This is a genomic window from Streptomyces xanthochromogenes, from assembly GCF_014650455.1.
Classification (GTDB): Bacteria; Actinomycetota; Actinomycetes; order Streptomycetales; family Streptomycetaceae; genus Streptomyces; species Streptomyces xanthochromogenes.
This window is the reverse complement of the sequence record NZ_BMUZ01000003.1, coordinates 400,248-456,820: the sequence shown is the minus strand read 5'-3', so window position 1 is coordinate 456,820 and position 56,573 is coordinate 400,248. Positions and strand designations below refer to the sequence as shown.

The 56,573-nt window shown below is 70.4% G+C and carries 53 protein-coding genes (2 of these 53 cut by a window edge); 34 read left to right on the top strand and 19 right to left on the bottom strand.

Annotation, left to right across the window (positions count from 1 at the left end; translation table 11 throughout):
* Window positions 1-29 carry the end of an HD domain-containing protein gene (locus tag IE267_RS09375; RefSeq protein ID WP_167160882.1) on the top strand. It extends 487 nt beyond the left edge of the window, so only the last 29 of its 516 coding nucleotides appear in the window; its start codon lies beyond the left edge, outside the window; the stop codon is at window positions 27-29.
* Window positions 30-136: 107 nt separating this feature from the next.
* Here the strand turns inward: IE267_RS09375 and IE267_RS09370 are convergent, their stop codons facing one another.
* From IE267_RS09370 to IE267_RS09360, 3 genes are all read right to left on the bottom strand, one after another.
* Window positions 137-742: a hypothetical protein gene (locus tag IE267_RS09370; protein ID WP_189762804.1), complete on the bottom strand. Its 606-nt coding sequence runs from the start codon at window positions 740-742 to the stop codon at window positions 137-139.
* Window positions 743-947: 205 nt separating this feature from the next.
* Complete coding sequence (locus IE267_RS09365; protein ID WP_189762803.1) at window positions 948-1,532, bottom strand: hypothetical protein; 585 nt, start codon at window positions 1,530-1,532, stop codon at window positions 948-950.
* A 142-nt stretch (window positions 1,533-1,674) separates the two neighbouring features.
* Window positions 1,675-2,268: a VOC family protein gene (locus IE267_RS09360; RefSeq protein ID WP_189762802.1), complete on the bottom strand. Its 594-nt coding sequence runs from the start codon at window positions 2,266-2,268 to the stop codon at window positions 1,675-1,677.
* A 436-nt stretch (window positions 2,269-2,704) separates the two neighbouring features.
* Between IE267_RS09360 and IE267_RS09355 the strand changes: the two genes are divergently transcribed.
* The 3 genes from IE267_RS09355 to IE267_RS09345 all read left to right on the top strand — a co-directional run bounded on the left by IE267_RS09355 (window position 2,705) and on the right by IE267_RS09345 (window position 4,338).
* A complete protein-coding gene (locus IE267_RS09355; protein WP_229860894.1) occupies window positions 2,705-3,412 on the top strand; it encodes a helix-turn-helix domain-containing protein in 708 nt (235 codons plus the stop codon).
* Entirely contained in the window at window positions 3,402-3,791 is a 390-nt protein-coding gene (locus IE267_RS09350; protein WP_161245442.1) for a VOC family protein, read from the top strand. The genes IE267_RS09355 and IE267_RS09350 overlap by 11 nt, the downstream gene beginning before the upstream one ends.
* Before the next feature lie 100 nt (window positions 3,792-3,891).
* Window positions 3,892-4,338 carry a TIGR03618 family F420-dependent PPOX class oxidoreductase gene (locus tag IE267_RS09345; protein ID WP_161245443.1) on the top strand — a complete coding sequence of 149 codons (447 nt, stop codon included), beginning with the start codon at window positions 3,892-3,894 and terminating at the stop codon, window positions 4,336-4,338.
* Window positions 4,339-4,452: 114 nt separating this feature from the next.
* Here the strand turns inward: IE267_RS09345 and IE267_RS09340 are convergent, their stop codons facing one another.
* A complete protein-coding gene (locus tag IE267_RS09340) occupies window positions 4,453-5,736 on the bottom strand; it encodes an MFS transporter (protein ID WP_189762801.1) in 1,284 nt (427 codons plus the stop codon).
* 103 nt (window positions 5,737-5,839) lie between these two features.
* On the opposite strand from IE267_RS09340, the gene IE267_RS09335 reads away from it, so the two are divergent.
* The 5 genes from IE267_RS09335 (at window position 5,840) to IE267_RS09315 (ending at window position 8,985) form a co-directional block, all read left to right on the top strand.
* Window positions 5,840-6,358: an ArsR/SmtB family transcription factor gene (locus IE267_RS09335; RefSeq protein ID WP_167160896.1), complete on the top strand. Its 519-nt coding sequence runs from the start codon at window positions 5,840-5,842 to the stop codon at window positions 6,356-6,358.
* Window positions 6,359-6,623: 265 nt separating this feature from the next.
* Complete coding sequence (locus IE267_RS09330) at window positions 6,624-7,076, top strand: hypothetical protein (protein ID WP_189762800.1); 453 nt, start codon at window positions 6,624-6,626, stop codon at window positions 7,074-7,076.
* A gap of 360 nt (window positions 7,077-7,436) precedes the next feature.
* The gene (locus IE267_RS09325; protein ID WP_189762799.1) at window positions 7,437-7,886 is read left to right on the top strand and encodes a DUF4395 domain-containing protein; all 450 of its coding nucleotides are present in this window, start codon (window positions 7,437-7,439) and stop codon (window positions 7,884-7,886) included.
* Between the two features lie 11 nt (window positions 7,887-7,897).
* Window positions 7,898-8,326 carry a TlpA family protein disulfide reductase gene (locus IE267_RS09320; protein ID WP_189762798.1) on the top strand — a complete coding sequence of 143 codons (429 nt, stop codon included), beginning with the start codon at window positions 7,898-7,900 and terminating at the stop codon, window positions 8,324-8,326.
* Between the two features lie 293 nt (window positions 8,327-8,619).
* Window positions 8,620-8,985, top strand: a complete 366-nt coding sequence (locus IE267_RS09315) for a VOC family protein (protein ID WP_189762797.1) — start codon at window positions 8,620-8,622, stop codon at window positions 8,983-8,985.
* Window positions 8,986-9,085: 100 nt separating this feature from the next.
* Here the strand turns inward: IE267_RS09315 and IE267_RS09310 are convergent, their stop codons facing one another.
* The 3 genes from IE267_RS09310 to IE267_RS09300 are packed head-to-tail and all read right to left on the bottom strand — an operon-like array spanning window position 9,086 to window position 13,762.
* A complete protein-coding gene (locus IE267_RS09310; RefSeq protein WP_167160905.1) occupies window positions 9,086-10,648 on the bottom strand; it encodes a GMC family oxidoreductase in 1,563 nt (520 codons plus the stop codon).
* Window positions 10,649-10,677: 29 nt separating this feature from the next.
* Complete coding sequence (locus tag IE267_RS09305) at window positions 10,678-12,246, bottom strand: APC family permease (protein ID WP_189762796.1); 1,569 nt, start codon at window positions 12,244-12,246, stop codon at window positions 10,678-10,680.
* Window positions 12,247-12,292: 46 nt separating this feature from the next.
* The gene (locus tag IE267_RS09300) at window positions 12,293-13,762 is read right to left on the bottom strand and encodes an aldehyde dehydrogenase family protein (protein ID WP_189763013.1); all 1,470 of its coding nucleotides are present in this window, start codon (window positions 13,760-13,762) and stop codon (window positions 12,293-12,295) included.
* A 254-nt stretch (window positions 13,763-14,016) separates the two neighbouring features.
* On the opposite strand from IE267_RS09300, the gene IE267_RS09295 reads away from it, so the two are divergent.
* The 5 genes from IE267_RS09295 to IE267_RS09275 all read left to right on the top strand — a co-directional run bounded on the left by IE267_RS09295 (window position 14,017) and on the right by IE267_RS09275 (window position 19,904).
* A complete protein-coding gene (locus IE267_RS09295; protein WP_167160909.1) occupies window positions 14,017-14,385 on the top strand; it encodes a hypothetical protein in 369 nt (122 codons plus the stop codon).
* A gap of 166 nt (window positions 14,386-14,551) precedes the next feature.
* Window positions 14,552-17,317 (top strand): LuxR family transcriptional regulator, encoded by a 2,766-nt coding sequence (locus IE267_RS40110; protein WP_268251534.1) that lies wholly within the window; start codon window positions 14,552-14,554, stop codon window positions 17,315-17,317.
* A 262-nt stretch (window positions 17,318-17,579) separates the two neighbouring features.
* The gene (locus IE267_RS09285; protein WP_189762794.1) at window positions 17,580-18,098 is read left to right on the top strand and encodes a hypothetical protein; all 519 of its coding nucleotides are present in this window, start codon (window positions 17,580-17,582) and stop codon (window positions 18,096-18,098) included.
* Between the two features lie 242 nt (window positions 18,099-18,340).
* Complete coding sequence (locus tag IE267_RS09280) at window positions 18,341-19,162, top strand: SDR family NAD(P)-dependent oxidoreductase (protein WP_167160915.1); 822 nt, start codon at window positions 18,341-18,343, stop codon at window positions 19,160-19,162.
* Between the two features lie 82 nt (window positions 19,163-19,244).
* On the top strand, window positions 19,245-19,904 hold the full coding sequence (locus IE267_RS09275) for a class I SAM-dependent methyltransferase (RefSeq protein WP_189762793.1): 660 nt from the start codon (window positions 19,245-19,247) through the stop codon (window positions 19,902-19,904).
* A 44-nt stretch (window positions 19,905-19,948) separates the two neighbouring features.
* Here the strand turns inward: IE267_RS09275 and IE267_RS09270 are convergent, their stop codons facing one another.
* Window positions 19,949-20,851, bottom strand: coding sequence for an alpha/beta hydrolase (locus IE267_RS09270; RefSeq protein ID WP_189762792.1), 903 nt, complete (start codon window positions 20,849-20,851; stop codon window positions 19,949-19,951).
* Between the two features lie 44 nt (window positions 20,852-20,895).
* Here IE267_RS09270 and IE267_RS09265 point away from each other — a divergent pair, with 44 nt between their 5' ends.
* Complete coding sequence (locus IE267_RS09265) at window positions 20,896-21,372, top strand: MarR family winged helix-turn-helix transcriptional regulator (RefSeq protein WP_189762791.1); 477 nt, start codon at window positions 20,896-20,898, stop codon at window positions 21,370-21,372.
* Between the two features lie 32 nt (window positions 21,373-21,404).
* Here IE267_RS09265 and IE267_RS09260 read toward each other — a convergent pair whose 3' ends face one another.
* Both IE267_RS09260 and IE267_RS09255 read right to left on the bottom strand, forming a co-directional pair.
* The gene (locus tag IE267_RS09260) at window positions 21,405-21,626 is read right to left on the bottom strand and encodes a helix-turn-helix domain-containing protein (RefSeq protein ID WP_161250757.1); all 222 of its coding nucleotides are present in this window, start codon (window positions 21,624-21,626) and stop codon (window positions 21,405-21,407) included.
* A complete protein-coding gene (locus IE267_RS09255; RefSeq protein ID WP_189762790.1) occupies window positions 21,626-22,117 on the bottom strand; it encodes a DUF2975 domain-containing protein in 492 nt (163 codons plus the stop codon). Before IE267_RS09255 ends, IE267_RS09260 begins: the two co-directional genes overlap by 1 nt.
* Before the next feature lie 586 nt (window positions 22,118-22,703).
* Between IE267_RS09255 and IE267_RS09250 the strand changes: the two genes are divergently transcribed.
* The 8 genes from IE267_RS09250 (at window position 22,704) to IE267_RS09215 (ending at window position 34,392) form a co-directional block, all read left to right on the top strand.
* On the top strand, window positions 22,704-25,433 hold the full coding sequence (locus IE267_RS09250; protein ID WP_229860893.1) for an aldehyde dehydrogenase family protein: 2,730 nt from the start codon (window positions 22,704-22,706) through the stop codon (window positions 25,431-25,433).
* A complete protein-coding gene (locus tag IE267_RS09245; protein WP_189762789.1) occupies window positions 25,430-27,127 on the top strand; it encodes a thiamine pyrophosphate-binding protein in 1,698 nt (565 codons plus the stop codon). The genes IE267_RS09250 and IE267_RS09245 overlap by 4 nt, the downstream gene beginning before the upstream one ends.
* Complete coding sequence (gene fabF / locus IE267_RS09240) at window positions 27,124-28,386, top strand: beta-ketoacyl-ACP synthase II (protein ID WP_229860892.1); 1,263 nt, start codon at window positions 27,124-27,126, stop codon at window positions 28,384-28,386. The genes IE267_RS09245 and fabF overlap by 4 nt, the downstream gene beginning before the upstream one ends.
* A gap of 10 nt (window positions 28,387-28,396) precedes the next feature.
* Complete coding sequence (locus IE267_RS09235; protein ID WP_189762788.1) at window positions 28,397-30,370, top strand: condensation domain-containing protein; 1,974 nt, start codon at window positions 28,397-28,399, stop codon at window positions 30,368-30,370.
* Window positions 30,367-31,614 (top strand): aminotransferase class I/II-fold pyridoxal phosphate-dependent enzyme, encoded by a 1,248-nt coding sequence (locus IE267_RS09230; RefSeq protein ID WP_189762787.1) that lies wholly within the window; start codon window positions 30,367-30,369, stop codon window positions 31,612-31,614. Before IE267_RS09235 ends, IE267_RS09230 begins: the two co-directional genes overlap by 4 nt.
* Window positions 31,615-31,781: 167 nt before the next feature.
* Window positions 31,782-32,024, top strand: coding sequence for an acyl carrier protein (locus IE267_RS09225; protein WP_167160933.1), 243 nt, complete (start codon window positions 31,782-31,784; stop codon window positions 32,022-32,024).
* 95 nt (window positions 32,025-32,119) lie between these two features.
* The gene (locus tag IE267_RS09220; protein WP_189762786.1) at window positions 32,120-32,881 is read left to right on the top strand and encodes an SDR family NAD(P)-dependent oxidoreductase; all 762 of its coding nucleotides are present in this window, start codon (window positions 32,120-32,122) and stop codon (window positions 32,879-32,881) included.
* Window positions 32,882-33,135: 254 nt separating this feature from the next.
* Window positions 33,136-34,392, top strand: coding sequence for an MFS transporter (locus IE267_RS09215; RefSeq protein ID WP_189762785.1), 1,257 nt, complete (start codon window positions 33,136-33,138; stop codon window positions 34,390-34,392).
* 251 nt (window positions 34,393-34,643) lie between these two features.
* Here the strand turns inward: IE267_RS09215 and IE267_RS09210 are convergent, their stop codons facing one another.
* Window positions 34,644-35,384, bottom strand: coding sequence for a dienelactone hydrolase family protein (locus tag IE267_RS09210; RefSeq protein WP_189762784.1), 741 nt, complete (start codon window positions 35,382-35,384; stop codon window positions 34,644-34,646).
* A gap of 429 nt (window positions 35,385-35,813) precedes the next feature.
* Here IE267_RS09210 and IE267_RS09205 point away from each other — a divergent pair, with 429 nt between their 5' ends.
* From IE267_RS09205 to IE267_RS09195, 3 genes are all read left to right on the top strand, one after another.
* Window positions 35,814-37,400 carry an FMN-binding glutamate synthase family protein gene (locus IE267_RS09205; RefSeq protein WP_189762783.1) on the top strand — a complete coding sequence of 529 codons (1,587 nt, stop codon included), beginning with the start codon at window positions 35,814-35,816 and terminating at the stop codon, window positions 37,398-37,400.
* A gap of 138 nt (window positions 37,401-37,538) precedes the next feature.
* Entirely contained in the window at window positions 37,539-39,266 is a 1,728-nt protein-coding gene (locus IE267_RS09200) for a thiamine pyrophosphate-dependent enzyme (RefSeq protein WP_167160942.1), read from the top strand.
* 216 nt (window positions 39,267-39,482) lie between these two features.
* Window positions 39,483-40,595 (top strand): aminotransferase class V-fold PLP-dependent enzyme, encoded by a 1,113-nt coding sequence (locus IE267_RS09195; RefSeq protein WP_189762782.1) that lies wholly within the window; start codon window positions 39,483-39,485, stop codon window positions 40,593-40,595.
* Between the two features lie 155 nt (window positions 40,596-40,750).
* Here the strand turns inward: IE267_RS09195 and IE267_RS09190 are convergent, their stop codons facing one another.
* Window positions 40,751-41,413 (bottom strand): deoxynucleoside kinase, encoded by a 663-nt coding sequence (locus IE267_RS09190; RefSeq protein ID WP_167160946.1) that lies wholly within the window; start codon window positions 41,411-41,413, stop codon window positions 40,751-40,753.
* A gap of 1,483 nt (window positions 41,414-42,896) precedes the next feature.
* Here IE267_RS09190 and lanL point away from each other — a divergent pair.
* From lanL to IE267_RS09170, 4 genes are all read left to right on the top strand, one after another.
* Window positions 42,897-45,569 (top strand): class IV lanthionine synthetase LanL, encoded by a 2,673-nt coding sequence (gene lanL, locus IE267_RS09185; protein ID WP_189762781.1) that lies wholly within the window; start codon window positions 42,897-42,899, stop codon window positions 45,567-45,569.
* A gap of 68 nt (window positions 45,570-45,637) precedes the next feature.
* Window positions 45,638-45,793 (top strand): VenA family class IV lanthipeptide, encoded by a 156-nt coding sequence (locus IE267_RS09180; protein ID WP_167160951.1) that lies wholly within the window; start codon window positions 45,638-45,640, stop codon window positions 45,791-45,793.
* Window positions 45,794-45,896: 103 nt separating this feature from the next.
* Window positions 45,897-47,009 carry an ATP-binding cassette domain-containing protein gene (locus IE267_RS09175; RefSeq protein WP_189762780.1) on the top strand — a complete coding sequence of 371 codons (1,113 nt, stop codon included), beginning with the start codon at window positions 45,897-45,899 and terminating at the stop codon, window positions 47,007-47,009.
* Window positions 47,006-47,896: an ABC transporter permease gene (locus IE267_RS09170; RefSeq protein WP_189762779.1), complete on the top strand. Its 891-nt coding sequence runs from the start codon at window positions 47,006-47,008 to the stop codon at window positions 47,894-47,896. The genes IE267_RS09175 and IE267_RS09170 overlap by 4 nt, the downstream gene beginning before the upstream one ends.
* A 51-nt stretch (window positions 47,897-47,947) precedes the next feature.
* On the opposite strand, the gene IE267_RS09165 is transcribed toward IE267_RS09170, so the two are convergent.
* Complete coding sequence (locus IE267_RS09165; RefSeq protein ID WP_189762778.1) at window positions 47,948-48,322, bottom strand: winged helix-turn-helix transcriptional regulator; 375 nt, start codon at window positions 48,320-48,322, stop codon at window positions 47,948-47,950.
* A gap of 99 nt (window positions 48,323-48,421) precedes the next feature.
* On the opposite strand from IE267_RS09165, the gene IE267_RS09160 reads away from it, so the two are divergent.
* Window positions 48,422-49,078 carry an FMN-dependent NADH-azoreductase gene (locus tag IE267_RS09160; protein ID WP_189762777.1) on the top strand — a complete coding sequence of 219 codons (657 nt, stop codon included), beginning with the start codon at window positions 48,422-48,424 and terminating at the stop codon, window positions 49,076-49,078.
* Between the two features lie 30 nt (window positions 49,079-49,108).
* On the opposite strand, the gene IE267_RS09155 is transcribed toward IE267_RS09160, so the two are convergent.
* Window positions 49,109-50,029, bottom strand: coding sequence for a LysR family transcriptional regulator (locus tag IE267_RS09155; protein WP_189763010.1), 921 nt, complete (start codon window positions 50,027-50,029; stop codon window positions 49,109-49,111).
* A 109-nt stretch (window positions 50,030-50,138) separates the two neighbouring features.
* On the opposite strand from IE267_RS09155, the gene IE267_RS09150 reads away from it, so the two are divergent.
* Entirely contained in the window at window positions 50,139-51,161 is a 1,023-nt protein-coding gene (locus IE267_RS09150) for an MDR family NADP-dependent oxidoreductase (protein ID WP_189762776.1), read from the top strand.
* An 82-nt stretch (window positions 51,162-51,243) separates the two neighbouring features.
* Here IE267_RS09150 and IE267_RS09145 read toward each other — a convergent pair whose 3' ends face one another.
* Window positions 51,244-51,459, bottom strand: a complete 216-nt coding sequence (locus IE267_RS09145; RefSeq protein WP_167160961.1) for a hypothetical protein — start codon at window positions 51,457-51,459, stop codon at window positions 51,244-51,246.
* 224 nt (window positions 51,460-51,683) lie between these two features.
* On the opposite strand from IE267_RS09145, the gene IE267_RS09140 reads away from it, so the two are divergent.
* A complete protein-coding gene (locus IE267_RS09140) occupies window positions 51,684-52,268 on the top strand; it encodes an HAD domain-containing protein (RefSeq protein ID WP_189762775.1) in 585 nt (194 codons plus the stop codon).
* A 135-nt stretch (window positions 52,269-52,403) separates the two neighbouring features.
* Here the strand turns inward: IE267_RS09140 and IE267_RS40265 are convergent, their stop codons facing one another.
* From IE267_RS40265 to IE267_RS09125, 3 genes are read right to left on the bottom strand one after another with little or no spacing between them, the layout of a single operon-like run.
* On the bottom strand, window positions 52,404-52,901 hold the full coding sequence (locus IE267_RS40265; protein WP_308428735.1) for a nucleoside 2-deoxyribosyltransferase: 498 nt from the start codon (window positions 52,899-52,901) through the stop codon (window positions 52,404-52,406).
* Complete coding sequence (locus IE267_RS09130) at window positions 52,898-53,641, bottom strand: class I SAM-dependent methyltransferase (RefSeq protein ID WP_189762774.1); 744 nt, start codon at window positions 53,639-53,641, stop codon at window positions 52,898-52,900. The genes IE267_RS40265 and IE267_RS09130 overlap by 4 nt, the downstream gene beginning before the upstream one ends.
* Window positions 53,642-53,655: 14 nt before the next feature.
* Window positions 53,656-54,612 (bottom strand): thymidylate synthase, encoded by a 957-nt coding sequence (locus IE267_RS09125; protein WP_189762773.1) that lies wholly within the window; start codon window positions 54,610-54,612, stop codon window positions 53,656-53,658.
* A 388-nt stretch (window positions 54,613-55,000) separates the two neighbouring features.
* Between IE267_RS09125 and IE267_RS09120 the strand changes: the two genes are divergently transcribed.
* Entirely contained in the window at window positions 55,001-56,032 is a 1,032-nt protein-coding gene (locus IE267_RS09120) for an alcohol dehydrogenase catalytic domain-containing protein (protein ID WP_189762772.1), read from the top strand.
* A 98-nt stretch (window positions 56,033-56,130) separates the two neighbouring features.
* Here the strand turns inward: IE267_RS09120 and IE267_RS09115 are convergent, their stop codons facing one another.
* Window positions 56,131-56,573, bottom strand: the final stretch of a protein-coding gene (locus IE267_RS09115) for a phosphodiester glycosidase family protein (RefSeq protein ID WP_189762771.1). 796 nt of this gene lie beyond the right edge of the window; the window shows 443 of its 1,239 coding nt (coding positions 797-1,239); the start codon falls outside the window, past its right edge; its stop codon occupies window positions 56,131-56,133.

Genomic DNA, 56,573 nt, shown 5'->3' with positions numbered 1-56,573 from the left:
AGCTTGAGGAGCGGCGCGCGAGGCCGTGACACGGCGAAGCCCGCCCGCCGCGGCGCCGTCGAGCTGTGTCCGTACGGGCCCGGTTGGCGTGGCCCGGGGCTGTCAGCGGACGGAGCTCGGCTCGTTCGCCACCTGGTCAGGGTCGAAGGCCGACGCGTCGGAGCGTCAGGGCGGAGAGATCGGCGACGACGTCCGGGTCGCCACGACGCCAGGCCTCGGCCAGGCCGCCCGGCGGAGTGGGGATCGAGGCCAGCGGCCGCTGCGGGCCGGTGAGTGCTCGCAGGGCCAGGAGGTCGGCACCGCCAGGGGCATCGAGGAGGCGCCGGGTGGTGGCGGTGCGCCGCATCCACAGCAGCCGCGGAATCAGCCACAGCACCAGGATCACGGCGGTGGGCAGCACGATCAGGGCGATGGCGGTCAGCGTGGCGATGTGCCCCACGGTGTCCTGCAGCGACCGTCCGGCGTCGGAAAGACTGGTGCCGGCATCGGCGGCGGACTGGAGCGGCTTCTTCAACGAGCCGCCCACGAAGGGCACCTTCGAGGCGGCGTCGCCGGCGTCTCCGAGATTGGCCGCGAGGCTGTCACCCGCGCTCTGCGCCTTGCGCCCGGGCTCGGCCAGCGTCAGGATCGCGTCGCGGACGGCCAGGGCGAACTTGACCGTGATCGCGATCAGGAGAGCGGCGATCAAATCCGCGATCAGCTGACGGCTCCGACGAGCCGGGGTCTGGGCGTAGAGACGCATGGACGTGCTCCTGTTCCGACGATGGCAACGATGACGGCCGGCGGGTGGTGCGGCGGTCGAGCTTGCAGGAGTGACGGCGGGGCGCAGCAGGCGACTTGACCGTACGCGGGGACTCGACGGTACGCGGCGAGGGCGGGCGATATCGCGATCCGCCCGCCCATGCTCTGTCGCGTCGCCCGGTACCGGCCGACAGTGAACCCGCCCTTCAGGCTGCTTGCTCGCGGTCCCGCTGCGGGCTCGTGGCGGCACGGGACTCCGGGCGCTGCGTCAGTTGACGCTCCATCCGCTGGTAGCGGCCGATGTTGGTTCGGCGCATCCACCACATTCCACCGACGAATCCGGCACCGCACAGCATCGATACGACGCCTGCCACGACGCCACCGTGGACCAGGAACAACACGCCAAGACCGACGAACACCGCCAGCATGGCAGGGAAGACCCACTTCACTTTGCTGTGCATCAGCTTCAGGCGCCGCCGCACCAGCCGGAGCATGGACTGACGCAGAGCGGGGTCGTCGGGGACGGTTCCGCGGCGGATGCGCCGTTCCAGGACCGGTACGTCATCGGTCTCCAGCCCTGTCGCGCGGGCGTCCGACCGCTGGCGGCGACGCATCATCGCGGTGAAGATGATCGCGTAGAACGCGGAAGCTGCCACGATGGCCACCCAGTCGGCGAGCCCGCGGAAGAGCAGGCGTATCGCGACGCCGACGACCAGCGCCCACAACCCCACGACCCACCACTTGTCGGTCCACCGCCGCTGTGACTTCAAGTCCGCTTCCCGGCCAGTCATTTGGTCCCCTCCCGGCCCATCAGGGGCATGCCTTCCGCACGCCCACGACGGCCGGGTACCCTCCGGTCTTCATGTGACACGGGTCACGTCCTGGGTTGGTCGCCGTCCCTGCTCGCTCAGGGGTGCCGCGCCTGATGCGTTGTCAGCGCCGGATGTGGAACTCATTGCCGCCGGGGTCGCGGTACTCACCGGGCTTCCCGCCGGGGCGCGTGACCTCCAGGCGCAGGCGGTTCCGTTCCGCTTTCGGGGCCGCCGGCGGGCCCATCACGAGGGAGACCGCACTGGTGGATTTCCGGCGCAGCCGGGTGCCCCCGGGAAGGGCCTCGACGGCGCGCCAGTCCGCCTGTGCCTGCCAGAAGGCCGACTGCGCGTAGCCGTCCTCCTCCGCGACGTCGAGGCAGATGGCCACGAGCCCCGAGTCGGCGCGAACGCCGGGATGACCGGGGCGCAGCACACACAGCTCATTGCCTTCCGGGTCGGCCAGTACGTCCCAAGGGACGTCTCCCTGGCCGATGTCGGCCCGCCTCGCGCCGAGGTTGATGAGGCGGGCCACCTCGGCCTCCCAGTCCGGTCCGCCGGCCAAGTCGAGGTGAACCCGGTTCTTCAACGTCGGCTTGGGTGTGGAGGTCGGGACGCACCGAAGTCGGAGGCCGTTCGTCCGGCCCTGAGTAGCCTCCTGCCAGAAGCGTTCCATGCGCGCGACATCCAGCGCGTCGATCACGATCCCCGTCAGCATTCCGGCCCCCCAAGTCTTCAACTCCCTTGCTTCTCGGCATTGTTGCCGCCTTGGAAGCAGCGCGGGCCACCGTCCAGGTCGAGTCGCGCCCTGCCCCCCGCCGAGCCTGTCTGGGCGCATCCGGCTCCGTGGGGCGTGCGCGTCGGGGCCCGCCGCGCCGGGCCATCGGTCGGGGCGTCGGCTGCCTCTCACCGGTTGTCCGCCTCCGGCGCCGGTTCGGGACCGGCGGAGTCGCAAGGCAGGGGGATTCCCGAGCCGACCGTTGAAGCCGCGGACCGGCCGATCTCCGGCGGGGGACCGGCACCGGTGAGACACTGGCTCTGTGGAGTTGAGCCAGGTATGCGAGGCCGCTGGGATCGGCGTGGTCGCCGTAAGTGAGCACACCGGCCCCCCTCGGCTGCACCGGGCACTCCCCGTCCTGTCCTGCCGTCTCGTCGTGAGCCTCGGGACCCCCATCGACGTCCGCTACGGAGACCACGCCCGGCGCGTGCAGGCCGTGGTCACCGGCATGATGCGGCCTGGTACCGGTACCCCCTCCCTCACCCTGCGTCCCGACCAGCCGATGGTGTACGTCGAACTTTCACCCGCGGCGACCCAACGGCTGACCGGCGTCCCCCTCAACGAAGTGGACGCGGGCGGCCTCGACGCCAACGAGCTCCTGCCGTGGCTGGGCCTCCTGAGCGAGGAGCTGGCGGACCTGCCGGCCGACCAGCGGGTCGTGCTCATGCGTCACCGGCTCCTCGACCACCTGGCACGGGCCGGCCGGCCCGATGTCTCCCCGTATGCGGTGGAGGCGCTCAGGGTCATCCGCGGCGGCCACGGGCAGGTACCGGTCGAAGACGTGGCCCGACAGGTTCACCTCAGCCCGCGTCGCCTGCGGCAGGTGATGGGGAGCGCGGTGGGGATCAGCCCGAAGTTCGCCTCACGCGTTGCCCGGCTCACGGCCACCCTTCGCCGTGCGGGGGAGGGGGCCGGTTCCTGGGCGGAGATCGCGGCCGAAAGCGCTTACCACGATCAGAGCCACCTGGTGCGCGACTTCCAGGACCTGATGCGGACCACGCCGACTGCCTGGCTCGCGGAGGAAGGCCGAAATCTACAAGGCGAAAGCGGTGCTCGCTCGCGACCATCGAGTCATGACCAATGAACTCCAGCCCAAGCTGCTCGTCTCCGACGCCGACGCCGCGATCGACTTCTACACCAAGGCCCTGGGCGCTTCGCTGACCGAGCGGGTGGCCGATGACCAGGGGCTCGTGATGCACGCCGAGATTTCCCTGGGGGCGGCCACCTTCGCACTGGCGCAGAGCGTCGAGGAGTGGGGATGGTGCGACCCGCTGTCCGTGGGCGGATCCCCCGTGCTCCTCCAGATCGACCTGCCCGACCCGGCGGCCACGGCGGACCGGATGGCCCAGCTCGGCAGCGAGATCGTCATCCCGATCGAGGACCGCCCCTACGGCAAGCGGCAGGGCCGGGTGAAGGACCCGTTCGGCCATCTGTGGGTCCTGAGCGGTGACACCCGTTCCTGACGCACACCCGGCCCACCGTCGTACTGCGCCTTGGGGTGGGCTCTCCAGCCGGTGGCCCCGGCCCGGCTTTCCCGTCGATCATGGTGGGTAGCCTCCCTGGATGACTGTGACATTCGACGACGCTGTCCGTGCCCGGCTGCAGGCCCCCAACATCTGGTACGTCGGAACCGTGTTCGCCGACGGAGCACCGCAGGTCAGTCCGATGTGGGTGGATCTGGAAGGTGAGGGAGAGCTGACGTTCAACACCTCGGTGGGCCGGGTGAAGGAGGAGAACCTGCGCCGCGATCCCCGTGTCTACCTCTCGCACGCGGACGTCACCGACCCGTTCGACCGCGTGCAGATCAGTGGTGTGGTGGCCCGCTTCATCACCGGTCAGGAGGCGCACGACCGGATGGACGGCCTGGCCCGCAAGTACCTGGGCAGCGAACGCTTCGAGTGGACCATGCCGGGGGAGGAGCGGGTCGCGGTGGTCGTGCGTCCCGTCAAGGTGCGGCACATCGTAGGGGTGGAGCGGTTCCGGCCCGGCGGTCCGAGCCCTGCTCTGTGATCGGCGCAGCCGACAGTGCCACCGGCCGACCTGCCCCCAACCAAAGTGATCCGGCGTGGGGACGCCCCGAAATGCCTTACGGCAAAGGGGTCCTGACGGGCATTCAGTTCGCGGTCAGCTCTCGGAATGCCTCACATCGGGCGGCGTCGGCCGCGGGGCGTCACGAGCCGAGGGGGGTGGTGCGACGCGGGGGGACGCGACAAGTGGGCGTGGGGTGCGGCCGGCGCCGAAGAGGGCGACGGCCGCCGCCAGGCCGAGCCCACCGGCGGTGACGGTCTGCACCCGGTAGTCGAGGCCGGCCACTGTTCCCGCTCCGACGAGCAGGGCGATTCCCGTGGGCGCGTACAGCAGGGTGTTGGCGGTGGCGCCGACTCGGCCGAGCAGTTCGTCCGGAGTCTCGCGTTGGACCGCGGTGAGTGCCGCGACCAGTGGGCAGGGCAGGCCGACTCCGATCGCCAGGCTGCCCGCGAGCACGGCCGGTAGCCAGGGAATGGCCCGTGCCAGCACGCCGAGGGCGAAGAGGGCCAGCCCGGCGGCCGCGAAGGTGCGCTCGGGCATCCGGCGCATCAGCGCGCCCGCTGCCAGTCCGCCGGCCATCGACCCGGCCCCTTGCAGCGCGGTGAGCGCGCCGGCGAAAGCCGGGGGCCGGTGGAGTCCGACGTCGAGCATGGCGTACGTGGCCGTGCTGCTCAGGCTGGACAGCACCATGGCGGTCCCTCCGGCGAGGACCAGCGGCCGAAGCGCCGGGTGCCGCCACAAGTACCGTGCTCCCTCGGCGGTCTCGGCGGTCCACGCCCGTCGGTGGCGGGCTCCGGAACACGGTTCACGGACCCGGAGCAGGCCGAAGGCCACTGCCGCCAGCGCGAAGGTCACCGCGTCCAGCAGTGCCACCGCCGATCCTCCCCATACGGTGAACAAACCGGCACCGGCGAGCGGAGCGACCAGCTTCATGCTTTCGATCGCGGTGCGGACCAACCCGTTGAAGTCCCCGCGCAATTCGCTCGGGACGGCGCCGCTGACCAACGCCGTTTCCGCCGCGTCCGTGAGCACTCCGCCCGTCCCGACCAGGGTGAGCACGGCGAACAGCACCCAGATGTCCCCACGGGATTCCACGGCGAGCGGAGCGGTCGTCACGGCCGCGAGCGCGAGGCTGGTGAACACCAGGAGCGGGCGGCGGCGCAGCCGGTCGGCCAGGGTGCCGATCGCGGGTCCCGCGAAGGACGGCAGCCAGAGGCAGAACCCGACGAGCGCGGCCAGGCTGTTGGAGCCGGTGAGCGTCTTCACCCAGATCCCCGCGGCGAGCAGCATCGCCGAATCGCCGAACCCGGAGACGATCACCCCGCCCAGATACAAGCCCGCGTTGCGGTCCCGAAGAACCCTGAGTGTGCCCCAGCCCATGCGCCGCCCCCGCCATGCCGTTACCGGACCGACCGCACCCTACCCCCAATCATTTCATTGGGGGTAGGGTTTCGCGGCCGCCGCATGCGCTTTACTGGCTCGCATGACCGAGACCGACCCCGTGCTGCGAGCCCTCGCCCACCCCGTACGGCTGAAGATGCTCAACCTCATGTGGCCCGGGCCGTTGTCGGCTGCCGAACTGGCCCGCGAACTCGGTATTTCGCATGCCCTGGCCAGCCAGCACCTGCGGCGCCTTGACGCGGTCGGCCTGGTCGAACTCGCGGAGGAGCGCATTCGTCGCGGCGGCAGGGAGCGTCGCTACAAGACGGTGCACGGCTCGCCGCTGTCCGACCAGCGCGAGGGGGCCCCGCTGCTGGCGGAGACTCTGGCGCACTCACTCCGTGAACGCGCCGGGCGGCGTGCGGAGGGCGGCGAGGGTGTGACCGTCGATGCCGAGCTGTGGGTGGATCCCCGTACGTGGGAGGACATTCGCGTACGGCTCGCGGAGATCGCCGCGGAGCTGCACGACGCCGCTCGTTCCCCGCACACGCCGGACACGGTGCCCGTCGGTATCAGCATGATGGCCTTCCCCGTGCAGGACGCGACGCCTCCGGAGCGCTGACGCCCCGCGTCGCCTGATCGCTCGACGGGCCGGAGACTGCGACTTGCGTGACGGTCAACTCGCAGCCACAGAACGTCTGTTGCTTGCCGAGGTGGCGGCCCGCACGGTCTGCGCCCGGTGGGTTTTGTCGTAGATGTGTAACGGAGCGGGTCGCGTGCAACGGGTCGGTCGGCAGGCCCATCTGGACGGACGGCAGGGCGCGTTGGGCGCCTTCGCAGAGGGGCGGGGTCTCGCCGAGAGGTGGAGACCCGTGGAAGGGAAGTCCATGACCAGGACGAACAAGACCGACAAGACCGGAACGAAGACGCGGGCCGGTCGGCCGGCCGCGATCGGTGCGCTCGGGATGGCCACCGCGGCACTGGGCCTGTCCTCGGTGACTCTGGCAGCCGCGCCGGCATCGGCCAAGGGCGCTGTGGAGATCGCGGCGCCGCACACGGCCCAGGTCGGCAAGGCCATCACGGTCAAGGCGCACGGTGGTGACGACAGCGCCGGCTACCTGCATCAGTTGTGCCTTGAGGAGAACGGCTTCGGCGAGGGGTGGCACCAGGAGACGTGCAGCGCCGCGGTCAAGGGCGATGCGCGCGTCACGGCACAGGGCACGTCCGCGCGCAGCGGCACTCTCCGGTTCCGGGCGGTGCTGTACGGCCTGACCGGCGTGCACGACCAGCACCCTGTGCGTCTGCACTCCTCCGAGGTGGTGACGGTGCGCGTGCGCTGATCACCGACAGCGCCGACAGCACCGACGTCACCGACCGGCGCGCGGCCGTGGACAGCGAGCAAAAGGCTGTCCGCGGCCGCACGGTTCGTAGCCGTGCCGTGGTGGAGCCCGTGCGGTGCGATGGTGCGCTCGGGTGTGCTCACCGGACATCGCCGTGGTGGTTGTCCGGTCCGGGCCGGGTGTCCAGCAGGTGGCCGGTGATTGACCGTGGCGGGGGCGGCTGTTGCAATGGCGGCATGTTCTCCGCGACGTTCCTGGTTGGCAGGGCTCACATCGACTTCGGTCGGGTGTGGTCCGCGGCGTGTTGCTGACCGCACGCTCGTAGCGCCAGGATTCGTTCGTATCGTCCCGGAGTCCGCCATGTCCGACCGCACCGCCGGTGTCCCCGTCCGACTCGACCCGCGTGGGCCGCGTTTCGCCGCACTGCTCACGACCCTCGTCCTGTTGCTGGTCCTGGCCACCGGCAGTGGTGTGCTGCTCGCCTGTCAGGCCCTCGTCTTCGCCCTCGGCGCGGTTCTGGGTCTGCGTTCGTCCCCGTACGGCTGGCTCTTCCGCTGGTTGGTGCGACCCCGTCTCGGCCCGCCGCGGGACCTGGAGGACGAGCGTCCGCCGCGCTTCGCGCAGGCCGTCGGCCTGGGCTTCGCCGTCATCGGGGCGGCGGGGTACCTGTCGGGCGCCACCTGGCTCGGCATCGCCGCGAGCGCGGCAGCTCTCGCGGCGGCCTTCTCGAACGCCGCCTTCGGCTACTGCCTGGGCTGCGAGGTCTACCTGCTCGCGATCCGCGGCCGGGCCCGGCTGAGCCAGGGCTGAGGGGAGCAGCCATGAGTGATCCGACCGGCCTGATCGTGGCCGTCGCCGTGCTGGCGGCAGCGACCGCCTTCGGGCCGGCTCGGGCCCGCAGTGGCGGCAGGCTCCGGACCGGGGGCCGGGGCGACGCGTCGCGACTGCTCCCCGCTGAGCTGGGCGCGGCGCTCGGCGAGCGGGCGACGCTGGTGCAGTTCTCGACGTCCCGCTGTGCAGCGTGCCCGGGCACCCGGCGCCTGCTGGCGGACGTGGCCGCAGTCACGCCCGGCGTACGACTCGTGGAGATCGACGCCGAGACGCGGCTCGACCTGGTCCGGCGCCTCGACGTGATGCGCACCCCTACCGTGTTCGTCCTCGACCGCACCGGCCGTGTCGTCCGCCGTGCCTCCGGGGCGCCCGCACGCGCCGACGTGGTCGCCGCGGTGCAGCTGGCCACGACCGACTGAACTCCGCTCTTGCGTAGGGAAGTTGGTCGGTCCTGCCTTGATCGCGCTCGTGGACCGTGCCGCGCGGCCACCGGGCACGCACGCCGTGGCGCCGTGCGTGCCGGTGAGAGGCCGGCGGGCTGGACTCCTCGTCGCTGTCCTGACTCCCCGAACCGCGGCAGAATGCAGGAGCACGACAGTATTTGCGTGATCTTGAGGACCATGCCGGCCGGGGCTGGTGCTTCTCGGGGGCGGGCGGTGGGGTAGCTTTCTGGTCCCTGGGGTGGGGTTTGGGCTGGGATCGTGGAGGCAGTGTGTTCAAGCGTCTTCTGCCTGTTTTACCGGTAGTTGATCTGGAGGCCGAGGTGGGCTTCTATTCCGCGCTGGGGTTCACTGCCGAAATCACCTATTCCGGTTTCACGTCCTTGCGGTGCGGGCCCGTTCTGTTCGGGGTCCGCAAGCCGCAGAGCTCGGAATATAACGTCCCGCCGTGGGATCTGGCCTGGCAGATCGAGGTGGTGGACGTCCACGCGGTGCACGACCTGGCGTTGCGGCGTGGACTCTCGGTCCTCAAGGGCCCCCAGGCGCACCCGGCCGGATTCTGGACGGTGCAGCTCAGGACGCCGAACGGCTACCTCCTCACCCTGGAAGGACCGCCTCCCGCGCCCGGCCCGCGCTGAGGGCGGGCGGATCGACCCGTACACGCAGGGCGGCGGCCCCGTCCCGATCGGGACAGGGCCGGGGCAGGCAGTCAACTCGGCTGTTCTGCACGCCAGTTGATCAACGCTGGGCGGCGTCCTCCTTCAGCATGTCCGCGCACTTCTCGCCGATCATCATCGTCGTGATGCACGGGTTCACGGTGACGAGGTCCGGCATGGCCGAGCCGTCGGCGACCCGCAGGCCCTCGATGCCCTTGACCCGCAGCCGGGCGTCGAGCGGGGCGCTCCGGTCGTCGTCCGCGCCCATCTTCACGGTGCAGGACGGGTGGTAGACGGTGTTGTGCGTCGTGGCGATGTAGTCGAACAGCTCGTCGTCGGTCTGCACGCCGGGCCCCGGCGCCAGCTCGGCCCCGGCCCAGGGAGCGAGCGCGGGCTGTGCGGCGATCCGGCGGGCCAGTCGCAGCCCGTAGGTCATCACCCGTACATCGTGCTCGTCCGTGAAGTAACGCGGGTCGACACGCGGCTTGTCACGGAAGTCGCGCGTGCGCAGCCGCACGGTGCCGCGTGATCGGGCGCGGGTGACGTTGGGGGTGAGGCAGAACGCGTTCTCGCTGGTCGGGTAGCCCCGCCGGTAGGTGTTCATGTCGAACGGCATCGAGCCGTAGTGGAACATCAGGTCGGGCCGGTCCAGGTCCGGGACGGTGTCGACGAAAATGCCGATCTCCCACCACTGCTGGGACGTGGTCACCATGGGCTGCTTGGCCTCCCACATGATGACGCCCTCCGGATGGTCCTGGAGGTTCTCGCCCACGCCCGGGGAGTCCAGGACCAGGTCCACACCCACCTCGCGCAGATGCTCGGCCGGCCCGATGCCCGAGAGCATCAGAAGCTTGGGCGTGTCGATCGCGCCGCAACTGACGATCGTCTCGCGCCGCGCGGTGACCGTACGGGAGTGGACCAGGTCCGGATCGAGGTAGGCGGCTCCCGTACAGCGCCGGTCGGCGTCGATCAGGAGCCGCTTGGCGCGCACCCCGGTGCGCACCTCCAGGTTCGGGCGCTTGCCGAGCACGGGATGCAGATACGCGACGGACGCCGACTGGCGCATGTTGTTCTCGTCGGAGTTGATCTGGAACCAGCCCGCGCCCCGCAGGACCGTCGTGCCGCTGTTGAAGGAGGCGGTGGGGATGTCGGCCTGGGCGCACGCCTGGAGGACGGCGCTGCCGCACGGGTCGTTGGGCTGGACGGTACGGATCTTGACGGGGCCGGTGCGGCCGTGGTGGTCGCCGGGCGCGTCGTTGGTCTCCAGGCGCCGGTAGAGCGGGAAGGTGTCGTCCGCGCCCCAGCCCGAACAGCCCGCCGCCTCCCAGGCGTTGAGGTCCTCGGCCGGTGCCCAGAAGGCGATGCAGGAGTTGTGCGAGGAACAGCCGCCCAGGACCCGGGCGCGGGCGTGCCGCATGAAGCTGTTGCCGTGCGCCTGCGGTTCGACGGGGTAGTCCCAGTCGTAGCCCGACTCCAGCAGCCCCATCCAGCGCTCCAGGCGCAGCACGTTGTCGTCCCCGACATCGCTCGGACCTGCTTCCAGAAGGCAGACCGTGACCGACGGGTCCTCGCTCAGCCGGGCGGCCACCACACATCCGGCGGTGCCGCCGCCGACCACCACATAGTCGAACTCGTCCACGTCCACTCCTTCTCGGTACGGTCTGGCGTGCGCTCCTACGGTGCGCCGTGGCTGATTGGCCCGGACGGGCCCGCCGCCGAGTGCTCGGCGAGCACGCCGGTCTGCTTGCGCTGGATGAACCAGTAGTAGAGGAAGCCGCCGACGCCGACGACGCCCACGAACAGGACGCCGCCCCAGCGCAGATACCAGTGCTGCGGGCCGGTGGCGTTGTAGACCGCGGCGCGCGGCCACAGCAGGTTGACGGTCATGGCCGCGCCCCAGAGCACGGCCAGGATGTTGATCGGGACCCCGAACCGGCCCAGCGAGAAGCCGCCGGGGGCGGTCGTCCAGCGGCCGCGCAGCCGCTGGATCAGCAGGGGGAGCGTCACCAGCAGGTAGGCGATGTAGATCATCACGATGGCGATGCTGGTGACGACGGAGAAGATCTGCGGCTGGTTGATGTTGACGACCAGGATGACGATGGCCACGAGCCCGATCAGGCACGTGGCGAGCACGGGGGTCTGGAACCGCGGGCTGAGCCGGGCCAGTTTCGAGCCGCCCGGCAGGTTGTTGTCGCGGGCCATCGCGAACGCGAGCCGCAGCCCCGCGGTCTGCACCGACAATGCGCACACGGTGATGGCGATGACGACGCACCACAGCACGACCACGCCGACGGTGTTGCCGAGCGCTGCCTTCACCACGTACTGCAGGCCGTCCACGGACAGCTCTTTCGCGTGCAGGTCGGGGGCGGCGAGCAGCGCGAAGAGCAGGATCAGGCCGCCGAGGAGGAAGGAGGCGATGAGCGCGCGCAGGATGGCGCGGGGGGCGTTGCGGGACGGGTCGACGGACTCCTCGCCGAGCGAGGACGCCGTATCGAAGCCGTACATCACGTAGGCGGAGGCGAGCGAGGCGGTGAGGAACGCACCGAGGTAGCCGAGCGACTGCCCCTGTCCGTAGTCGCCGGTGTCGACGATGGCGCTCGGGCCGCGGGTGATGTGCGCGGCGAGCAGCACGATGAGGACGACGGCCGCGACCAGCTCGATGAAGACGCCCCCGGAGTTGATGGTGGCCATCAGCTTGACGCCGAACGCGTTGACCAGGGTGGTGAAGAGGATCAGGATCGAGCCGAGCAGAACGGCGTTGGCGGCCTTGTCGTACTTGCCCGTGCCGTCCCCGATCACCTGGAAAATACTGGAGATCTGAGGGAGCGTCAGCTGATAGGCGAGGGCCACGGCGGCCAGCGACACCATCGTCGCGACCGTCATCATCCAGCCCGCGAGCCAACCGACGTGGGGGCCGCCGGAGTGCTTGGACCAGTTGTAGACCGAGCCCGCGACGGGGAAGCGGGCGGCCAGTTCGCAGAAGCACAGGGCCACCATCAGCTGGCCGAGGAAGACCATCGGCCAGGACCACCAGTAGGTGGGGCCGCCGAAGCTGACGCCGAAGTAGAACAGCTGGAAGGTGCCGGTCAGGATCGAGATGTAGCTGATGCCTGCGGCGAAGGTGTGGAAGTTGCCGAGCGTCCGCTTGAGACCGGGCTTGTAACCCAGCTCGGTGAGCGCCGCGTCCTGGTCCGAGGACGCGCTCTTGGCCGCTTCGTCCGGGCCGGGCGGGGTGTCCGCCATGACAGGTCTCCTCGTTCCGTACGGGCAGGGGCGGGCCGGTGGTCGGTCAGTCGAACCAGCGCTGCGGTTCGGGCGCGGTGTTGCGCCAGATGTGCTTGGCCTCGCTGTACTCGGCGAGTCCGGCGGGGCCCAGTTCGCGGCCCACCCCTGACTGCTTCATGCCGCCCCACTCGGCCTGCGGGACGTAGGGATGGAAGTCGTTGATCCAGACCGTGCCGACCTTCAGGCCGTCGGCCACCCGGTGCGCCCGGCTCTGGTCCGTCGTCCACACGGCGCCCGCCAGACCGTAGACAGTGTCGTTCGCGAGTGCCACGGCCTCGGCCTCACCCCGGAACCGCTCGACCGTGACGACCGGGCCGAAAGATTCGTCCTGGACGACGGACATCTGCGGGGTGCATTCGTCGAGGATGGTGGGCGGGTAGTAGAAGCCGTTCGCGAGCGCCGGGTCGTCGGGCCGGGCACCGCCGAGCCGCAGTACGGCGCCTTCGGCGACACCGGCGGCGACGTACGCCTCCACCTTGTCGCGGTGCGCGGCGGAGATGAGGGGCCCGGTGCGGGCGTGCTCGTCGAAGGGGTCGCCCAAGCGGATCTGCCCGGCGCGCGCGGCGAGTTCATGGACGAAGCGGTCGTGCAGCTCGTCCTCGACCAGCAGCCGGGCACCGGCCGAGCAGACCTGCCCCGAGTGCAGGAAGACGGCCATGAGCGCGTAGTCCACGGCGGTGTCGAAGTCCGCGTCGGCGAAGACGATGTTGGGGTTCTTGCCGCCGAGTTCGAGGGCGACCTTCTTCACGGTGGCGGCGGCCGCCGCCATGATGCTCCGGCCGGTGGCCAGACCTCCGGTGAAGGAGACCAGATCGACCCGTTCATCCGTGGTCAGCGGGGCGCCGACGACCGCTCCGGAGCCGAGCACCAGGTTGGCGGTCCCGTCCGGAAGCCCGGCCTCCTGAAGCAGGCGCATCAGCATGATCGCGGTGTGCGGTGTCAGCTCGCTCGGCTTGAGGACGAAGCTGTTGCCCGCGCCGAGCGCGGGCGCGACCTTCCACGCGGTCTGCAGCAGCGGGTAGTTCCAGGGCGTGATCAGGGAGCAGACACCGACCGGCTCGTGGACGACACGGCTGTCGACGGTCGGGATGCCGGTGTCGACGACCCGGTCCGTGCCTCCCGCCGCGACGAGGTTGCCGAAGTAGCGGAAGCAGTTGGCGATGTCGTCCATGTCGTACTCCGACTCGACCAGGCGCTTGCCCGTGTCGAGCGACTCCGCCCGCGCGAAGTCGGCCTTGTCGCGTACGAGGAGGTCGGCGACGCGGAGCAGCAGCGCGGCGCGGTCCGCGACGGACGTGCGCGGCCAGGGGCCGCGGTCGAACGCGTCCCGGGCGGCGGCCACGGCGGCGGCTGCGTCCTGTGGGCCGGCCTCGTCCACCTGGGCGACCAGGGTGCCGTCGGCGGGACACCTGATGTCCCGCTTGTGCCCTTCCGCGGCCGCCGTCCACCGGCCGGCGATGAACAGCTCGGGCATGGCAATCCTCCAGGTCAGGCCGTACGGGACGATCAGCACGAGCAGCCTTGCCCCTGCGCAACGCCCCGTCTTCATGACGGACAGTCGACCTGCCAGACGTAACACGCCCCTGGCCGGCCCGCACGGGGACCGCGAACGCGGCGTCGGCGCCCGACAGCGCGGAGGCGGACGGGCTGGCGCTCGAACAAAAAGGGAACACCAGGTCCGCGCAGGCCTGGTCAGCGGTCTCACGGCTCGCTTACCGTGGGGGTCTCATGAACCACAGCCGCACCATTGTCATCGTGCTCGCCGCCGGGATGCTCCTCGCGGGCTGCTCAAGCAGCGGCCCGGCGCCCGCCAAAACCGCCGACACCACCGGTGCCGCCGGTTCGAGCTCGCCCTGCGCCGGGAAGAAGTGGCCCCAGCCCGTCCCGGCCGTCAGCGGCATGGCACTCTCCGATGCCGTGTCCGGCACGCTGCTCTGCTTCCACCTCACCGAAGCGGTCGCACCCGACGGCCACGACGCCCTCCAGGACCCCGTCGACGAAACCGACTGGGTCATCACGGGGTCCAAGCCCGGCGCCGGAACCACGGTCACTCAGGACCAGCCGGTCACGCTGACCATCAGCAACCCCAACAACTGACCGCGGCACCGGCCGGATTGAGGGTCGCCCGCCCAGGGCAGCCCGGACGGCCGCCGAGCGAGGCACGGTGTCCGGACCGGCCTCCGTCGGTTCTCGGACAACCCGCTCCACCGGTGCCCGCCCGTCCGTAGCATGAGAAGCGGCGGGGACGGCTGTCTGGGGAGTCATGCGAATCGTCGGACGAGAGTCGGAACGCGCCCACTTGACCGCGTTGTTGGACGAAGCCCGTGCGGGCCGTGGGCGCAGCATCGTGCTGCGGGGCGAGCCGGGTATCGGCAAGACGGCCCTGCTGGACCACCTCGCCGAGCACGCGCAGGGGTGCACCGTCGTACGGGCGGTCGGCGTCGAATTCGAGTCGGAACTGGCACTCGCGTCGCTGAGCGAGCTGATCGGGCCGCTGTCACCGCTGCTGGGGGAGCTTCCGGCGTACTACGCCGATGTCCTGACGCTCCTCGTTCCACAGAAGCCCGCCGACAGCGCTCGGACCCCTCCCGCATCGGCCGACCGGCATGCGATCTACGCCGCGACACTCGCGCTGCTCACCGCCGCGGCCGCGCGCCGACCGCTGCTGTGTCTGATCGACGACGCGCACTGGATCGACGACGCTTCGGCGGCAGCGCTGTTGTTCACCGCACGCCGGTTGCTCGCGGATTCCGTGCTGATCGTGTTCGCGACGAGGGAGGTACCGCCCTTCGAGGCGCCCGGTATCGAGACACTGCGTCTGGAGGGCCTGAGCGAGCAGGCCGGCCTCGAACTGCTGGCCCGCAGCGGGAACGTGTCGCCCCTGGCCGGCGCACGGCTGGCAGCCCTGACCATGGGGAACCCGCTCGCACTCATCGAGCTGGCCCGTGTGCTGACCCTGGAGTCGGCGGACAGTCTCAGCGATCTGGTGGAGCCGCTGCCGACGACGAAACTGCTGCAACGGGCCTTCGCCGCGTCCCTGGTGACGATGTCGGACCGGCAGCGGCAGGCACTGCTGGTGTGTGCGGCGGCGGGGAGCGCGGACCTGGAGGTGGTGGCGCGGGCGCTGGGAGCGCTCGGCCTCGATCTCGTGGCGCTGGACGAGGGCACCGTCAGCGGCCTCGTGCAGATCACCGGACGTACGGTGACCTACCGCCACCCGTTGATCAGGTCGGCCGTCTACTCGCAGGCCGGGCCGGGTGAACGGTGGAAGGCGCACGCTGCCCTTGCCGACGCGTGCACCTCACCGAAGGACGCGGACCGGCGGGCCTGGCACCTCGCCTGCGCGACGGTCGGCCCGGACGAACAGGTCGCGGTGGCGCTGGTGGAGACCGCCGACCGGGCCCGCAGGCGCGGCGGGATCGTCGCTCAGGCCACTGCCCTGGAACGGGCCGCCGAACTCACCGGCGCGGCGAGGCCGCGGGCCGAGCGGATGTGCGCGGCGGCGACGATCTGGTCCGCCGCCGGTGCGCTGGACCACTCCGAAGCCCTGCTCGACCAGGCGGAGGCCCTCGCGGGCGACGACGTCACCGCACGCATCCAGGTGCTGGGAGAGCGCGCCTACCATGCCGTGCTGCGCGGACGCACCGGCGACGTCTTCGACGTGCTCGTCGCGGAGGCCGCGGGCGCCGGACCGCAGGACCGGCTGGCGGCCGGCCGGATACTCAGTCTGGCCATGAACGCGCCGCTGGCCAGGTGGGACGTCGCGGCGACGCTGGAGGTCTGCGCGAAGGTGATGGCGCTGACCGCGCCGGACGGTCACCCCGACCCCGGCTTCCCCAAGGGAGCCGTGCGGATGGCGCTGGCGCGGGTGCTTGCCGGGCAGGCGGCCGGCGCCGAGTTGGCCAGGGAGTGTGTCGCGGTCTGCGAGCGGCACGTGCCGAACGGCGCGTGTGCCGAACTGGCCGAGGTGCTGACGTACGTCGAGGAGTACGCCCTGGCACGGCGCATGGTCGAGCGCGATGTGGCCGGTGCCCGTGCCGTCGGCGACATCGCCCTCCTCGGATACGGCCTGCGGCGGCGGGCCCAGCTGGAGATCCGCCTGGGGCGGCCGCTCATGGCGTACTCCGACGCGTTGGAATGTGCCGGCATCGCCGACGCGATGGCGCAGCCGACCACCATCGCCGCCTCCCGGGCGACGCTCGCCCTCGTCACCGCGGTGCTCGGCCGCGCGGACGACTGCGCGGCCCATGCCGAGGAGGCGCTGCGGCTGTGCCCGGACGACGACCTGGAGACCGGGGTGCGCGTGCGGTACGCGCTGGGTCTCGTGGCGCTGGCCGGCGGCAGGGCGGCGGACGCCGTCGACGAGCTGCGCCGGGCAGACACGGCGATGCGCGCAGTCGTCGAGCCGGCCGTCGTTCCCATGGCCGCCGATCTGGCCGAAGCGCTGGTGCGGACGGGACGAGCTGCGGAGGCTCGGCGGGTGCTGGACCGGCTGGACGCCGGGGTCGCCACGACGGGACGACGGGGGAGGCGGGCGGCGGCACTGCGATGCCGCGCGCTTCTGGCGCGTGGCGCCGCCGCGGGGCCCTTGTTCGCCGCTGCCCTGGAGGCGCACGACGACGTGGACGAGCCGCTGGAGCGGGCAAGGACCCTGCTCTGCCAAGGGCAGTGGCTGCGCCGGTCCAGACGCAGGAAGGACGCGTCCGCACCGCTCGCGGCGGCGCTGGCGACCTTCGAGACGGCCGACTCGGCGCTGTGGGCCCAGCAGGCCCGCCACGAACTGACGGTGCTGGGCCTGCGGACCCTGCCGAGTGCCGAGCATCCGGGGCTCGGCGTGCTCACACCGCAGGAGTGGCGGATCGCGTGGGCGGCGGCTCAGGGGCGGACGAGCCGGGAGATCGCGGCCGAAGTCCTGCTGTCCGTACGGACGGTGGACTACCACCTGGGCAATGTCTACCGGAAACTCGGCGTGTCCTCGCGCCGAGCGCTGATCCGGCAACTCGGCGGATCGGCAGAACTACCTGCCTGACGCCGGAGCATTGCGGGGGTCGTGGCTGCCGGAAGGCGGCCACGGCCCCTTTCCGCTGTTCACGGGCCGCCCATATTGCCTGTCAGGTCTACGGATCCGCGGCGCGCGACCGCTCAACATACTGGGTTCCATCGATCGGCAGAGACACCACGGGGGAGTGGCCCCAGCCGGCTCGATGCGCAACGCCAACGAAAGAAAACCGGAGATCGGGATGAGTTTCGAGCAGTCACTTCGTCTCGCCACATCCACAGAGGGGAACGCAATGAGGACACGTAACACCACGGGGCGGGCCGTGGCTTCGGCCGCAGCCGTTCTCGCCGTCGTCCTGGGATCGGCGGGCATGGCCAACGCGGCATCGCCGACGGTCTCGTCGCACAGCGCCTCTTCGGCGCACGAGAGCCCGGCCGCAACGGGCGCGACGCTGACCGACGCGTCGATCACGTTCTTCACCCTGGACGACAACAAGGACCACGACACACTGCTGACCGTCCAGGTACTGGACCGCAGCAGCAGGGTGGCCGCGTCGGCGACCGGGTTCTTCGGGGAGTTCAAGGACGGGAGCACCCACCCCGTCCCCCTGAAGCTGCGACCGGGATTCACCTGGGACGCCCTGCAGGGGGGTCACTTGCGGCTGAACATCCAGCCGCACGGCGACGACACCTGGAAGTTCGGATACGAATTGGACCTGAGTTTCTCCGACAACGACTTCGCGCCGACCGTCGAAAGCCGCCTGTCCCTGAGCGAGGACAACAAGACGCTCCTGGACGCGCTGCAGTTCTGATCAGAACGCCGCTCGCCACCAGCGACGGCCTCCCCGGCCCTAGCCCGATGTGCGGTTCCTCCGCCTCTTCCGAGGGGGAGGAACTGCACTTTGGCGACGTCACGGCCGTGGGGCGGCCGACGTGCGCCCCATGCAAGGTGTCGGCCAACTTCACGGCCCCGCCTCGACGGCAAGCGGCCGGACCGTTGATCCCCTCTACGATCGGAAGCTCGTTGTGCACCAGGGCGGAAGGGCGAACCGGAGTGACGGACGGGCGAGTTGTGATCGTGACCGGCGGAGGCACGGGCATCGGGGCGGCCACCGCCCGACTGCTCCGCGAGGGGGGCCATCGCGTGGTCGTCTCCGGACGACGGCCCGAACCGCTGGAACGCCTGGAACGGGAGACCGGTGCGCTGGCGTACCCGTCCGACGTGGGTGACCCGGAGGCGGCCGAGGGCCTCGTCCGCACGGCCATAGCCGCATACGGGCGACTCGACGGGCTGGTCCTCAACGCGGGCATCGGTCGGAGCGGGGCGGTCGGTGATCTGTCGTTGGAGGACTGGGACGAGGTGATGCGCACCAACGTCACCGGTCCGCTCCTGCTCCTGCGCGCGGCGATCCCGCACCTGCTGGAGGCTCGCGGATCCGTGGTCGCCGTCGCATCGGTGTCCGCCCTGCGCAACGGCGTGGGCAACGCGGTGTACGCCACGTCCAAGGCCGCTCTCCTTCAGCTCTGCCGTTCGCTCGCCGTCGACTACGGTCGGCAGGGGCTGCGCGCCAACACCGTGTGCCCCAGCTGGGTGCGGAGCGAGATGGCCGACCGGCGCATGGCGCGCTTCGCCGCGGAAGCGGAGTTGAAGGACCCCGGTGTGGAATCGGCGTACGAGGAGGCGACCCGCATCCTGCCCATGGGGCGGGCGGGGGAGCCGCGTGAAGTCGCGGAAGCGATCAGCTGGTTGCTCTCGCCGGCGGCGTCCTACGTCAATGGCGCGGTGCTCACTGTGGACGGCGGAGCCACGGCGCTCGATCCCGGAACCCTCGCGTTCGACTTCCGGATCGCGCCACGCGGCGGCGACGAGGACTGACAGACGCACCCCGGCGGTGCCATGAACGTCCGCCCCCGGAAAGCGATCACGTGGGCTGCGGGACCTCACTAGAGTCGCCCGCATGCCTGAGCACTCCTACCTCGTCGCCGTCCGTGAGTCGTACGACACCGTCGCCTCCGACTACGTCGTACGCGTGAAGTCCCCGGCGGAGCTGGACCCGCTGTCGCGGGGGATGCTGAACGTCTTCGCGGAGACGGTGTGCGCGGCCGACCTCGGGCCCGTCGCCGACCTCGGCTGCGGGCCCGGCAAGGTCACGGCGTACCTCGCCGAGCGGGGAGTACCCGCGTTCGGCATGGATCTGTCGCCCGCCATGGTCGAACTGGCCCGGGGCGCCCACCCGGAACTGCGTTTCGGTGTCGGCTCGATGACCGAGCTCCCGATCGAGGACGACAGCCTCGGCGGCATCCTCGCGTACTACTCCACCCACCACACCCCACCGGCGTTGCTGCCCCAGGTGTTCGCCGAGTTCCACCGCACCCTCGCGCCGGGCGGCTGTCTGATGCTGGCCGGCCACGTGGGAGCCGGCCAGCACCTGCGCCCCACCCAGGCGTACGGCGGGCATCCCGTGTCGTACGAGTCCTACCTGCTGCCGCCCGACCGGCTCGCCGAACTGCTGAAGCAGGCCGGGCTCGCCCTCACCGCACGCTTGGTGGAGGAACCCGGCGAAGGAGCGGAGCGGACCTTCGCAACCTTTCTCGCCCGCAAGCCGGAACGAACCTAGGCACCGGTTGATGACCGGCTCCGGACAGTCGGCGTGCGGACCGCTCAAGCCGGGCGGACGTGCTGGGTGAGGAACAGGGCTGCGCGGTCGAGTGCCCGGTCGGCTTCGTCGAGTTGGCCGCCGGCGAATGCCTGGAAGACGTGGGGGGCATCCGCGGTGATGTCGAGGATGACGTCGACCCCCGCCTGCTGGGCCCGGGCGGCGAGCCGGGTGGAGTCGTCGAGCAGGATCTCGTTCGTGCCCACCTGGATGAGCATCGGGGGAAAGCCGGTCAGGTCGGCGTGGACGGCGGGGCTCAGCAGGGGCTGGGCGGGGTCCTGGCCGGCGAGGTACATGGCCCCGGTACGCTCCACGGCGGCCCGGGTGAAGATCGGGTCGATGCCTTCCTTGGTCGTCATGCTCTCCCCGGTGCGGGTGGCGTCGAGGCCGGGGGAGAAGAGGACCATCGCGGCGGGCAGCGGCAGGCCCGCGTCGCGGGCGGCGAGGGCGGTGGTGACGCAGAAACCGCCGCCGGCGGAGTCCCCTGCGAACGCCAGGGCCGTGGGGTCGAGGCCGCTGTCGAGAAGGGCGCGGTAGGCCCGGAGGTTGTCCTGGAGGCCGGCCGGGAACGGGTGCTCGGGGGCAAGCCGGTAGTCCACCGAGTAGGAGTCGAAGCCGGTCCTGGAGATGAGCTGCGCGGTCAGTGACAGCGCGGTCTCGGGGGAGCCGAAGACGAAGCCGCCCCCGTGGAAGTACAGGATCGTGCCGGGGCGTGCCCCGCTGTCCGGCTCGACGTGGAGGGCGGGGCGGCCGCCCAGTGTCGTCTGCGTGGTCCGGACGTCGCCGGGCACGACCATCTGTGCCATGAGGGCCCTGAACCCGGCGCGCAACTCCTCGGGGGAACGCTCCCCCTCGGGGTGGGGCCGGCGGAGGAGGGCGTCGATCCTGGCGAGTTGTTCCTTGCTCATCCGCGGCTTCTCCCGTCGATGTATCTTCCTCTACAGTATATGCCATGGCATATAAAAACGCGCATGACGCCTCGGACCTCCAGGGCTTCTTCGCCGACCTCGTTCGCTGCGAGACGCGCCTGTACAACGCGCTGAACGAGCGCTTGCGTCAGCAACACGGCATCGTCACCTCGCAGTTCGAGTTCCTGCGCTTCCTTCGGGAGTGCCCCGGCTGCCGGGTGGCCGATCTGGCCGCGGAGTTCGCCATCGGTGTCGGCGCGACCAGCAAGGGCATCGACCGTCTGGAGAAGCAGGGTTGGATGGTCCGTCGGGCCAACCCCGAGGACCGCAGGTCCTCCCTGCTGGAGCTCACCGAAGACGGCTCGCGTCTCCTCGCCGCGGCCGAGAAGACCTTCGCCACCGGTCTGAAGGAACTGCTCGAAGGCGCTCTCGGCAGCTCCGCGACGGCGGCCGCCGCCCAGGCCCTGTCAGAGCTGCGCTCCGCGCTCGAACGTGACCAGATCGGCACGCCCGCGGGCTGAAGCGGCTGTGGCAGCCGTGGGCCGGCGGTGGGTCATTCGCCCTCGGTGTGTTCTACCTCCCAGCGCAGGAGGTCGCCCGGCTGACACTCGAGGACTTCGCAGAGCGCGGCGAGCGTCGCGAAGCGCACCGCCTTGGCGCGGCCGTTCTTGAGCACCGCCAGATTGGCGGGCGTGATCCCCACGCGGTCCGCGAGTTCGCCCACGGACATCTTCCGCCTGGCCAGCATCACGTCGATGTCGACGGCGATCGGCATCAGATGACCTCGTCCAACTCGGCCTGCATCTGGGTGGCTTCGACATCGCGGGCCACGGCCTGGGCGAGCAGCATCCGCAGCACGTGCACGATGAGAGCGACCCCGAGGATGGCCACGCCGACCCCGGCCATGATGAGGCTGACGCCGGGATCCTCCCGCTGGCCCGGCGCATTGACGGCCGTGACCGCGAACCACACGAGGGCAGCCGCCACGATCGCGCCGATCAGGACGTCCACGGATCGGAAGGCCCTGTGCGAGAACACGGTTCCGCGCCGGACCATCGTCACCAGCCGCCATACACACACCAGGGCGACCTGGACCGACAGCATGCCCAGGGCCGTGATCACGCGCAGCGCGGTCAACGGGAGCGACCCGTCCTCCGGATCGCTCCCGCCGACCACCGCCCACACCATCCCGGCCTGCACGAACACCGTGCCCGCGAACACCACCACGAGCACGACGCGCAGCGCGCCCACTGTCAGCTTCCCCATGACCCACCCTTCCATCGATTCACGATGGGAATCTATCGAATCTCGATAGGCTGGGCAAGGGCTGGAGTGGAGGGGCGGAGGCGACCTCCTGCCGGAGCGGGACGTGGCCGGGCCGCCACGGGCCTGAGTGGTCGGGCGAGCCGTCTTGTTCTCGCGAGTGCCGGCCCGGAGTCGGGCAGGTAGCGGACGCCGCGATTCCTCCGGTCTCGATGTCGGGGTACTCCGCGCGGCTCGAAATGAACGGTCGGTACGCGCATCTGTACTTGGTGAAGCGCGAGGTCGGTACTCGACCGGGGCCGACGCTTGCTTGTACGCGAACAAAAATCGTGCCTTGAATTAACCGGCAAGAAATGGCCATGTGCCACAACTCTTCCGTCACTGCTTACTCAGCGACCCCATGCGTGTCATGGGCGGTGTTTGCCGTACTCGACAACCGTTCTGCGGGTATGGGATAGTCGTTTCGGATTCATCTTCTTAAGGAGAAGAAGACGTTATTGCGTGATTCGGGTTGCATGAACGTGCACGTCCAGGACGTTGGAATAGACCCCCTGGCGTTAAGGAGCGCGAGTTGCCCATTTCCAGGCGCTTGATCTCGCCCGAGGGGCACATCTGGGAGACCGCCGAAATCGAGTCCCGCATCGCAGGGGCCACCGAGGTATTTGCGCGTCGCGGCATCGTCCCCGGTTCGCGGGTGATGATGAGCGGATCCAATTCAGCGGAATGGGTCGTCCATTTACTCGCGCTCATGCATCTCGACGTATCGGTGGTGTTGGCCGATCACCGAGCCGCTCCGGCACAGCGATCGCAGATCCGCGCCCAGGCGCGCGTAGAGCTGGAAATCGGCGACGGTCCGGGCTTCGGCACCCCGACACGGCCTGTTGCCGGCACGACGGCCGTGCCCGACCTGGCGGCCTGGGCGCGGCGCCGGGACGCCGCGATCTCCTGGTCGTCGGGCACGACAGGCAGCCCGAAGGGCATCGTCCGCTCCGGGCGTTCGATCCTGGACAACCTCTCCCTGAGCGCGGAACGGATGGGGTACCGGCCCGACGACGTCTTCCTGCCCGTCCTGCCGTACTCCCATCAGTACGGTCTGTCGCTCGTCCTCTGCTGGTGGCTGGGCGGGGGCACGCTCATGGTCTACGGGTCGGCCACGCGCCTGGACCGTGCACTGGAGATGGCCGTGGACCACGGCCTCTCCGTCGTCGACGGAGCCCCGTCGACCTACCACACCCTGCTCAACCTGCTCGACCGCCGCCCTCTTCTCGTCAGCGCGCTGAAGCGCGTACGGGCCTGGTGCGTGGGCGGTGCGCCGCTCGGGCGCGGTCTGGCGGCCCGGTTTCATGCCCGCACGGGCGATCATCTGCTGGACGGCTACGGCGCGACCGAGGTGGGGAACATCGCGCTGGCGTCCCACGCCGATCCGACGGGGTGCGGCACACCGCTGCCCGGCGTGATCGTCGAGGTGCACGACGACCACGGCAGGCGGCTCCCTCCTGGCCGGCTCGGCGAGCTCGTCGTACGCAGCGACGGCCTGATGGCCGGTCACCTGGGCGATGACGGCGAGCTCATTCCGGTGCCGGGACCCGTTCACCGCACCGGAGACATCGGCCTGCTCGACGAAGCGGGCCGGGTCTTCCCGGTCGGCCGGAAGCACGCCGTGCACCGTGACGGCCACACCCTCTATCCCGACCACCTCGCCGCCCGGGCCGAGTCGGCCGGGGCGCAGACGGAGGTCGTCGCCGTCCCCGATGCCCGCCTGGGCTGTCGTCTGGTGTTCGTGATCGCGGACCCCGACGGTCATGAGCCCGCGCACTGGAAACGGGTGCTGCGCGCCGTGCTCGCCCGCTATGAGCAGCCCGACCACATCGTGGTGCTTCCCGCGCTGCCTCTCACGAGCTCGGGGAAGCCCAACCTGGCCGTTCTGGAGAAGATCGCCATGACCTCGCTGTCCGCGTCGTACGACACGACCACCGACTTGTCCCGGCCGGATGCGCCGGAAGTCCCGAAAGGGCCCGGGGCATCCGATGCCGAATCCCCGCCCGGCTCGGCCGGCGCGACCACCGGCTTATCCTCACCCGGCTCGCCCATCAGTGCGAACGAATACCGCATTCCCTTCGCTGACCGCCTCGCCGCACTGCGCGCAGTACGTCGGTTTGTGGCCGAGAACCAAGACTCCGTGATGGCGATCCTCACGGAAATCTCGCCGCACCGCACAGCCGACGCGGAGCTCCAATCGTTTCTCGCCACCCTCGATGGCGCCGAAGAGGAGATCCACAGGAGCCGGCCCGGCAGTGTGCCGCTGGCCGCGGTCTGTATGCCTTCGAACATCCCGTTGTATTCCTACGCGCTCTACCTGCTCGTGGCCTCGCTCTACAGTGACCGAATCATCTTTCGGCCCTCTTCCGAGATAAAGAGCCAGATGCTCCGACTGCACACCCTGCTGGCACCGGTCCACGGTTTGCCCATCGAACTCTTCGAACTCAGTCAGCGCAAGTTCGTGACCGGGCCGGTGCGCGATGCGGACCTCATTGTCTTCACCGGGAAATACGAGAATGCCGAGGTCATTCGTGAAGGGCTGGCGGAAGACCAACTCTTCCTCTTCTTCGGTCACGGCATCAACCCCTTCGTGATCGCACCCGACGCCGACCTCGCCCACGCAGCACGGGACGCGACGACGATCCGGCTCTACAACTCGGGCCAGGACTGCTTCGGCCCCGATGTCGTCTTCGCGCCGAAGGGCCGCACCGAAGAGTTCGTCGGCCTGCTGTCCGCCGAACTGGCTTCGCTCCGGTTCGGGCGCAACGACGACCCGGGCGTCGACTACGGTCCGATCTGCTACGACTCGGCGCTGGTGAACTGCTCGGACTATCTGGTGCGCCACGCGCGTCACATCCGGCACGGTGGGCGCATCGATCTGCCGTCCCGCAGGATCGACCCGACCGTGCTCCTATGGGGCTTCGACGACAAGATCCCCCTCGACGAGATGTTCGCCCCGGTGTTCAACGTCGTGGCCTACCCCAGCGCCAGGCTGTTGCGCGAACGGTTGGCGAGCCCCTACTTCAGCGAACGCGCACTGGGGGCAATGGTCTACGGGAACGATCCGGAGACCGTGAAGATCCTGTCCCGGCGCCACCGCACCTGCGTGAACCACACATTGCTCGACGCCGAGGACGGAAACCGCCCCTTCGGCGGATTCGGGATGAGGGCGAACTACATCTCCTACGGCGGCGAGCGGCACGCCGAACCGCTGCTCATGTCCCAGGCCGTGGCGCAGAACCTCCCGGTGGCTCCCGCTGTCACGGTGGGTGGGAAGTGAGCCGAGCACGCAAACGGTACGCCGACGCCTGGTCCGCGATCGTCGACCTGCTGGCGGCGAACGGAGTGGACACCTGCTTCGGACTGCCCGGCGACGACCTGGAGTTGCTGCGCGCCTTCGACAGCGCCGGCCTGGACCTCGTGCCGTGCCGGGACCAGCGCAACGCGATGTACATGGCGACCGGCTACGCGCTGCAGTCGGGCCGGCTCGCCGTCTGCGTGCTGGGCAAGGGTCCGGCCGTCACGCACGCGGCTACGGGGCTGCTCGAAGCGCGGGAGTCGGGTGCACCGGTCCTCGTGCTCGGTGCCGGAGCGCCCGAACGGCGGCGGGGGAGCGGCGGGTTCCAGGAGCTCGACCAAGTCGCCGTGACGGCGCCGCTGGTGCGATGGGCACACCGGGTGGGTCACCCCGACCGCGTCGTGCCCGCCACGGTGACGGCGCTGACCCGAGCGATGGGTCCGCCGTCCGGACCGGTGTACCTGGAGATACCGGACGACATCCGCACGGCTGAGGTCGTCGTCAGCGGACCGGCGCCAACTCTGCCCGAAGCCCTGCCGCTTGAGCCCACGGCCGTGCGGTCGGGACCGGCACTGGCGGCGCTCCGCGCGGGCCGGCGCCCGGTGGTACTGGTGGGCGGGGGAATGCGGCACCGCAACGACGAGGGCGTGGTCGAGCGCTTCGCCGAACGCCTCGGCGCGGCGCTCTTCACCACCGCGTCCGGCCGAGGGGCCGTCGACGAGAGCCACCCGCTGTTCTGCGGCGTGGCCGGCCTCTACGCCGCGGCACCGGCCCGTGAGCTCTGGTCGTCCTGTGACCTGGTGGTATCGCTCGCCGGGCGACTGGAGGAGACGGTCGTCGACGGCGGGACGCCCTGGCCCCCGGTCACCGTGGTACAGGTCAACATCGATCCGGGCGGGCTTTCGGCCGAGTTCTTCGGCCCGCGGGTGCTCGGCGACGCCCGGCACGCCGTACTCGGCTGGACGCGGGCTCTGGAGGAGGACCGCGAGCCCGAGCACACGGATGCGGCCGAGAAGTGGGCGAACAGGGTCGCGGTCGCGCGCAAGGCCATGTCCCTCGACGTGGAAGGCGAGTTGATGCGCGCGGCCGTGCTGCCGGGAATCCGCATCCCCGAGCTGCTCGCCGCGCTCGACGCCACCGCGGGAGAGCGGCACGTCCTCGTCCAGGAGAACGGGCTGCAGGACATGTGGTCCTACTGTTTCCCCTTCCACGTGGGGGGCGGGTCCATCGTGCCCTCCGAGCAGACCCCGTTGGGATTCGGCGCGGCCGCGGCCGTAGGGGTCAAGCTGGCCGCCCCGGGCCACGAAGTCACCGCGTTCATCGGGGACGGGGCCTTCCTCGCGGCCCGCGCGGACATCGCCGTCACCGCACCGACCCACGGTGGTGTCCTGTACGTGGTGTTGTGCAACGGCGGCTACGGCTGGCTGGACGCCCAGCGCGCCCGCCTCGGCCTCGACGCCGAGCGCTACCCCTTCACCCGGCCGGGAGCGCCACCACCCGTGGTGGACGGTTCGGACATCCACTACCGAGTACTGCGCGACAAGTCCGCGCTGACCGACGAAGTCGCCGCCGCACGCCGGTTCTGCGCCCAGGGAGGCACAGCCGTGCTCATGGTCCCGGTCGCCCCCGACGACATCCCCCCGTGCATCAGCGACGCCGAGGTGGTTCCCCAGTGACAGAGGCAAGGGAGCGAAGTGACGGCCGACGCCGGGTCATGGTCACCGGGTACGGTGCCGTCACGCCGGTGGGCCACAGCGTCGACGAGACGTGGGCGGCGATGCTGGCCGGGCGCAGCGGCATCGACACCGTGGACACGATCGACGTGACCGACCTCGGCGTCCGCATCGGCGGCCAGGTCCGCGGATTCACCCCCGGCCGCTACATGCCCCCCAAGGTCAGTCGTCGCGCCGACCCCTATGCGCAATACGCCATCGCCGCGGCACTCGAAGCCTGCGAGCACGCCGGACTCGTCGTCGACGAACGGCTGGCGCCGCGGGTCGCCGTGATCATCGGCAGTGGATACGGCCCCGTGGGGTCGATCTACCGCGCCGCGAACATCCTGCGCGACAAGGGGCCACGGGCCATCAGCCCCTTCACCCAGGTCACGACGGCCATGGACAGCGCGGCCGGTGAGATCAGCATGCGACTCGGCACCCAGGGCCCCAGCCGGGCCCAGAGCACGGCGTGCGCCAGCGGTGCGGACGCGATAGGCGCGGGAATGCGCATGATCAGCCACGGGGAGGCCGACGTCGTGCTCGTCGGCGGCGCCGACGCCTGTGTCACCACCGTCGATCTCGCCGGCAGCGGCAACGCCCGCGCGCTGTCCAGACGCAACGACGACCCGACGGCGGCGTGCCGGCCCTTCGACGTGCACCGCGACGGGTTCGTCATGAGTGAAGGGGCCGCCGTGGTGGTGCTCGAATCCGCCGAAGTGGCCGCGCGCCGGGGAGCGACGCCCCTGGCCGAACTCATCGGGTACGGAGCGAGTTCCGACGCCCATCACTGGACCGCCCCGCACCCCGAGGGCCGCGGCGCGCGCCTCGCCGTCGAGGCGGCGCTGCGGGACGCGAGGACATCGGGATCGGACGTGGACTACGTCAACGCGCATGGAACCGGAACGCAGTTGAACGACGCGACCGAGGCGGCCGTCCTGCGCAAGGTGCTCGGCGACCGCGTCGACCGGATCCCCGTCAGCTCGACCAAGTCGATGACCGGCCATATGATCGGTGCCGCCGGCGCGGTCGAGCTCGTGGCCTCCATCCAGGTCCTGCGCACCGGTGACGTCCCGCCGACGATCAACTGCGACGAACCGATCGACCCGGACATCAACTTCGTACCGCACCAGGCGCAGCATCACGCGGGCATGCGGACCGCTCTCAGCAACTCGTTCGGTTTCGGCGGCCACAATGCCGCTCTCGTAGTCCGAGCCGTATGAGGACCCGGTCGTGAACCACCTTCCCCAACCGGCCCCGAGCCCCACCACCGTCACGCGCAGCGGGCCGCTGACCTGGATCCAGCAGTGGCACTGGTTCGAGCACACCATCCCCGCGCAGCGGCGGGTGAACCCGACGCCGCTCGCGGACCACTGCCACGTGCCTGCCTCGGCCACCGTCGCCGACGTGCTCGTGGCGCTGACGTCCCTCACCGCCCGCCACGAGGCGCTGCGCACCACCGTCGACCCGCTCCGTCCCGTACAGCACGTCCACCAAGCGGACTGGGCTCCGCTGCCGGTCGACTTCGTGGACGTCGCCCACACCGATGCCAGGACCCTGGAGGCCGCCACGGCAGCGCTGGCCGCCCGCCCCATCGACCCCGAGCGAAACCCGCCCTGGCTCGCCAGGGTGCTGCTGGAGGGCGGTAAGCCGCGTGCGGTCCTGATGGCCGCCCATCACGTCCTGATCGACGGCTGGGGCCTCGCGGTTCTGATCAGCCAGCTGCACGATCAACTGCGCGGTGGCGACGCCCCGTTGAAAGGGAGCCCGCACCCGCTGGACATGGCTGCCACCCAGCCCCTGGAGCGCGCCCGCGCGGCGGAGCGCGAATGGCTGACGCGTCTCGCGGACAACCCGACCGGCGTGCTGGCCCCCTTCGGCGGGGTGCCCGAGGGCGCCGGGCGCCACCGCCTCCAGCACCGCTCGGTGGACGCCTGCGCCGACCTCGACCGCCTGGCCCGTCGCCATCGCGCCAGCCCGGAGCTCGTTCTGCTCGCGGCCCTGGCCCACGACGTCGCCACCCGCACCGGCGAACACCGGTTCCTCGCGTCCGTGGTGGTCTCCAACCGAGCCCGAGCGGATCTGCGGAACACCATCGGCGTCCGGGCACTGACCGTTCCGGTACAGATCGACCTCCGCCCGGGCGCGGCCTTCGGCGAGGTGGTCGCCTCGGTCGCGGCCGCCTCCGCCGCGGCCTACCGGCACGGTCAGTGGCGCCCCGCCGAACTGGTCGCCGCCCAGGCGCGCATGGACCGGCGGCGCGGTGTCGTGACCGTCCCCACCATCGAGTACAACTGCTACTCCTGGCCACGCGACTACCTGGTCCCCGCACAGTACGGTCCGCCGGGCGGGTCGGCGACCTGGATCACGAGCATCCCGGACGAGCCCTGCGACACCCTCTACGTCGACCTCGGGCGCGACGAAGGGGTCGTCACCCTCGACGTCACCGTCGGGGACCATCTGCTCGACGCCGGGCAGGCCGTGGAACTGCCCGTCCGGCTGTGCGGTCTCCTGCATGCGCTCGCCGCCGGCGCCGAGTGCCCGGTCCCGGAACACCCGTCCGTGCCGGCCGCCCCCGGATGGTGGCGTGCTCCGCAGGGTTGGGTGCGCCTGGCGGACGTCGAGGACGTGCTGCGCTGCCACCCAGGAGTGCACGACGTAACGGTGTCTCCCAGTGGAGAGGCCGCGGGGCAGGACGACGAGCCGCGCCTCGTCGCCCAAGTCCTCGTCGACCCTGACGTCACCCCGGAAGAGCTGCACCGCCATGTCCTGGACCACCTCGACGAAGTGCCCGGTCTCGTGGCCCCGGGCCGCTACCTCCTGACCTCGACCACCCCCGAACCGACCCGTCCCGCCGACCAGTTGCGTCCCATGACCACCGGCGACACGGGAACCCTGCCGACCTCGACGCGCCCGCCCGCGACGCGTGCCGAACGGGCGCTGGCGGCCGCCGTGGCAGCCGTCGCCCCCGGTGGTCTTCCGGCCGGCACGCCCGACAGCCCCGACGCCGTGGACATGAACCGCTGCCTCGCCGATCACGGCGTGACGCTGGTCGCCGTCCCCCAACTGCTGGCGCTGCTATGCCAGTTCGGCTTCACCGGGATCGCGTCGGACGAGCTGGCCGGCACGGCCTCGCTCGGCCATCTCGCCACAGCCCTGGAGCCCTTACCGCCCCGCGCCCCTCGTGGAGGAGAAGCCTCACCATGACCGCGTCCCGCATCGCCGCACCCTCCGTGGACCGCCTGGCCCCGTGGGCGTTCGCCGCCTTCGTCGAGGCGAACACGCACGACACGGCATACCGCCCGCCCGTGGTGGACGGTCCCGTCGGCCCGACCATCGTCCGCAACGGCCAGGAGCTGGTGAACTTCGCCAGCATCAGCTTCCTCGAACTGGAGCGCCATCTGCCCGTACAGCGTCATTTCGCCGAAGGGGCGCTCGCTCACGGCCTGAGCACCAGCGGATCGAGGATGACCCAGGGGATCTGCCGCCCGCACCAGGTGCTCGAAGACACGATCGCCCGCCACACCGGCAAGGAACGGGCCATCAGCTTCGCCACGGGGCTGCTCGCCAACATCGGGTTCGTGCACGCCATGAGCAGCTCCGCGCACTTCGACGCCGGGATAGAGGTACGCAACCACGACACCGTCTTCGTCGTCGACCGTGACGTCCACTGGAGCATCTGGAAGGGCCTGGAGGGACTCGATTACGGGCGCAACGTCCACGCGTTCCGGCACAACGACGTCTCCGACCTGGCCCGCATTCTGGCACGGGTCCGGGCCCGCAAGACCGTGGTGATCGCCGAGAGCATCTACTCGGCCGACGGCACCATGGGGCCGCTCGTCGAAATCCTCGACGAGTGCGACCGGCACGGCGCCATCAGCATGATCGACGACGCGAACGGCTTCATGGTGTACGGGCCCGAGAACCGTCCCTACGCCAGGGAAGCGGCCGCGATCCGGGACCGGGCCGACTTCGTCATGGTGTCGCTCTCCAAGGCCATCGGCCTGGAAGGCGGCGCGATCGCGGGACCCGCGACGGCCATCGACGCCTTTGAACTGCTCTCCGGTACCTCGATGTTCACGGCCGCCATCCAGCCGCCCACCGCCTACGCCGCGAAGCGCACGATCGACGCCCTCGCCGACGATCCGGCGATCGTCGACGACTACCTGGCACACGCCGCCCGCTTCCGCCGTCAGATGCACGAGACCGACACACCGACCACGCCGACCGATTCGTACATGCTCTCCGTGCCGATCGGGAGCGACGCCGCCGCCCTGCAGATGCGGGAGTGGTTCGTCGAAGACGGCTACCTCGTCCCCGTCTTCTCCTACCCGGCCGTCTCACGCAACCGGGCGCTTCTGCGCCTCTTCCCGCACGCGGGACACACCGAGGAGCAGATGGACGGGTTTCTGCGCACCCTCCTCACCTACCGAAGGCGCCTCGGGCTCTGACCTTCCCTCCGGCCTTCGCCCTTCCGGCCAGTGGCGGACGGGCACGACGGGCGCGACGGACCGAGGCTGCGCACCGGCACGGCATCCCGCCCATGCCGATGCCGCCCCGAGAGACGACCGACCCACGCCGACCCACGCCGACCCCGTCCCCCAGAAGGAGATGCCCCGTGGCGAACAACACCGACATCCTCAACACCCTCGCCGAGATCGTCGCAGAGGTCGCCGGCGTCGACTCCGCCCAGGTGACCACCGAGAAGTCCTTCATCGACGACCTCGACATCGACTCCCTGTCGATGGTGGAGATCACCGTGGCACTAGAGGACCGCTTCGCGGTGAAGTTCCCCGACGACCGGATCGCGGAGCTGAAGACCGTCGGCGAGACGGTGAGCTACATCGCCGGCCATCGATGACCGCTGCCGATGCGATCGACCGTCGACCACGTGATCAGCCGTCGGACCGTTCGGCTCGGGTGGACCAACATCGCTACGCACAGGGGGAGTTGGGCATGAGCGTTCTGGATCGCTTCCGGCTCGACGGTCGCGTCGCCGTGGTCACCGGAGCCTCCTCCGGGCTGGGCGTCGCCTTCGCCACCGCCCTGGCCGAGGCCGGCGCCGATGTCGTTCTCGGCGCGCGGCGTACGCAGAAGCTGGAGGCCGTGCGCACGGCCGTCGAGAAGCTCGGCCGCCGGGCCATCGCGGTGCCCACCGACATCGCCAGGCCGGAGGACTGCCGCGCTCTGGTCGACGCGGCGGTGCGGACGTTCGGACGGCTGGACGTCCTCGTCAACAACGCGGGCATCAGCAGCGAGATACCCGCGGCGCAGGAGACGCCGAAGCAGTTCCGCGAAGTCGTCGACATCAACCTCAACGGCTCCTACTGGATGGCTCAGGCCGCGGGCGCGGTGATGCTGCCCGGCAGCGCCATCGTCAACATCTCCAGCATTCTCGCGCTGGTCACCGGCGGCCTGCCGCAAGCCGCCTACTCGGCCTCGAAAGCCGGACTGCTCGGGCTCACTCGAGATCTCGCCCAGCAGTGGACCCCCACCAAGGGCATCCGTGTGAACGCCCTGGCGCCGGGCCTCTTCACCTCCGAGATGACGGACGGTTACGCCGAGGGCTATCTCGAAGCGATGATGCCGCGGGTGCTCGCGGGCCGCGTCGGGCAGCCCGAGGAGCTCGCCGCGGCCCTGGTCTTCCTGGTGTCCGACGCGTCGTCCTACATCACCGGCACCACCCTGACGGTCGACGGAGGCACGCACATCGCCTAGTGACAGGCAGGGTGAGTCTGCCGACGCAGCGCGTCCCATCGGAAGCGAGTGGATGTGTTCCAGTTGTCGATCGGAGAGAGGGGCGGTCCCGACCGTCCGGGTTCAGCCGGGTGCGGACCCGGCGGCGGTGACGACGCGGGCATCGAGCCGATCCGTCAACTGGACTGTGCTGCAAGGGGGTTACCCATCAAGGCTCCTGTGGTCGATCGCTTTCCGCACGGTGGCGATCCAGATGGCGCCGCGGGGAGCGGGCGATGACGACGGAGCCGACCGCCCGATCCCTGCCGAGCGAACCGCTCGGCGACACGCACCTGCGCCGACTGATCGTGGGCCAGGGCCTGGCGGCCGTGGTCGACGCGCTGTTCCTCATCTGGCTCACGCTCTTCGTGCTGAAGCTGTCGGAACCGGGGATGACCACGGGTTTCGTCCTGGTGGCAGTGGCACTGCCACGAGCGGCGCTCCTGCTTCCCGCGGGCGTGCTGGTCGACCGCGTCGGTCCCGCCCGTATCGCGGCCGGCGCGGCCTGGCTCCGGGTCGCGGTCCTGCTCGCCCTCGGCGCCCTGGTCACCCTCACCTCGCCATCGGTGGCGACGGTCGCCCTGCTCTCCGGACTGCTCGGTGCCGCCGACGCCGCGTACTTCCCCGCAGCCCTCGCACTGCTTCCCGCCGTCGTACCGACCGAGAAGCTCGCCCGGGTCAACGCGCTCGTGCAGGGCGCGGAGTCGGGGGGCGATCTGGTCGGCCCCGCGGTGGCCGCCGGAGTCATCGCCGTCGTCGGCTTCGACGCGACGCTCGGAGGGATCGTGGTGCTGGCCGCGCTGGCCGCCGTCGCCCTCAGCATGCCCATCCGGGCGGTGCGGCGTGGCGAACGTGCCGGGGGCGCTGCCGGGCCGGACGAGGTCGACGGTGAGCGGGTCAGCACCGCGCGTGCCCTGGGTGCGGGCTTGAGATACGCGTGGCGCGAGCCGGTGGTGCGGGGGATGCTGGCAGCCATCGCGCTGATCAACATCACGGTCGTGGGTCCCGTGCTCGTGGGTGGAGCGGTGCTCGCCGATCAACGCCTCGGCGGCGCCGGGTCCTTGGGCATCGTGCTCTCCGGTTTCGGTGCCGGTTCGCTGGCCGGTTCACTCGTGGCCGGGTGGCGCCCGCCCGCCCGGCGCGGCTGGACCGTGGTCGGCGGGGTCGCGGCGATCGGCGCGGGCATGGCCGGACTGGCGGCCGTCACCGATGTCGTGGCCGCCACGGCGGTCGTCTCGCTCATCGGCCTCGGGTCCGCGTTCCTCGGAGTGGTCGTCGTGGCCACCCTGCAGGAGCGGGTTCCGCAGCGATTGCTGGGCCGGGTGCTCAGCCTCGTCGTCCTCGCCACGGTGGCCTTCGACCCCTTCTCCTACCTGCTTGCCGGTGTCCTGGTCCCTTTCGGCACGACGACGCTGTTCCTGGTGTGCGGCGGCGCCGTCCTGGCGTGCGCAGGCATGGTGGCCACGAGCCCGGCGATCCGCTCTCTGCGCTGACCGGAGGTGTGGGCTAGGGGCGAGCGGCCACGGGAACAAGGGTGACTGGGCCCAGCCGCACACCGCGGCATGGGGCCACATGCCGCCGCAGCGCGGGCCCCTGCCGAGAATCAGCAGAGGCCCGCGAGGTGGTCAGCGGTGACGGCGGCCCCGCGACGTAATGAGCGGTGACGGCGGCAGGGCACCGCCCTCGATGGGTGGCCGGCCTGCCGCCATCAGCCGCTAGGTGCTACCGGTCCGTCGGCATGGCCTCACTTCAGGTGCCGGGTGAAGAACTGGGCGGCGGCTTCCCCTGCGAACTGCGGAACGCCGGTGTGCCCGCCCATATTGGCGTGCAGGGACTTGTCCTGGGAGCCGAAGGCGTCGAACAGGTCCAGGGCTGCCTGGCGGTCGTTGCCTTCGTCGTCCCACTGCAGCAGGACGTGCAGCGGAATGGTGATCTGCCGGGCCTCCTCGAACACGGCGCGAGGCACGAAACTCCCGGCGAACAGAACGGCGGCCGAGATGCGTGGCTCGACCAGCGCGAGCCGGATGCCGATGGAGATCACTCCGCCCGAGTATCCGACCGGGCCGCCGATCTCGGGCAGCGACAGGACCGCGTCCAGGGCGGTCTGCCACTCCGGGACCGCCCTGTCGACCAACGGGAGGACGACGGCGTCGACGACCTCGTCGCTGACCGGCTCGCCGGCCGCCAGCGCCCGGCGCAGGTCGGCTCGGGACTGCTCGACGGCGGCCAGACGAGGCCGGTCACCGCTTCCGGGGAGCTCGATGGTGGCACTGGCGAAGCCGTCCGCCGCGGAGTGCCGGGCCCGGGCCACCAACCGCGGGTGCATCTTGCGCAGCCCGAGGGGAGGGTGGCCGAGCAGAATCAGTGGTGCCGGTGTGGTCGGGGTGGCGGATGCGGGGGTCCACAGGATGCCGGGGATCCCACCGAGGGTGAAATGGCGCTCACGGACGCCGTCTTCGAGGTGCTGTTCAGAAGCGAACCGCATGGTCTTGCCTTTCGGGAGTGCACTGGAACGGCGCTCCCGGACGACCTGACTATCGCCCGACCATGACCCCGGAGGGGAGCACCCATGTCGATACTGCGTTCACGGGTACCACCTCCTCTACGTCTTGCACGGCCTCCGAAAACATAGCAGTGGTCGACCTGCTCTCCAACCGGTTATTGAGAGTGCGGCCGGCGAAGAGCGGGCGGCGGCGAACCGGTCCGACCCGGACCAGGCGCCGGTGGCGGTTCGTCGGCCTCTGGAACAACCCTCTGGAACAACACCGCCCCAACCACGCCGTCCCCAGGGAGCGTGCCCCGATGGCCCGGGGGTAGCGGGATACGGAACCGGTGGCGTCCTCGGCCGAGTCCGAGGCGGGAGCGAAGGTCCTGGGCGTACATGAATGCCTCGATCCCGGATATCCGGTCACCCATGGTGCGATTCGGGGCCGTGGCCCTACTCATTGTGTGTGCAGCCGCAGCGGTGACCTCGGCGTTCGTCGTCTCGCCGTGGTGGTGGTTCGCCGGGGCTCTGCTCGGCGCAATCGCCCTGCTCGGATGCTACGACCTGCTCCAGCGGCGCCATTCGGTCCTGCGCAACTATCCCGTTCTGGGGCACGCCCGTTTCCTCCTAGAGGCGATCCGCCCCGAGCTCCAGCAGTACTTCGTGGAACGCAATTACGACGGCCGCCCCTACGACCGCGACACCCGCAGCATCGTCTACGAGCGGGCCAAGGGCGTCGACGCCGAGGAGCCCTTCGGCAGCGAGCGCGACATGTACAGCCGCGGCTACGAATTCCTGGTGCCGTCGATGCGTCCGGTCGACATGCCGAAGGAGGCACCCCGGGTGCGGGTCGGCGGCCCCGACTGCACGCGTCCGTACGACATGGCGCTGCTCAACGTCTCCGCGATGAGCTTCGGCTCCCTCTCCGGCAACGCCGTCCTCGCTCTCAACACGGGCGCCGCACGGGGAGGGTTCGCCCACGACACCGGTGAGGGGGGCCTCTCCGAGTACCACCTGCGTCCCGGCGGCGACATCATCTGGGAGATAGGCACCGGCTATTTCGGCTGCCGTACGAAGGACGGCGACTTCGATCCGGACAAGTTCCGCGAGAAAGCCGCTCACCCGGCCGTCAAGTGCGTCTCCCTCAAGCTCTCCCAGGGCGCCAAACCCGGCATGGGAGGAGTACTGCCCGGCGACAAGGTCAACAGCGAGATCGCCCAGGTCCGCGGTGTCCCCGAGGGGGAGACGGTCGTCTCACCGCCGTACCACCGCGTCTTCTCCACCCCGCGCGAGATGGTGCGGTTCCTGGCCCGGATGCGCGAGCTCGCCGACGGCAAGCCGGTCGGCTTCAAGCTCTGCCCCGGCTCCCGCGTGCAGTTCCTCGCCGTGTGCAAGGCGATGATCGCGGAGAACATCACCCCCGACTTCATCGTCGTCGACGGCGCCGAAGGCGGCACCGGCGCGGCCCCGCTGGAGTTCGCCGACCACCTGGGCATGCCGCTCACCGAAGGGCTGATCACCGTCCACAACGCGCTGGTCGGCGCCGGACTGCGCGACCGCATCCGGATCGGCGCCAGCGGCAAGGTGGCCACCGGCTCCGACATCGTCAAGCGCCTTGCCATGGGCGCCGACTGGACCAACGCGGCCCGCGCCATGATGTTCGCCGTCGGCTGCATTCAGGCGCAGCGCTGCCACACCAACCGCTGCCCCACCGGCGTCACCACCCAGGACCCGCGCCGGGCCCGAGCCCTCGATGTCGCGGACAAGTCCGAGCGGGTCGAGCGCTTCCAGGAGGCGACCGTCTCCAGCGCCCTGAAGATCATGGCCGCGATGGGGGTCTCCGACCCCGGCGACCTCGGCCCGCACCTGCTGCGCCGCCGCGCCACCGACGGCGACGACTTCCGCTCCTACGCGGAGCTCTACGAGTGGCTGAAGCCCGGCGAGCTGACCCTCGACCCGCCCGCCGGGTGGGGCGCCGACTGGAAGGCGGCCGATCCGGACAGCTTCACCGGCTGACCGCTCGGCAGTCCCCTTCGCCCCATCCTGTTTGAACCATCCGCGCCCGGCGCACCGGATGTACGGACCCGACGCCCGATCACTGAAGAACCGCGGGCCACGCCCCGCGGGCCGGCCCCACAGAAAGGACACCCCTCCATGTCCCGCACCGTCGCCCGCCTCTTCGTCGATGCCCTCGAAGAACTCGGAGTGCGGCAGGTCTTCGGAGTCGTGGGTGACGCGCTCAACCCGCTCACCGACGCCATCCGGACCTCCGACGCCCTCTCCTGGGTCGGCTGCCGCCACGAGGAGGCCGCCGCGTTCGCGGCCGGAGCCCAGTCGCAGCTCACCGACACCCTGGGCGTCTGCATGGGCACCGTCGGCCCCGGCTCGGTGCACCTGCTCAACGGCCTGTACGACGCGGCCAAGAGCGGCACGCCCGTGCTCGCCATCGCCGGGCAGGTGCCGCGCTCCGAGGTCGGCACCGACTACTTCCAGGAGGTCGACAACGACCTCCTCTTCAAGGACGTTGCCGTCTTCCGCGCCACCGTCACCTCGCCCGAGCAGCTCCCCGCCCTCCTTGAGGTCGCCGTGCGCACCGCGATCGGCCGCCGGGGCGTCGCCGTCCTGACCATCCCCGGCGACATCGGCGACCAGGAGCTGCCCAACGACCGGCCGCTGCGGCTCTCCGTCGCCCGTTCCGAGAACCGTCCTGACGACCCGGCCCTCGACGAGGCCGCCCGCCTCATCGACGAAGGCGGGAACGTCACCCTTCTCGTCGGCCGTGGTTCCCGGACCTCGCGTGACGATGTCCTCGCCCTCGCCGACCGGCTCGCCGCACCCATGGTCCTCACCCTCAAGGCCAAGGAGGGCTTCGAGGGCGACAACCCCTTCCAGGTCGGCCAGACCGGCCTGATCGGCAACCCGGCCGCCGCCCATGCCATGGACCACGCGGACACGTTGGTCCTGCTCGGCACCGACTTCCCGTATCGGGAGTGGTACCCGGAGGGCAAGAAGGTCGTCCAGGTGGACCGCGTGGCCGAGCACATCGGGCGACGCGTGCCCGTCGACGTGGCGCTCGCCGCCGATGTCGGCCCCACCGTGCGCGGCCTCCTGGAGCGCGTAGCCCCCCGCGAGGACCGAAAGCACCTCGACTCCGCGCGCGAGAAGTTCACGCACTGGCAGGACGGCCAGCGCAGGCTCGCCGCACCCGGCCATGACAAGGGCCTGATCGGCAAGGTCCGTTCCGCCTTCGACAACCGCGATCACCTCGTACGCCCCGAGGCGCTCGCCGCCGCGGTGGACGCCGCGGCCGACGACGACGCCGTGTTCACCTCCGACACCGGCATGGCCACCGTCTGGCTCTCCCGCTTCGTCGAGATGCGCGGCAGCCGACGGCTGATCGGCTCCTACAACCTGGGGTCCATGGCCAACGCGATGCCGCAGGCCATCGGCGCGCAGTTCCTGGACCGCGACCGCCAGACCATCGCGTTCTGCGGCGACGGCGGTCTGTCCATGCTGCTCGGCGACCTGATGACGATCCGTACCGAGCGACTGCCCGTCAAGCTCGTCGTCTTCGACAACCGGCGCCTTGGCATGGTGAAGCTCGAACAGGAGCAGGCCGGTCTGCCCGAGTTCGGCACCGTCCTGGACAACCCAAACTTCGCGGCGGTCGCCGAGGCGCTCGGCATCAAGGGCATTCGCGTGGAGCGCGCCGAAGATCTGGCCGAAGCGATCGAGCGCACCTTCGCCGAGCCCGGTCCCGTCCTCCTCGACGTGCTCACCAACCCTGACGAGATCGCCGTCCCGGCCAAGCCCACCGTCCAGCAGGGCTGGGGCTTCGCCATCGCCAAGGTGCGTGAGAACCTGCGCAGCACGGGGAGTTGAGCCCGGCAGCCGGGTGGTTCGGCCAGGCAGTCGGGGGCTGCCCGCCCGGGCGGCGGCCGATCGGCAGGGTCCGCCCTTCCAGTCGGCCGGCCCGCATCCCCGCCCGGGCCCGACGGCGGGCCTCCAGGACGAGTCACGGGCCGGGCGGACCCGCGGTGGATCAACCGGGCACCCCCGTCGGGGACTTGATCCCGTCAGCCAGGCAGGATGTCGTCCATGGGACTTCACTCCACCTACGGACTCACCCGGATCATCAACGCGCGGGGCCCGTACACCCCGTTGGGCGTCTCACGCAGTGGGGAGGGTGTTGCCACGGCGGTCGCCGCGGCCCTGTCGGAGTTCTTCGTCATGGCGGAACTCCAGGACGTGGCCGATCGCGCGCTCGCCCGGTTCGCCGGGGCAGAGGCGGGGACGGTGGTGCACTGCACGGCGTCCGCGATCACCCTCGCGGTCGCGGCCACGATGACGGGGGAGTCCGCGGAGCGCATCGCGGCCCTGCCGGACACGACCGGGATGCCCCGCGCCGTCGTCCTGCCGGCGGGCCACGCGGTCGATTACGGCCACTCCATCACGCAGGCCGTACGGCTTGCGGGTGCTGTTCCGGTCGCCGTGGGCACCGAGGAGGCGTACACGCTGGAGGACCTGGAGAACGGCCTCTCGCGCCCTGATGTCGCGTGCCTGTTGCTGGTGTCCTCCCGTCTGGTACGCGGGGCCGGTGCCGAGCTGTCCGAAGCGGTGGCGGTCGCGCACCGCCACGGGGTGCCCGTCGTCGTCGACGGTGCCGCCCAGGACTTCCGCGTCGATGAACTGCTGCGTACGGGTGCGGACTTGGTGACCGTCAGCGGGCAGAAGTACCTGGGATCGCCGACCGCCGGCCTCGTGGTGGGCCGAGCGGGTGCGGTGGCGGCTGTGCGGGCGCAGGAACGGGGTATCGGCCGTGCGATGAAGGCGAGCAAGGAGGCCGTCGTCGGAGTCCTCGCCGCGCTGGAGGCGCGACACGGACTGGACATGGAGGCATGGAAGAGGCAACAGGCGGACAAGGTGGCGGAGTTCGTCGCGCGGACCGATGCCCTTCGGGGAGTCACCGCCGCGCCCGTCCCCGACCCGACCGGGCTGCCCTTCGAACGCGCTCGGCTCACGGTGGACCCCGCCGTATCGCGCATGGACGCCGCGGCCCTGGAGAGCGCGCTGCGGTCGGGCTCACCATCGATCTGGGTCATGCCGGGCGGTCGGCCCGGCGCGGAGGAGGTGTTGCTCGAACTCGTGCCCCTGACACCGGCCGAAATCGACGCCGTCCTCGTCCGGCTGGCCGAACTCCTTCCCGCCTGACGGGCTGGTCCGCGAGGGGCGGACTCCAGGGCGTTCGTGGACCGGCCGCGACATTGCGGAACGCGAGGGCGCGCCTGCCGCGACCCCGGACTACGTCCAGGGGCGGTGCGGCGGGCGCGGGCGACGAGCGGGTATCGCTGGGCTTGGGAACGGGTTCAGTTCCGGGGGCCGGCCGCCGCGAGGGCGGCCTTGACCTCTTGCGCCACGCGAGCCGCGTCCTCGGGGTTGTTCACCACATCGGTGTGGTTCATGTCGACGACGAGGACGTCACTCGCGGAATAGTGCTTGTGCACCCAGTCGTCGTAGCCGGCCCACAGCGTCCGGTAGTACTCGACGAGGCTCTCGTCCTGCTCGAAGTCGCGGCCCCGCAGCCCGATGCGGTGCAGCACGGTGTCGAAGTCGGCCTTGAGGTAGACCATGAGGTCGGGCGCCTTGCGGTACGGCAGGCCGTCGATCTCGCGCATCATCTCGTTGAGCAGGCCCTCGTAGACCTGCATCTCCAGGGAGCTGATGCGGCCCAGGTCGTGATTGACCTTGGCGAAGTACCAGTCCTCGTAGATGGACCGGTCCAGGACGTTGTCGCCCTGCTTGTACGCCTCCTTGATCGAGGCGAACCGCGTCTGCAGGAAGTAGAGCTGGAGGAGGAAGGGATAGCGCTTCGCCTGGATCTCCTCGGGGCTTGCCGTGTAGAAGAGCGGAAGGATCGGGTTGTCTTCCACGCTCTCGTAGAAGACCGCGCTGCCCAGCTCCTTCGCGAGCAGTTCGGCAACGCTCGTCTTGCCGATCCCGATCATGCCTCCGACGCAGATCACTGGCATTCCTCACTTCTCCCCGGGGGATCTCTGCTCGCGGGCGGGCCGGGCTGCGCGTCCCGCACCGACGAAGACGCGTGTCGGCGGAGAGTCGACTCCCCAAGAACGTTCAGCTCAGCCGTCACGTGGCCACTGTTCGGACCCGCCACCCCGAGGCCGCCCTGAAGCATAAATGACGAAGTCCCTCGCCCCGCCCGCACGGGGGGTGGGCAGCAAAGCGAGTGGCCCGGGCGCAGACACCGGGGGAGTGCGACCGGCGGGTCGCGTCCGCTCGACCCGTCCGCGCGACGCACCCGCTCGATCCGTCCGACCGGGTCGGCGCTGCCTGGTCCCGGCGGCATCGAAGCCGCCGAGCGCCTGACGAGAAGCGGCCGCTGCTAATCGGCCCTGCTCCCTGCGGTGAACCGGCGTACGCGGTGGCCGGATTCCCCCCGAGACGGCGCGCGGTTGCCGCCGGGGGCGCGATGAGCCCGGAGCGCACATCACCGCGCTGACCGACCTCCCGACTGCCACCGGAGCCGACTCGTCTCCCACAGCCGACCACGAGGCAAGTCACGCTCGCAAGACAGAGGCCCATGGGCAACTGCTGTTCTCCACGCGGCATTCTCCCCGAGGGGACTGAGAACCTTCGGTGGTCGATTCACGACCTGGCGGCGCCCGAGGAGCGTGCGGAATTCCATGACACCCTTCGTATCTGCGCGGAGCGGGCGGTCGCCGCAAGGGGTGACCGCGACGCTCAGCTTCTCGACGATGCAGCTCAACCACCCGGGTCGCCTGCGGTAATGCCGCATCGAATTGTTTCAAGGGTTGATTCGTATTTCCTTTGTTCCGTTTGTTCTGCGTGTGACGTCGAAGCAGTTCTGCATGAGCCCGGCTCATTCGCCATTAATGAAACGCGTCGAATGAGTTGACGATTCAATATCTTTAGTGAAGGCTTGAATCGGGCTGACGATCATGGTTGTGCAGATGGCTTGGACTGCCCCTTTCGGCGGTGGGAAGGGTGGCGGGATTGTGCCCTTTACCGGGTGCCTGGCGAGGGCGAAGCTGGGTCGGCGGGACGTGCCCCTGGCTCGTGCCGCAACCGGACCGTGCTGCTGATCAAGGCGCCGCTTGATCCGGACCGGGGCGCGGGACGGAGGACCGGTGCTCCTTGCCGGACAGTGCATGGAAACTGGCCTGACCTGCGAGTTTGGTGCCAGGTCCATCGATCAATGGCTCTCTTGACGGAACAAGCGCTGCGAAGTGGAGAAATGATCCTGAACTCGTCATTTCCTGTACTGCGTGTGGCCGCGACCGAAACGTCGAACAAATGGATTATTTCCGTCTGTCGACGGCCGTGCGCCTCCATTTGCGCCGGACTGCGCCATGTATTGCCCCAGTGCCACCGTGCGCCAGCTGCATCAAGTATCTTCCGGCGGTTTCAAGCTATACCTTTCTCCTTACCGAAGGCATATTCCACCAGCGGTTTTCACCGTTGAGAGGGACGCGCATGACGAGTCACGCGACCGAGGTCGATCTCGAAGTTCTGCTCCGTCGGACTCTGCAGGCCACAGGCATGAGCGAGCGTTGGACGGCCGATGTGGACGAGATGTGGTGCCGCCTTGTGCGCCCCTCTGGTATTCGTCGTCAGCAGGGCTGGAAACTTCATGTGTCCGCGACGGCCGCGTCGGCACCGGAAGTCCTGGTGAGGGCTTTGGACGTGCTGCTGCGGGAGGAGTCGATATTCAAGTTCGCCCGGTCGCTCGAACAGGTGGGCGCGCTCAACTCACGGGCTACGCCCCGGGGGAGTTCCGGCAAGTTCATTACCGTTTACCCGCCCTCCGACGATGACGCGGCCCGACTGGCGCTCGAACTGCACAACGCCACCGCGGGACTGGCCGGCCCGCGCATCCTCTCGGACCAGCCCTACGCCCCGAACAGCCTGGTCCACTACCGTTACGGAGCCTTCGTCGGCCGGCGCAGGCTGTCGGAGCACGGTCTGCTGGTGTGGTTCATGGAGGACCCCGACGGCAACCCCGTCGAGGACAAACGAACCGGTCAGTATGCGCCGCCGTCATGGGCGGTGAGCCCGTTCCCCGCCTCGGTGCCGCTCCCGCCGCAGCAGGACACCGTGGCGAGCAGCCCGGTGCTGCTCGGCGGCCGGTTCTCGGTACGGGAAGCGATCCGGCACACCAACAAGGGGGGCGTCTACCGGGGCACGGACGTCACCACGGGCAGAGCGGTGGTGATCAAGGAAGCCCGGCCGCACGTCGAGGCCGATGCCTCGGGCGGCGACGTCCGTGACTGGTTACGGGCCGAGGCCACGACGCTGGAGAAACTCAAGGGCACCGGCCTTGCCCCCGAGCCGGTCGCGATGTTCGAGACGGGCGGGCACCTGTTCCTCGCCCAGGAAGAAGTACCGGGCGTGCCCCTGCACACCTGGGTCGCCGAGCGTTACCGGGACGTCGGGAGCGAACGCTACCGAGCGGACGCGCTCGCCCAGGTCGATCGCCTGGTGGACCTGGTCGACGCGGCCCACGCCCAAGGATGGATCCTGAGGGACTTCACCCCCGGCAATGTCATGGTCCGCCCCGACGGCGAACTGCGCCTCATCGACCTGGAGCTCGCCGTCCTGGAGGGCGACAGCATGCTCCCGACCACGGTGGGGACCCCCTGCTTCAGTGCCCCCGAGCGCCTGGTCGGCGCTCCCGTGTCGCGGACGGCCGACTACTACAGCCTCGGCGCCACCGTGTGCTTCGTACTCGCGGGCAAGGTGGCGAACCTGCTCACGGAGGAGCCGGCCACCAGGCCCGCGCAGGAGCGGTTCGCCGAGTGGCTCGCGGCCTGTGCCGACGTGCTGCGCCTGCCGGACGCCCTGACCGACGTGATCCTCGGGCTGACGAGGGACGAACCCGGCGAGCGATGGACCCCGGCCGCGGCGCGCGAGGCCCTGCGTAAGACGAACGCTGTTCAGCCGGAGCGCCTCTCCACCGACACGGGACGTACCGAAGGGCCGCATGACGTCACGGAGATCGCGATCGCCGGGATGGTGAACCACCTCGTCGATTCGATGAACCCGGCCGACGACCGTCGACTGTGGCCCGTGTCCACCCAGGCGGGAGAGACCGGCCCCTGCACCGTCCAGCAAGGTGCGGCAGGGGTGCTGACCGTCCTGACCCGGTACTTCGAGACCACCGGCGACCCACGCCTGCCGGACCTCCTCGCCACCGCGGGCCACTGGATGGCCGCCCGCACCGATACCGCCTCCATCCGTCCGGGCCTGCACTTCGGCGGCCGAGGAACCGCCTGGGCGCTCTACGACGCCGGACGCGCTATCGGGGATCGTGAACTCATGGACCGCGCGGTGGCCCTGGCCGTGGCCCCGCTGGAGTCGACACCCAGCTACGACATCACCCACGGCTCGGCGGGCAGCGGACTCGCCGCCGCCCACCTGTGGCACCGGACAGGCGACCCGCGCCTGGCCGAACTGGTCGTCGCCGACGCCGACCGGCTGGCTGCCGCGGCACGGGTGGAGCCGCCCGGTGTGAGCTGGCCCGTACCGGCGGAAGCCGTGTCCCAGGAGGCCGGCAAACGCTATCTCGGCTTCGCGCACGGAACGGCCGGCATCGGCTGCTTCCTCCTCACCGCGGCAGCCGTCTCCAACCGGCCCGAACACATGCAGCTGGCCGTGGCGGCCGGAGAGTCCCTGGTGACCCACGCCGTGATGGTCGGCGCGGCGGCCCAGTGGCCGGCCCAGGCCACGGACGTGCCCACGGCCCCGTACTGGTGCCACGGTTCGGCGGGCATCGGCACGTTCCTGATCCGCCTCTGGCAGGCGACCGGGGACAAGCGGTTCGCCGACCTTGCCCACCAGGCCGCACGAGCAGTCGTGGAGCGCGCTTCCCGCGCCGCCCTCACCCAGTGCCACGGGCTCGCCGGCAACGGCGACTTCCTCCTCGACATGGCCGAGGCCACCGGCGATCCCGCCTACCGCGCGATGGCCGAAGACCTGGCCCGACTCATCGGTTCCGAACGAGCCCACCGCAACAGCCACGTCGTCTTCCCCAACGAGTACGGGAACGTCTCGACGAGCTGGAGCGACGGATCCGCGGGAATCCTGGCGTTCCTGCTCAGGACCCGCCACACAGGCCCCCGGCACTGGATGGTCCAGCAGCCGGGCTGAGCGACAGGGACGCGCACCATCGTCCCTGTCGTCACATCATCGAGCACCTCACAGAGAAGGAGAAAGTCATGGAGAACCAAGACCTTGAAGTTCTTGCGCACCTGCACGCCCTTCCGGAGACCGACCCGATCGGCGTGGACGAGGCACAGTTCGGCGGGACCTGTGCGTGTACTGGTCTGCTGACCCTGCTCAACACCGTGTGCGTCGGCGTCAGTTGCGCCTAGTCCAAGACCTCCGGCCGGTGGTTGCCTTCGCAGCCACCGGCCGGAGCCGCGACCGCTGGCGGGCAGGCCCGCGGCAGCCACCCCCGTAGACGAGGACGCGACCATGCAGCCGGACACCGCCGACGAGGCCCGCACCCGAGCGACCCTGCCGCCGACCACCGCCGCGTCCCCGGACCTGGAGCCGTCCGCCGTCCAGTCGGCGTACGCCATCAGCACGCGCGGTCTGGTCAAGAGCTACCCGGGTCCGGACGGCGCCACCACCCACGCCGTTCACGGCCTGGACCTCGACGTGCACCGGGGTGAAACCTTCGCCTTCCTCGGCCCCAACGGCGCGGGGAAGTCCACCACCATCTCCCTGCTGTGCGCTCTGGCCCGGCCCACGGCGGGACAGGCCACGGTTGCGGGCGTCGATGTGATCAGGCAGCCGGACGAGGTGCGGCGCAGGGTCGGAATGCTCTTCCAACAGAGCGCCCTGGACTCGGATCTGACGGCCGAACAGAACCTGCACATCCACGCACGCCTCTACGGACTGAGCCGCCGCCACGCCCGCCTGCGTGCCACCGAGACGCTGGAGAAGGTGGGCCTTGCCGACCGGCGGCGGTCCCGGGTACGCACCTTGTCCGGAGGGATGCGGCGCCGACTGGAACTCGCCCGGGGCCTGCTCCACGCCCCCCGGGTGCTGTTCCTCGACGAGCCGACCACCGGACTCGACCCGCACGCCCGTGCCCAGATCTGGGAGTACCTGCGTGCGCTGCGCGACCAGCACGGCAACACGCTCTTCGTCACCACCCACTACCTGGAGGAGGCGGAGAACTGCGACCGTCTCGGCATCATCGACCACGGCCGGCTCGTCGCCGAGGGCACGCCCCTGGCGCTGAAGGCCGCGATCGGCGACGACCGGGTGGCATTGCGCACGGGCGACGACGCGGCGGCCCGGCACGTCGTCGCCGGGCTCGCGCCGGAGGGGCGCGCCATCACCCTGGACGCCGACGGCGTATCGCTGCGCATCCCCGACGGAAGCACCTGGATTCCCCGCCTGTGCGCGGCACTTGCGGACCAGGGCATCGCGGTGCACGCCGCTTCCGCCACCCCGCCGACACTCGACGACGTGTTCTTCCACCACACCGGTCGCAGCATCAACGCCCCGCCGTCCCACGGGACACCGACCGCCATGGTTCCCGCCGCCACCCCGGCGGCCATCGAGGAGGCCCCATGACCGCACCCGCTCCACCGGCCTCGGACGCCTCCTCCCCACCCGACCGGCCCGCGGTCCGCGACGGCACCGGCCCCGAGCGGGTGCCCCGCCTGTGGCACGAACTGCGCGCCGTCCACGCGCTGGTCCACCGCGACCTGCTGCGCCTGGCGGCCCAGCCCGTCCACACCGGCCTGATGCTGGTCCAGCCGATGCTCTACCTCTTCATCCTGGGCGGCGGCCTGGCCGCCCTGATCCCCAACTCCTCGCTGGGGGGCGGCTACCAGACGTACCTCTTCCCGGGCGTGCTGATGATGACGGTCCAGACTCCGGCCATCATGGTCGGCATCCGTCTGATCACCGACCGGCAGAGCGGTTATGTGCGTGAACTCCTGATGGCACCGGTCCGCCGGCCCATCCTGCTCCTCGGCACCTGCGCCGGCGGCACCCTCGTCGCCACGGTGCAGGGAGCCGTACTCCTCGCCCTGGTCGGTGCGATCGGCCTCCCCTACGACCCGCTCCTGCTGCTGACGCTCCTCGTCGGCATGATGCTGACCTCCTTCACCCTCACGGCCCTCGCGCTGACCCTGGCCGTGACCCTGGACCGGCCAGAGGTCTTCAACATGCTGCTCGGCCTGGTGATGATGCCGCTGCTGCTCCTTTCCGGCGGCTTCTTCCCGGTCGGGAACCTGCCGGGCTGGGCCCACACACTGGCCGCGGCCAATCCCCTGGCCTACGGGGTGGACGTGCTCCGCCGCTGCATCGCCGCACGGGTCCCGGACCGGGCGGCCCCCACGACTGTCGAGTGGTCCGGGTGGCAGCCCCCCGTGCTCCTGGAGGGCACCCTCCTGCTGACCGTCGGAATCCTGGCCCTGCTCTGGGCGGCCCACCGGTTCGGCCGCCCCGAATGAATCACCGCGGGGCTCGGGGGAGCGGGTCTGTCACGCCGGGCGGGGGCGTATTCAGCAGCTGCCCTTGCCGTTGAGCAGGTACTTCTCGGCCCACTGGGCCAGTTCCGTGAGGGCCGGTTCCAGTGCGGCGCCCGATTCGGTGAGGCGGTAGGAGACCCGGACCGGTGGTCCCTCGTCCACCTCGCGCAGGACGAGCCCCGCAGCCACGAGTTCCATCAGCCGATCCGCGAGCATGCGCTCGCTGATGCCCGGGACGGCCTGGCGGAGATCCGTGAAACGGTCGAGCCCCTGGGTGAGGGCGGACACGATCAGACCCGTCCACCGCTTGCCGAGCAGCCCGAAGACCTGCGTGATGCCGTCGCCCACCCGGCCGCAGGCTTCCGGCTCGTGCCGCTGCCCGCCGTCGCGCTCTTCCTGGTCCGCCATGGCCTCAGACTACTACCCTCTTGTGAGGGGGTGAAAAAAAGTAAGTAGCTGTGCTATCACTAGTGGCCTACGAAAAGTGCCACCATTCGGGAGATCTTCATGGCCACTCTGCTGCACCTCGACTCGTCCCTGTTCCCCGCCGGGGCCTCCGCATCCCGCGCGGTGACGGATGCCTTCCGCAAGGCCTGGGAGGCTCAGCACCCCCAGGGCACGGTCGTCTATCGCGACCTGTCCGTCGACCCCGTCCCGCACCTGGACGGTCTTGCCGCCTCCGCCGCGTTCGTCGACCCTGCCGCGCACACCCCGGAGCAGGCGGCCGCCTTCGCCGAGCGCATGAAGCTGGTCACGGAGCTCGAGCAGGCCGACGCGGTCCTGATAGGCGCGCCGATGTACAACTTCACGATTCCCTCGACCCTCAAGGCGTGGCTCGACCAGGTCGTCCTGATGGGCCGCACCGCGGGTCCCGAATCGACCGTCAAGGGTCTGCCGATCACGGTCGTCGCCAGCCGCGGCGGCTCGTACGCTCCGGGCACCCCGCGCGAGCCCTTCGAGTACGTGCAGAACTACCTGGGCGCGCTCCTTTCCGAAATGCTGGGCGCCGAGGTCGACTTCATCGTCCCGGAGCTGACGCTGGCCGCTTCGAACCCGGCGATGTCCGAGCTGATCCCCCTCGCGGAGGCATCCCGCGAGAAGGCTCTCGCGGACGCGGCCGAGAAGGCCAAGTCGCTGGCCGCCAGGGTCGGTTCCGCCGCCTGACATCGCCTCGTCACCAGCAAGGCCCATGTCTCAACGGCCTTGCAGAGCAAGGCCGTTGGGATGGGGGACGCCCTCAGGGGCGGTGGCCCGGAGTTCCCTCACCAGGGCGCGCACGACGGCGGACCGGGCCAGCTCGGAGGTGGTCACGAAGCCGACCCGGCGCGTCGGGCGCCCCGGGCCGAGGTCGGTGATCCCGACCGAGTCCGGCGCTCCGGCCAGGGAGAGCGCGGGCATGATCGCCATTCCATGGCCACCGCTCACGAGGGAGAGCACTGCTCCGTCGTCCTCCGCCTCGATGGTTGCCTTCGGGATCCAGTCCTGTGCGGCCCACCAACGACGGGTGTACGAACCGCAGTTCTCCGCCCAGTCGACCAGCGGCAGCGAGCGCGGAGTGCCCTGGCCCTTCGCGTGCACCAGGGCATAGGGCTCGGTCAGGAGTTCGCCGGCGACCAGGCCCGAGGGGAGCGGCGCGGAGCCGCCGAGCGTCGCGATGGCTAGGTCGGCCCTGCCGTCGGCCACTTCGCCGCTGGTGCCGCGCCCCAGCTCGCGTACGATCCGCACCCGCGGCTCGATCCCGGGATGCCGCGCGCGCAGCCGCTGCAGCGCGGGCGGCAGCAGATGGAGGGCCGCGCTGCGGAAGGCGGCGATGCGGAGCGGCCCCTCCGCCGCATCGGGCCGCGCGGCGCCGCGCGCCTCGGCGGTCAGGACGTCCAGCAGGCGCAGGACACGACGCGCGTACGCAACTGCCTTGTCTCCAGCGGGAGTTGGCCGGGCACCGGCGCGACCGCGTTCGAAGAGGACGGCGCCGATCTTGCGCTCGCTGCCGCGAACCGAGTGGGAGACCGCGGACTGCGTCAGGCCGAGTGCGTCGGCCGCGGCCGAGAAGCCCCCGGTGTCTGCGACCGCCACCAGAGCACGCAGTTCCTGCGGGACGAGATCGGAGCCGGTCATGCGGGCCACGGGGCGCTCACCTCGATGTATGAGAAGTGCTCATGGAACGGTGCGTCGCATGAGCCCAACCGGCTGCACCCGAGGGCCATTCCCGCCCTAGGTTCCGGGCATGAACGAGACCGCGCTCACCGTGCACCAGACCGCCCGCCCCCACGGCTTCCCCACCGCCGAACATTTCTCCTTCGCGGAGTCCACGATTCCCGATCCCGCCCCCGGCAGCGCGCTCGTGGAAAACCTCTACTGGTCGGTCGACCCCTATCACCGCGAGCTGATGGACGACGTGCCCGGAGGCTTCGCGCTCCACGCGCCGCTGGAGGGCCGCTCCATCGGGCGGGTGATCGCCTCGCGCACGCCCCGACTGGCCGAGGGCGAAATCGTGTTCCACCGGCACGGCTGGCGTACCCACGCCGTGGTCGCACCTGACGAGACCCGGCGGCTGCCCCGCTTCGACGGGGTGCCCCTGACCGCGTACTTGAGCACCCTCGGCGGCACCGGCCTGACCGCCTATGTGGGCCTGACCCGGATCGCCCGACTCCAGGAGGGGGAGGACCTGTTCGTGTCGGCCGCCGCGGGCGGGGTCGGCACGGCGACCGGGCGGTTCGCCAGGCTGCTCCACGCCGGACGGCTCGTGGGCAGCGCGGGCTCGGCGGCGAAGGCGGCCCACCTCGTGCGGGAGGTCGGCTACGACGCCGTCTTCGACTACCACGACGGGCCCGCGGACGACCTGTTGGGCAGGGTGGCTCCGGCCGGCGTCGACGTGTTCGTCGACAACGTGGGCGGCGAGCAACTGGCCGCGGCGGTGGGATCGCTGCGCGAATTCGGGCGCATCGTCCGCATCGGCACGATCAGCCAGTACAACACCCCCGGTGCGCCGGCGCCGCGCTTCGACTACGCGGACATCGTGGAGAAGAGCATCCGCATGGAGGGCTTCCTGGTCAGCAACTACCGTGACGTACAAGAGGAGTTGTACGCATTCGCGGTCCCGCATCTGCAGAGCGGTCGGCTCGCCCTGGACGAGACCGTCATTGACGGCTTCGAGCACATCGTGGACGCGTTCCTGGGGATGCTGCGCGGCGAGAACACCGGCAAGATCATTGTGCGCGACCGTACGCAAGTCCCGTCCGCGCACTGACTCCGACGGGTCTTGGAACCCATCCCGCCCGTTGAGTCGGCACGGGCACCGTGAGCGTCGCGTATCCGACCTGCCCCGGTGTTCAGGGGTGTTGGTCGTGGATCTCGTGGTGGTCGACGGGTTCGGCGCACCGCTCGCCGAAGAGGCTGGTGGTGCAGGGGCCGCCGTCGCCGGTGTAGGCGTGGTGGCGGATCGGTTCGAGCGGGATGCTGACCTGTCCGCCGATCGGCGGCGGTGTCGGCCGCGCGAGCTGCGCCTCCAGCTGGGTGATGCGGGTATGCAGCTCATCGCTGGTCACAGGGACTTCTCCATCTGTCGCGGTCCGTTCGATGTCCCTACCCGTTCAGCCGGAGTTGGTCCCTCAAGTGTGTCATCGAGATGGTGCGCGGCCGGATGCGGGGGTGTTGATCCGGTCGGCGGGGCCGTGACGGCTGGGGTCGGAAATCAGCAAGAGGGTGTCCGGCTTGTGCCGGTAGGGTTTGGACACACCAACCGCCCGCGACCGGACGGAGGGGGCTCCTGATGACCGCCCTACTGCCGCTGCTGTTCCTCGACGTGGACGGCCCGCTGAACCCGTACGCGGCCAAGCCCCACCGCCGGCCCGTCGGCTATCGGACACATCGACTCCGGCCCGAAGGGTGGATCGCTCAGCATCCGACGAGCCCCAGGGCATATGTGAAACCGCTGCGCGTCTGGCTCAACCCCGCGCACGGACCCGCTCTTCTGGCGCTCGCGGACCGATTCAAGCTGGTGTGGGCCACGACCTGGGAGGCTGACGCCAATGAATGGATAGGCCCGCTCCTGGGACTTCCGTATCTGCCCGTGGTCGAATGGCCCACCCTGCGCGAGACCTCACCGGACGGGACGTTCTGGAAGACGCCCTGCCTGGTGAAGTACGCCGCAGGACGCCCCTTCGCCTGGGTCGACGACGACATCGGACCGGCCGACCATCGGTTCGTCGCCGCCCACCACTCGGCCACCGCATTGCTCCGCCGGACAGACCCTCGACTCGGCCTGCTGGAACCCGATTTCAGGGCACTCGCCGCATTCGCCGACAGCCCGGCCCCGATTGACGGCGCCGGTCTGCCCGCCATGCCGCGAGCCTGAGCGGCCGCCCACGGTCTGACCAGGCGTTCAAGCCAACCCCGTGCCGACCCACGTTCGGACAGCCGTGGGCCGGTCAGGGACCGCATGGGGAGACACCGGGTGCAAGGTCGGTACGCGCCCCCGGGCAAGCGGAGGTCAGCCGTTGGCACCGGCTCGGGCCAGGCGGTTCACCGCGTCGACGACTTCGGTGGCCAGGCGGTCGGTGTCGCCGATGGTGAGGCAGGTGACATCGGCGACCGTGTGGAGGCCGCGGACGAGGAAGGCGTAGTCGACTCCCTCTTCCAGGAGGAGGACGATCGGCTTGCCCAGGGCGGACGCCCAGCCGATCTCGATGTGGGTGCCGGGGGAGGCGGGGTGGCCCGGGATGGCGACGAAGACGCTGCTGGCGGAGATTTCGTCGTAGTCCAGGCGGGTGCACTCGTCGGGGGTGAGGAACTTTGCGCCCCAGGACTCGCGGCGGTGGGCGTTGTAGACGTGGTAACCCTCCGCTTCCAGGCGCTCGATGAGGACCTCGAAGCGAGTGCGGGCCGCGGCGTTCATGGCCCCGTCGGAGTCGACGAGGGCCTTGAAAGGGCCCCCGAGGAACACGCTGTGGGTCTGCTGAACGGACTCGGCGGCGGTAGTGGTGGTCACTGCTTGACTCCCGTGACGATGAGGAACGGAGGGTGGGTGGTCTCGGCCGGCGCCGCACCGGGCAGGGCCGAGGGGTCGGTGAGGAGCGGCTCCTCGACGGTGAGGTCGGTGAAGCCGGCCTCACCGAGGACGTCGAGGTAGGTCTCACGCGGCCAGTGGTGATCGACGAGTTCCAGCGGTTCGCCGCCGCCGGGCTGGTCCAGGAGGACCTGGCGCCGCTCACCGCAGGCGTAGGTGCGGCCGGGCTCGCCGTTGCGGAAGGTGGAGAAGCGGACGCCGGTGGTGTCGGGATTGGTGTCGAGGACGGCGTAGCGGGCGCCGGGCCGCAGTACGCGGTGGATCTCTGCGGCGATCTCGTGCAGGAGCGGGAGTTCACCGACGTTGATGAACACGTAGCAGGACATGGCCGCGTCGATGGAGCCGTCGGCGAGGAAGGTGAGCTTCCCGCTGTCGATCTGGCGGTAGTCGATGCGCGGGTGCGGTCGGCAGGTGCGGGCGATCTCCAGCATGCGCGGGGACACGTCGGCCGCCACGACGTCCGCCTCGCAGACCTCGGTGACGCGGGTCGCGACCTTCCCGGGGCCGCAGCCGTAGTCCAGGACCGTGCGGACGTCGGGTGTCCCGATGCCGAGGGCGGCGAAGACGGCCGGGTAGCCGATGAGGCGCTCCGGCAGATCGTCATAGGCGTCGAAGCCGTCGGCGATCGAGGCGGTGGAGTGCCAGTGCGTGCTCGTTGTCATGGTCGGTTTCCCTTTCAGCCCGCTACGGGGGCGGGGGCGATGGCAGGCCAGCGCTCCTCGACGAGGCGGCGATAGAGCGGTGACAGCAACGACAGTTGCGCTTCCCCGACGGGCTCCTTGCTACGGATGCGCCGGTGGACCTCGAAGAGGACGAGGACCTGCGTCCAGTAGTCGGGCAGCCCGTACGAGGAAGGGGTGGCGCCGAGCGTGTGACGGCCGAGCCGCAACTGCTCCTCGACGGCCAACACCTCGCGCACCCAGGGCCAGTTGTCGCCCTCCGGCATGAGGGGGAAGCTCCAGGCCGACGGCTCGTCGGCGGCCGGGTCGGCAAGGACCTCCAGGGCCCTTGAGTGGTCGGGGTCGTAGAGGTGGAGGGAACCGACCTGGTGCACGTAACTGCCGACCGGGACGCCGAGTTCGCGGGCGAGCATCTCCTGGAGGAACGTGAACGAGAAGACGTCGCTGCTCATGCCCCGGTACACGTCGTTGGCGCGCATGAATCCCACCGCGTGCAGCGCCCCTTCGCGCAGCAGGAACTGCAGGCCCAGGGTGCAGGACACATCCGGGTTGCCGGACACCTGCAGCTCCTCGCCGCGGAAGATCTGGATGACGGCCCGCTTGGAATCCGGGTCCTCGCGCAGGGTCTCCACGACGGCCGGCCACTGGTCGGGCCGTCCCTCGGCGGCGCCGAACAGTGCACGCCCGTAGGCGGTGCCGGTCAGCCGGTGCCCGTCGGCGGAGTACTTGCGGATGCTGGGCGCGTAGCACGCGATGAAGTCGAGGTCGTCCCGGCCTGCCAAGTACCAGAGGGCCTCGGCGAAGTTGAAGACGATGTTCAGCCGCCGGGCCGGAACGAACGGCACCCGCTGGTCCGCCCGCGCGATCCGGAAGCTGACTCCGAGCTGCTCGCGGCTGGCGTACCCGCGCGGCGCGTTGCGGTAGGCGGGCTCCTCGATCAGCCACCGCAGCATGCGGGGATAGGCATCATGAAAGGTATCGAAGTCCACAGGGTCGCTCTCTGCTGCCGGTGATCCACTTGGTTCGGAACGTAATGGGCGCCGTACTGGACCCGTCCCCTCCGGCCTGCTCGCCCGCGCTGCGGAGGATCGGGGAAACAGCAGGTCAGAGTAGGTTCTACGGCACAGACGGTCGGACCTCTGCTGGCCGTACCAGCTACTCGGAGCCCGTCCAACGGGTGAATCTCCGCGCGGTGCACAGGACATCACCGCAGGTGGGAGGCAAGAGAAACGTCAATCCTGGTACGTGTCGCGCGGCCGTGGCGCCGTGCCTGCTCCGGGCCTGTGAGGATCTTGTTCCGCAGGCCGTCGGGTTCCCGACGGGCGGTTCACGGAGGTCGCGATGCCAAGCGGTGTGATGTCGGCTGCGGTACTGAACGCACTGGGCAAGCCATTGGAGATCGAAGCCCGTCCCCGCCCCGTACCCGCGCCCGGCCAGGCGCTCATCCGGGTGGGGGCGGCCGGGCTCTGCCACACCGATCTGCATCTGGCCGACGGTTCGGCGCTCACCCCGCCGCTGCCCCTCGTGCTCGGGCACGAGATCGCCGGCGAAGTCGCCGAGGTGGGAGACGGAGCTGACTGTCGGGTCGGCGACCGGGTCCTGGCCTACTACTACCAGGGGTGCGGGCACTGCGGGTGGTGTGCGGACGGCTCGGAGAATCTCTGCCCCGACCCGGCGGCGAAGGTCGGCTTCGACTCCGACGGCGGCTTGTGCGAGTACTACCTGGCGCACGCGGGCTCACTGGTTCGGATCGCGGACACGGTGCCTTTCGATGAAGCCGCGGTTCTGGGCTGCTCAGGGACGACCGCCGTCCGTGTCGTCCGCTCGGTGGCCCGCACTGCCCCCGGGGAGCGGCTCGTGGTCATCGGGGCGGGCGGGGTCGGACTCGCCGTCGTGCAGGTCGCCGTCGCCGACGGCGCCCATGTCATCGCCGTGGACCCGCATGCGCCGAGCCGCGAACAAGCCCGGCGGTACGGGGCGCACACCGTCATCGACCCGGGTGCCGGCGATCCGGTCGCGGCCGTGCGCGCCGCGACCGGGGCGGGCGGCTGCGACGTGGTCGTCGACACGGTCGGCAACGAGCACACCCCGGGCCAAGCCGTGCGGATGACCGGCACCCGCGGTCGCGTCGTCCTGGTCGGCTACACCGGACGGCCCGCTCAGCTGGATGTCCTCGATGTCGTCGTTCGGGAGACCGAGCTCCGCGGCTCGGTCGGCGCCACCCTCGCCGACGCGCGTACCGCGATGGAGATGGCAGCGGCAGGTCTGCTGCGGGGGTGCGTGGAGGCCCGATACCCTCTGTCCCAGGTCAACGAGGCGCTCACCCGTCTGGCCACTGGAGACGTCGTCGGACGTCTGGTCGTCACCCCCTGACGGGCCGCCGCCCGACGCGGCGAGTCGCGAAGTGAGGCACCGGCCCGGTCGACTCCCGTCGGCAGCGGCAGCGGCCGTTCGCGCCTCGGCCCGCCGTGTCAGGAGCCCCCCGATCCGTCCCGCTTGCGGAGCGAATAGAGCGCGATTCCATTGGGGACGCGGCGTTGTTGGCCGTGGTCGAGCGTGTTGCGTACGGTCGTCCGCCCGGTCGCGGGGTCACGCGTGGCCAGCGTGGTGGATGCGCCTCCGTCGACGTAGACCCCTTCGTCGCAGCCCAGAGACTTCAGCAGACGGGCGAGTTCGGCAAGGGTGAGTCCGGTGGCGGTCGATTCCCGCCCGTCGGTCGCGACGACACGCAGCAGCTGCCCCCTGTCGGCGATTCCGACCGCGGTGCGTGGCTCGGCGGTGACGGCGTCGAGGCCGGGCAGCGGCCGTCGGTCCTTGAGCACGCGGTAGGCGCCGAGTGCGAAGGCGAACGGGACTCGGGCGGTGGAGGCGAGGCGGTAGCCGGTCTCGACCGGGGTGCCGGGGGTGAGGGCGC

Coding starts and splice junctions, on each gene's coding strand:
- IE267_RS09200 (WP_167160942.1), top strand. CDS start 37,539: ATGTCCCGCACCGTCGCCCGCCTCTTCGTCGATGCCCTCGAAGAACTC.
- IE267_RS09340 (WP_189762801.1), bottom strand. CDS start 5,736: ATGGGCTGGGGCACACTCAGGGTTCTTCGGGACCGCAACGCGGGCTTG.
- IE267_RS09125 (WP_189762773.1), bottom strand. CDS start 54,612: ATGCTGCGGTGGCTGATCGAGGAGCCCGCCTACCGCAACGCGCCGCGC.
- IE267_RS09160 (WP_189762777.1), top strand. CDS start 48,422: ATGGCCACTCTGCTGCACCTCGACTCGTCCCTGTTCCCCGCCGGGGCC.
- IE267_RS09270 (WP_189762792.1), bottom strand. CDS start 20,851: ATGAGCAAGGAACAACTCGCCAGGATCGACGCCCTCCTCCGCCGGCCC.
- IE267_RS09345 (WP_161245443.1), top strand. CDS start 3,892: ATGACTGTGACATTCGACGACGCTGTCCGTGCCCGGCTGCAGGCCCCC.
- IE267_RS09255 (WP_189762790.1), bottom strand. CDS start 22,117: ATGGGGAAGCTGACAGTGGGCGCGCTGCGCGTCGTGCTCGTGGTGGTG.
- IE267_RS09195 (WP_189762782.1), top strand. CDS start 39,483: ATGGGACTTCACTCCACCTACGGACTCACCCGGATCATCAACGCGCGG.
- IE267_RS40110 (WP_268251534.1), top strand. CDS start 14,552: ATGCGAATCGTCGGACGAGAGTCGGAACGCGCCCACTTGACCGCGTTG.
- IE267_RS09130 (WP_189762774.1), bottom strand. CDS start 53,641: ATGACAACGAGCACGCACTGGCACTCCACCGCCTCGATCGCCGACGGC.
- IE267_RS09165 (WP_189762778.1), bottom strand. CDS start 48,322: ATGGCGGACCAGGAAGAGCGCGACGGCGGGCAGCGGCACGAGCCGGAA.
- IE267_RS09360 (WP_189762802.1), bottom strand. CDS start 2,268: ATGCTGACGGGGATCGTGATCGACGCGCTGGATGTCGCGCGCATGGAA.
- IE267_RS09205 (WP_189762783.1), top strand. CDS start 35,814: ATGGTGCGATTCGGGGCCGTGGCCCTACTCATTGTGTGTGCAGCCGCA.
- IE267_RS09155 (WP_189763010.1), bottom strand. CDS start 50,029: ATGACCGGCTCCGATCTCGTCCCGCAGGAACTGCGTGCTCTGGTGGCG.
- IE267_RS09170 (WP_189762779.1), top strand. CDS start 47,006: ATGACCGCACCCGCTCCACCGGCCTCGGACGCCTCCTCCCCACCCGAC.
- IE267_RS09285 (WP_189762794.1), top strand. CDS start 17,580: ATGAGGACACGTAACACCACGGGGCGGGCCGTGGCTTCGGCCGCAGCC.
- lanL (WP_189762781.1), top strand. CDS start 42,897: ATGACGAGTCACGCGACCGAGGTCGATCTCGAAGTTCTGCTCCGTCGG.
- IE267_RS09260 (WP_161250757.1), bottom strand. CDS start 21,626: ATGCCGATCGCCGTCGACATCGACGTGATGCTGGCCAGGCGGAAGATG.
- IE267_RS09140 (WP_189762775.1), top strand. CDS start 51,684: ATGACCGCCCTACTGCCGCTGCTGTTCCTCGACGTGGACGGCCCGCTG.
- IE267_RS09330 (WP_189762800.1), top strand. CDS start 6,624: ATGACCAGGACGAACAAGACCGACAAGACCGGAACGAAGACGCGGGCC.
- IE267_RS09120 (WP_189762772.1), top strand. CDS start 55,001: ATGCCAAGCGGTGTGATGTCGGCTGCGGTACTGAACGCACTGGGCAAG.
- IE267_RS09190 (WP_167160946.1), bottom strand. CDS start 41,413: ATGCCAGTGATCTGCGTCGGAGGCATGATCGGGATCGGCAAGACGAGC.
- IE267_RS09215 (WP_189762785.1), top strand. CDS start 33,136: ATGACGACGGAGCCGACCGCCCGATCCCTGCCGAGCGAACCGCTCGGC.
- IE267_RS09275 (WP_189762793.1), top strand. CDS start 19,245: ATGCCTGAGCACTCCTACCTCGTCGCCGTCCGTGAGTCGTACGACACC.
- IE267_RS09320 (WP_189762798.1), top strand. CDS start 7,898: ATGAGTGATCCGACCGGCCTGATCGTGGCCGTCGCCGTGCTGGCGGCA.
- IE267_RS09365 (WP_189762803.1), bottom strand. CDS start 1,532: ATGACTGGCCGGGAAGCGGACTTGAAGTCACAGCGGCGGTGGACCGAC.
- IE267_RS09265 (WP_189762791.1), top strand. CDS start 20,896: ATGGCATATAAAAACGCGCATGACGCCTCGGACCTCCAGGGCTTCTTC.
- IE267_RS09300 (WP_189763013.1), bottom strand. CDS start 13,762: ATGCCCGAGCTGTTCATCGCCGGCCGGTGGACGGCGGCCGCGGAAGGG.
- IE267_RS09350 (WP_161245442.1), top strand. CDS start 3,402: ATGACCAATGAACTCCAGCCCAAGCTGCTCGTCTCCGACGCCGACGCC.
- IE267_RS09220 (WP_189762786.1), top strand. CDS start 32,120: ATGAGCGTTCTGGATCGCTTCCGGCTCGACGGTCGCGTCGCCGTGGTC.
- IE267_RS09325 (WP_189762799.1), top strand. CDS start 7,437: ATGTCCGACCGCACCGCCGGTGTCCCCGTCCGACTCGACCCGCGTGGG.
- IE267_RS09335 (WP_167160896.1), top strand. CDS start 5,840: ATGACCGAGACCGACCCCGTGCTGCGAGCCCTCGCCCACCCCGTACGG.
- IE267_RS09175 (WP_189762780.1), top strand. CDS start 45,897: ATGCAGCCGGACACCGCCGACGAGGCCCGCACCCGAGCGACCCTGCCG.
- IE267_RS09295 (WP_167160909.1), top strand. CDS start 14,017: ATGAACCACAGCCGCACCATTGTCATCGTGCTCGCCGCCGGGATGCTC.
- IE267_RS09370 (WP_189762804.1), bottom strand. CDS start 742: ATGCGTCTCTACGCCCAGACCCCGGCTCGTCGGAGCCGTCAGCTGATC.
- IE267_RS09210 (WP_189762784.1), bottom strand. CDS start 35,384: ATGCGGTTCGCTTCTGAACAGCACCTCGAAGACGGCGTCCGTGAGCGC.
- IE267_RS09180 (WP_167160951.1), top strand. CDS start 45,638: ATGGAGAACCAAGACCTTGAAGTTCTTGCGCACCTGCACGCCCTTCCG.
- IE267_RS09305 (WP_189762796.1), bottom strand. CDS start 12,246: ATGGCGGACACCCCGCCCGGCCCGGACGAAGCGGCCAAGAGCGCGTCC.
- IE267_RS09150 (WP_189762776.1), top strand. CDS start 50,139: ATGAACGAGACCGCGCTCACCGTGCACCAGACCGCCCGCCCCCACGGC.
- IE267_RS09230 (WP_189762787.1), top strand. CDS start 30,367: ATGACCGCGTCCCGCATCGCCGCACCCTCCGTGGACCGCCTGGCCCCG.